At 74.4% G+C, this 44,056-nt stretch carries 44 protein-coding genes; 22 read left to right on the top strand and 22 right to left on the bottom strand.

Features of this window, described 5'->3' with window-relative positions; translation table 11 throughout:
* Nucleotides 1–147: 147 nt before the first annotated feature.
* The 4 genes from AB0H83_RS44875 to AB0H83_RS44860 all read right to left on the bottom strand — a co-directional run bounded on the left by AB0H83_RS44875 (nucleotide 148) and on the right by AB0H83_RS44860 (nucleotide 2,402).
* On the bottom strand, nucleotides 148–1,431 hold the full coding sequence (locus tag AB0H83_RS44875) for a family 16 glycosylhydrolase (protein ID WP_360107678.1): 1,284 nt from the start codon (nucleotides 1,429–1,431) through the stop codon (nucleotides 148–150).
* A gap of 98 nt (nucleotides 1,432–1,529) precedes the next feature.
* Entirely contained in the window at nucleotides 1,530–1,805 is a 276-nt protein-coding gene (locus AB0H83_RS44870) for a helix-turn-helix transcriptional regulator (protein WP_360107676.1), read from the bottom strand.
* Nucleotides 1,805–2,188: a DUF2975 domain-containing protein gene (locus tag AB0H83_RS44865; protein ID WP_360107673.1), complete on the bottom strand. Its 384-nt coding sequence runs from the start codon at nucleotides 2,186–2,188 to the stop codon at nucleotides 1,805–1,807. Before AB0H83_RS44865 ends, AB0H83_RS44870 begins: the two co-directional genes overlap by 1 nt.
* A 1-nt stretch (nucleotide 2,189) precedes the next feature.
* Entirely contained in the window at nucleotides 2,190–2,402 is a 213-nt protein-coding gene (locus tag AB0H83_RS44860) for a hypothetical protein (RefSeq protein ID WP_360107670.1), read from the bottom strand.
* Between the two features lie 204 nt (nucleotides 2,403–2,606).
* Here AB0H83_RS44860 and AB0H83_RS44855 point away from each other — a divergent pair, with 204 nt between their 5' ends.
* Nucleotides 2,607–3,428, top strand: coding sequence for an SAM-dependent methyltransferase (locus tag AB0H83_RS44855; RefSeq protein ID WP_360107667.1), 822 nt, complete (start codon nucleotides 2,607–2,609; stop codon nucleotides 3,426–3,428).
* 452 nt (nucleotides 3,429–3,880) lie between these two features.
* On the opposite strand, the gene AB0H83_RS44850 is transcribed toward AB0H83_RS44855, so the two are convergent.
* Nucleotides 3,881–5,425: a hypothetical protein gene (locus tag AB0H83_RS44850; RefSeq protein ID WP_360107664.1), complete on the bottom strand. Its 1,545-nt coding sequence runs from the start codon at nucleotides 5,423–5,425 to the stop codon at nucleotides 3,881–3,883.
* Between the two features lie 191 nt (nucleotides 5,426–5,616).
* Between AB0H83_RS44850 and AB0H83_RS44845 the strand changes: the two genes are divergently transcribed.
* From AB0H83_RS44845 to AB0H83_RS44820, 6 genes are all read left to right on the top strand, one after another.
* On the top strand, nucleotides 5,617–6,279 hold the full coding sequence (locus AB0H83_RS44845) for a response regulator transcription factor (RefSeq protein WP_360107661.1): 663 nt from the start codon (nucleotides 5,617–5,619) through the stop codon (nucleotides 6,277–6,279).
* The gene (locus AB0H83_RS44840; protein WP_360107658.1) at nucleotides 6,276–7,397 is read left to right on the top strand and encodes a HAMP domain-containing sensor histidine kinase; all 1,122 of its coding nucleotides are present in this window, start codon (nucleotides 6,276–6,278) and stop codon (nucleotides 7,395–7,397) included. Before AB0H83_RS44845 ends, AB0H83_RS44840 begins: the two co-directional genes overlap by 4 nt.
* 70 nt (nucleotides 7,398–7,467) lie before the next feature.
* The gene (locus AB0H83_RS44835; RefSeq protein WP_360107655.1) at nucleotides 7,468–8,145 is read left to right on the top strand and encodes a superoxide dismutase; all 678 of its coding nucleotides are present in this window, start codon (nucleotides 7,468–7,470) and stop codon (nucleotides 8,143–8,145) included.
* Nucleotides 8,142–11,291, top strand: coding sequence for a phosphatidylglycerol lysyltransferase domain-containing protein (locus AB0H83_RS44830; protein ID WP_360107652.1), 3,150 nt, complete (start codon nucleotides 8,142–8,144; stop codon nucleotides 11,289–11,291). The genes AB0H83_RS44835 and AB0H83_RS44830 overlap by 4 nt, the downstream gene beginning before the upstream one ends.
* Entirely contained in the window at nucleotides 11,288–12,127 is an 840-nt protein-coding gene (locus AB0H83_RS44825; protein ID WP_360107649.1) for a hypothetical protein, read from the top strand. The genes AB0H83_RS44830 and AB0H83_RS44825 overlap by 4 nt, the downstream gene beginning before the upstream one ends.
* A gap of 229 nt (nucleotides 12,128–12,356) precedes the next feature.
* Complete coding sequence (locus tag AB0H83_RS44820) at nucleotides 12,357–12,971, top strand: DUF4232 domain-containing protein (protein WP_360107646.1); 615 nt, start codon at nucleotides 12,357–12,359, stop codon at nucleotides 12,969–12,971.
* 190 nt (nucleotides 12,972–13,161) lie between these two features.
* Here the strand turns inward: AB0H83_RS44820 and AB0H83_RS44815 are convergent, their stop codons facing one another.
* Nucleotides 13,162–14,307 carry a DUF4253 domain-containing protein gene (locus tag AB0H83_RS44815; RefSeq protein WP_360107643.1) on the bottom strand — a complete coding sequence of 382 codons (1,146 nt, stop codon included), beginning with the start codon at nucleotides 14,305–14,307 and terminating at the stop codon, nucleotides 13,162–13,164.
* A gap of 124 nt (nucleotides 14,308–14,431) precedes the next feature.
* The gene (locus tag AB0H83_RS44810; RefSeq protein ID WP_360107640.1) at nucleotides 14,432–16,021 is read right to left on the bottom strand and encodes an ADP-ribosyltransferase domain-containing protein; all 1,590 of its coding nucleotides are present in this window, start codon (nucleotides 16,019–16,021) and stop codon (nucleotides 14,432–14,434) included.
* Between the two features lie 160 nt (nucleotides 16,022–16,181).
* Between AB0H83_RS44810 and AB0H83_RS44805 the strand changes: the two genes are divergently transcribed.
* Together AB0H83_RS44805 and AB0H83_RS44800 are read left to right on the top strand one after the other, a co-directional pair.
* Nucleotides 16,182–16,859 (top strand): macro domain-containing protein, encoded by a 678-nt coding sequence (locus AB0H83_RS44805; RefSeq protein ID WP_360107637.1) that lies wholly within the window; start codon nucleotides 16,182–16,184, stop codon nucleotides 16,857–16,859.
* 129 nt (nucleotides 16,860–16,988) lie between these two features.
* A complete protein-coding gene (locus AB0H83_RS44800) occupies nucleotides 16,989–17,765 on the top strand; it encodes a phosphatase PAP2 family protein (RefSeq protein WP_360107634.1) in 777 nt (258 codons plus the stop codon).
* A 399-nt stretch (nucleotides 17,766–18,164) separates the two neighbouring features.
* Here AB0H83_RS44800 and AB0H83_RS44795 read toward each other — a convergent pair whose 3' ends face one another.
* Both AB0H83_RS44795 and AB0H83_RS44790 read right to left on the bottom strand, forming a co-directional pair.
* Nucleotides 18,165–18,755, bottom strand: a complete 591-nt coding sequence (locus AB0H83_RS44795; RefSeq protein ID WP_360107631.1) for a hypothetical protein — start codon at nucleotides 18,753–18,755, stop codon at nucleotides 18,165–18,167.
* Between the two features lie 118 nt (nucleotides 18,756–18,873).
* Nucleotides 18,874–19,932 carry a Gfo/Idh/MocA family oxidoreductase gene (locus tag AB0H83_RS44790; RefSeq protein WP_360107628.1) on the bottom strand — a complete coding sequence of 353 codons (1,059 nt, stop codon included), beginning with the start codon at nucleotides 19,930–19,932 and terminating at the stop codon, nucleotides 18,874–18,876.
* 175 nt (nucleotides 19,933–20,107) lie between these two features.
* Here AB0H83_RS44790 and AB0H83_RS44785 point away from each other — a divergent pair, with 175 nt between their 5' ends.
* On the top strand, nucleotides 20,108–20,659 hold the full coding sequence (locus AB0H83_RS44785) for a GNAT family protein (protein ID WP_360107625.1): 552 nt from the start codon (nucleotides 20,108–20,110) through the stop codon (nucleotides 20,657–20,659).
* A gap of 45 nt (nucleotides 20,660–20,704) precedes the next feature.
* Here the strand turns inward: AB0H83_RS44785 and AB0H83_RS44780 are convergent, their stop codons facing one another.
* From AB0H83_RS44780 to AB0H83_RS44770, 3 genes are all read right to left on the bottom strand, one after another.
* Nucleotides 20,705–21,754, bottom strand: a complete 1,050-nt coding sequence (locus AB0H83_RS44780) for a TerC family protein (protein ID WP_360107622.1) — start codon at nucleotides 21,752–21,754, stop codon at nucleotides 20,705–20,707.
* Between the two features lie 119 nt (nucleotides 21,755–21,873).
* Complete coding sequence (locus AB0H83_RS44775) at nucleotides 21,874–23,073, bottom strand: helix-turn-helix domain-containing protein (protein ID WP_360107620.1); 1,200 nt, start codon at nucleotides 23,071–23,073, stop codon at nucleotides 21,874–21,876.
* Between the two features lie 115 nt (nucleotides 23,074–23,188).
* On the bottom strand, nucleotides 23,189–24,658 hold the full coding sequence (locus AB0H83_RS44770) for a hypothetical protein (protein ID WP_360107617.1): 1,470 nt from the start codon (nucleotides 24,656–24,658) through the stop codon (nucleotides 23,189–23,191).
* Nucleotides 24,659–25,091: 433 nt separating this feature from the next.
* Here AB0H83_RS44770 and AB0H83_RS44765 point away from each other — a divergent pair, with 433 nt between their 5' ends.
* Entirely contained in the window at nucleotides 25,092–25,592 is a 501-nt protein-coding gene (locus tag AB0H83_RS44765) for a YcxB family protein (protein WP_360107614.1), read from the top strand.
* Nucleotides 25,593–25,613: 21 nt separating this feature from the next.
* On the opposite strand, the gene AB0H83_RS44760 is transcribed toward AB0H83_RS44765, so the two are convergent.
* Complete coding sequence (locus AB0H83_RS44760) at nucleotides 25,614–26,141, bottom strand: PASTA domain-containing protein (protein WP_360107611.1); 528 nt, start codon at nucleotides 26,139–26,141, stop codon at nucleotides 25,614–25,616.
* Nucleotides 26,142–26,223: 82 nt separating this feature from the next.
* Here AB0H83_RS44760 and AB0H83_RS44755 point away from each other — a divergent pair, with 82 nt between their 5' ends.
* Nucleotides 26,224–27,093, top strand: a complete 870-nt coding sequence (locus AB0H83_RS44755) for a DUF72 domain-containing protein (protein ID WP_360107608.1) — start codon at nucleotides 26,224–26,226, stop codon at nucleotides 27,091–27,093.
* A 7-nt stretch (nucleotides 27,094–27,100) separates the two neighbouring features.
* Here AB0H83_RS44755 and AB0H83_RS44750 read toward each other — a convergent pair whose 3' ends face one another.
* Entirely contained in the window at nucleotides 27,101–28,264 is a 1,164-nt protein-coding gene (locus AB0H83_RS44750) for an endonuclease (protein ID WP_360107605.1), read from the bottom strand.
* Nucleotides 28,265–28,462: 198 nt separating this feature from the next.
* Here AB0H83_RS44750 and AB0H83_RS44745 point away from each other — a divergent pair, with 198 nt between their 5' ends.
* The 6 genes from AB0H83_RS44745 (at nucleotide 28,463) to AB0H83_RS44720 (ending at nucleotide 32,081) form a co-directional block, all read left to right on the top strand.
* Nucleotides 28,463–29,329 (top strand): YbaB/EbfC family nucleoid-associated protein, encoded by an 867-nt coding sequence (locus tag AB0H83_RS44745; RefSeq protein WP_360107602.1) that lies wholly within the window; start codon nucleotides 28,463–28,465, stop codon nucleotides 29,327–29,329.
* 4 nt (nucleotides 29,330–29,333) lie between these two features.
* Nucleotides 29,334–29,669 (top strand): hypothetical protein, encoded by a 336-nt coding sequence (locus tag AB0H83_RS44740; RefSeq protein ID WP_360107599.1) that lies wholly within the window; start codon nucleotides 29,334–29,336, stop codon nucleotides 29,667–29,669.
* On the top strand, nucleotides 29,666–30,163 hold the full coding sequence (locus AB0H83_RS44735; RefSeq protein WP_360107596.1) for a hypothetical protein: 498 nt from the start codon (nucleotides 29,666–29,668) through the stop codon (nucleotides 30,161–30,163). The genes AB0H83_RS44740 and AB0H83_RS44735 overlap by 4 nt, the downstream gene beginning before the upstream one ends.
* Nucleotides 30,156–30,650, top strand: a complete 495-nt coding sequence (locus AB0H83_RS44730; protein WP_360107593.1) for an EndoU domain-containing protein — start codon at nucleotides 30,156–30,158, stop codon at nucleotides 30,648–30,650. The genes AB0H83_RS44735 and AB0H83_RS44730 overlap by 8 nt, the downstream gene beginning before the upstream one ends.
* A gap of 44 nt (nucleotides 30,651–30,694) precedes the next feature.
* Nucleotides 30,695–31,108, top strand: a complete 414-nt coding sequence (locus tag AB0H83_RS44725; protein ID WP_360107590.1) for a hypothetical protein — start codon at nucleotides 30,695–30,697, stop codon at nucleotides 31,106–31,108.
* A 79-nt stretch (nucleotides 31,109–31,187) separates the two neighbouring features.
* The gene (locus tag AB0H83_RS44720; protein ID WP_360107587.1) at nucleotides 31,188–32,081 is read left to right on the top strand and encodes a bile acid:sodium symporter family protein; all 894 of its coding nucleotides are present in this window, start codon (nucleotides 31,188–31,190) and stop codon (nucleotides 32,079–32,081) included.
* Here the strand turns inward: AB0H83_RS44720 and AB0H83_RS44715 are convergent.
* Nucleotides 32,029–33,018, bottom strand: coding sequence for a LysR family transcriptional regulator (locus AB0H83_RS44715; RefSeq protein WP_360107585.1), 990 nt, complete (start codon nucleotides 33,016–33,018; stop codon nucleotides 32,029–32,031). The two genes, AB0H83_RS44720 and AB0H83_RS44715, sit on opposite strands and share 53 nt — an antisense overlap.
* Before the next feature lie 73 nt (nucleotides 33,019–33,091).
* Here AB0H83_RS44715 and AB0H83_RS44710 point away from each other — a divergent pair, with 73 nt between their 5' ends.
* Complete coding sequence (locus AB0H83_RS44710) at nucleotides 33,092–34,036, top strand: DMT family transporter (protein ID WP_360107582.1); 945 nt, start codon at nucleotides 33,092–33,094, stop codon at nucleotides 34,034–34,036.
* A gap of 95 nt (nucleotides 34,037–34,131) precedes the next feature.
* On the opposite strand, the gene AB0H83_RS44705 is transcribed toward AB0H83_RS44710, so the two are convergent.
* From AB0H83_RS44705 to AB0H83_RS44680, 6 genes are all read right to left on the bottom strand, one after another.
* Nucleotides 34,132–36,090, bottom strand: coding sequence for a DUF4118 domain-containing protein (locus tag AB0H83_RS44705; protein WP_360107579.1), 1,959 nt, complete (start codon nucleotides 36,088–36,090; stop codon nucleotides 34,132–34,134).
* Nucleotides 36,091–36,247: 157 nt separating this feature from the next.
* Nucleotides 36,248–37,840 carry a histidine kinase gene (locus AB0H83_RS44700; RefSeq protein WP_360107576.1) on the bottom strand — a complete coding sequence of 531 codons (1,593 nt, stop codon included), beginning with the start codon at nucleotides 37,838–37,840 and terminating at the stop codon, nucleotides 36,248–36,250.
* Nucleotides 37,841–37,961: 121 nt separating this feature from the next.
* Nucleotides 37,962–38,555 carry a CBS domain-containing protein gene (locus tag AB0H83_RS44695; protein ID WP_360107573.1) on the bottom strand — a complete coding sequence of 198 codons (594 nt, stop codon included), beginning with the start codon at nucleotides 38,553–38,555 and terminating at the stop codon, nucleotides 37,962–37,964.
* Nucleotides 38,556–38,834: 279 nt separating this feature from the next.
* Nucleotides 38,835–38,963 carry a hypothetical protein gene (locus AB0H83_RS44690; RefSeq protein ID WP_360107570.1) on the bottom strand — a complete coding sequence of 43 codons (129 nt, stop codon included), beginning with the start codon at nucleotides 38,961–38,963 and terminating at the stop codon, nucleotides 38,835–38,837.
* A gap of 148 nt (nucleotides 38,964–39,111) precedes the next feature.
* A complete protein-coding gene (locus AB0H83_RS44685) occupies nucleotides 39,112–39,774 on the bottom strand; it encodes a response regulator transcription factor (RefSeq protein WP_360107567.1) in 663 nt (220 codons plus the stop codon).
* Nucleotides 39,771–40,922: a histidine kinase gene (locus AB0H83_RS44680; RefSeq protein WP_360107564.1), complete on the bottom strand. Its 1,152-nt coding sequence runs from the start codon at nucleotides 40,920–40,922 to the stop codon at nucleotides 39,771–39,773. The genes AB0H83_RS44685 and AB0H83_RS44680 overlap by 4 nt, the downstream gene beginning before the upstream one ends.
* Before the next feature lie 222 nt (nucleotides 40,923–41,144).
* Here AB0H83_RS44680 and AB0H83_RS44675 point away from each other — a divergent pair, with 222 nt between their 5' ends.
* Nucleotides 41,145–41,837 carry a hypothetical protein gene (locus tag AB0H83_RS44675; protein WP_360107561.1) on the top strand — a complete coding sequence of 231 codons (693 nt, stop codon included), beginning with the start codon at nucleotides 41,145–41,147 and terminating at the stop codon, nucleotides 41,835–41,837.
* A 100-nt stretch (nucleotides 41,838–41,937) separates the two neighbouring features.
* Here the strand turns inward: AB0H83_RS44675 and lepB are convergent, their stop codons facing one another.
* On the bottom strand, nucleotides 41,938–42,456 hold the full coding sequence (gene lepB / locus AB0H83_RS44670; RefSeq protein WP_360107558.1) for a signal peptidase I: 519 nt from the start codon (nucleotides 42,454–42,456) through the stop codon (nucleotides 41,938–41,940).
* A gap of 214 nt (nucleotides 42,457–42,670) precedes the next feature.
* Here lepB and AB0H83_RS44665 point away from each other — a divergent pair, with 214 nt between their 5' ends.
* Together AB0H83_RS44665 and AB0H83_RS44660 are read left to right on the top strand one after the other, a co-directional pair.
* Entirely contained in the window at nucleotides 42,671–42,928 is a 258-nt protein-coding gene (locus tag AB0H83_RS44665; RefSeq protein WP_360107555.1) for a hypothetical protein, read from the top strand.
* 673 nt (nucleotides 42,929–43,601) lie between these two features.
* A partial coding sequence (locus AB0H83_RS44660) for a hypothetical protein (RefSeq protein WP_360107552.1) occupies nucleotides 43,602–44,056 on the top strand: 455 nt, incomplete at its 3' end.

Raw genomic sequence — 44,056 nt, 5'->3', positions numbered from 1 at the left:
CACCGAACCCGAACCCGGTGCGTCCAAAGAGAAGTATGGTCGAGGCACGTGCCGCCTCCCCCCGGTAGGCGCTGCCCTCCATTCTCCCGGCCGCCGACCACCGAGTCCAGCGTCGTCACCCTGGGCAACCGGCACGGCACGTACCGGCTACGCGAACGCCCAGCGCTGGTTGGTGCTGGCGGCGCAGTCCCACAGCTGCAACGGCGTGCCGTTGGCGGAGGAGACGTCCTTCGCGTCGAGGCACTTGCCGAGGGCGCGCACTGTGCCGTCGGCGTTCGCGGTCCACTTCTGCGCCGCGGTGCCGTTGCAGTCGTACAGCTGGACCCTCGTACCGTTGGCGGGGTTTGCGGCCAGGACGTCGAGGCACTTGCCGAGGGCGCGGATCGTGCCGTCGCCGGGGCGGGACCACCGCTGGGCGCCGGTGCCGTTGCAGTCCCACAGCTGCACCTGGGTGCCGTTGGCGGTGTTGGCCGCCGCGACGTCGACGCACTTGCCGCCGATGCCGGTGATGCGGTTGCCGGTCGCGGGCGGCGGGGTCGTGGTGCCGCCGCCGGTGGTGTACGCGAACACCCGCACGTAGTCGACCACCATCTGCTGCGGGAAGGTGGTGCTGGCGTCGGGCGAGCCGGGCCAGTTGCCGCCGACGGCGACGTTGAGCAGCATGAAGAACGGGTGGTCGTAGACCCACTTGTTGCCGCGCGTGTCGGCCGGGGTCCGCCGGAAGTACTGGGCGCCGTCGAGGTACCAGGTCACGGAGTCCGGGGCCCAGTCGACGGCGTACGTGTGGAAGTCGTCGGCGAGGGCGCGGCCGCCGGGCAGGACGGTGCTGCCGGTGAGCGGGTTGCCGCCGGAGTAGCCGGGGCCGTGCAGGGTGCCGTGCAGGGTGCCGGGCTCCTTGCCGACGTTCTCCATGATGTCGATCTCGCCGCTGGCCGGCCACGGGTTGGTGGCGATGTCGTCGCCGAGCATCCAGAACGCCGGCCACAGGCCCTGCCCGCGCGGGATCTTGATCCGGGCCTCGAACCGGCCGTACTTCTGCGTGAACTTGCCCGCGGTCAGCAGCCGGGAGGAGGTGTACTGGCAGCGGCCGTACCAGCAGTTGTAGTTGCCCGGGTTCTCCTTGCGGGCGCTGATGACGAGGTGCCCGGCGCCGTCGAGGGCGGAGTTGGCCGCGCCGTCGGTGTAGTACTGCAGCTCGCTGTTGCCGAAGCCGCCACCACCGACGTCGTGCTTCCATTTCGCCGTGTCCGGCGCCGCGCCCGAGGGCCCGTCGAACTCGTCGGACCAGGTGAGGTTGCCGATGCCGGCGGACGCCTCGGGCGGGTTGTTGAACGCGGTGGCGACCAGGCCGGTGACGGCGATCGCGAGGGCGGCCGCGATGACCGTCAGCGGGCGGCTGGTCCAGCGCCGCCGGGTGGTGGACGTGCTCACAGGTGCTCCCAAGAGGTCCGGGGTTGATCGATCCCCAACGCTATGGAGAGAGCGCTTTCGGGGCAATCGCCGCACCTCAAGGCCGCCGTACAGGCTCCTTATGACTTCCTTTCGCCGCCGTCACCGCCGTCGCCGGCGCCGGTCGGCGGGGCACCCCGGGCCACCGTGAAGAGGTCCCCCGGCTGGCAGTCCAGGACCTCGCACAGGGCGGTCAGCGTGCTGAACCGGATCGCCCTGGCGTGGCCGTTCTTCAGCACCGACAGGTTGGCCAGGGTGATGCCGACCCTGGCCGCGAGGTCGGTCAAGGTCATGCCACGCTCGGCGAGCAGCCGGTCGATGTGCACGTCGACGCGGTGATCGTCGGCCGGCGGCATCAGATGACCCCGGCGAGCTCGGACTGCAGCGCCCGCTCCCGCTTGATGATCTCGGCGAGGGCGAGGAAGCCGAAGCCGCACAGGCACCAGACGAGCGGGACCTGGGCGCCGGTGTTCGGCGGGTCGGTCACGACGGTCGTGGACAGCTCCAGCCCGGCCCATAGCTCGAGGTAGAACGCAGCGATGCTGCCGAGGAACACGACCCAGCCGACGACCCGCAGCCGGCGCACGTTGGCGGCGGCGAACGGGTCGCCCCGGCGGGCGGCGCGCACCACGAGCAGCAGCATCGCCAGGGTGAACACCGCCAGCAGGTACCACGGCACGACCTGCACGGCGTGCCAGGCCACCTGCCGCACGCTCGGGTGCTCGACGAGGACCCGCACGTCACTGCCGGGGTCGAGCCGGGCACCGGGCAGCAGCCCGGTGCCCGGCGTCCGGCGCGACGTGCACGCCGGCGCCGACGGTGACCGTGATCGAGTCCCGGACGGCCATCGCGCGCGCCTCCACCACGGCGCCCAGGCCGGGCGCCGCGTACAGCAGCGACTGCAGCTCCGCCAGGTAGTCCCGGCCGCGCAGCCGGGCCGGCATCCGCTTCATGCGAACCTCCCCCTTATCGACTTTCGATATACCGGTAATCGATAAGGACCGGCAGACTGTCAAGCGTCCTGTCCGCACCGGCGCCGCCCGAGCAGCGCCCACCGGGCGGCCGTCCCGGGCGGGACATCCGTTGGCGGCGACCGCTACGATGAGCGACGCTGCGCCGTACCCCCACCGGATCCTGAAACGCCGGGAGGCTTCCCCGTGCCGACGAGCGACCTCGACCACCCTCAGCCCGACCCGCGGCTGGACGCCACCATCGTGTCCCCGGCCCGCCGGTGGAACTACTGGCTCGGCGGCAAGGACCACTTCCAGGTCGACCGGGAGTCCGGCGACCGGATCGCCGCGGCGTACCCCGCGATCCGCATCGCCGCGCAGGAGGGCCGCGCCTTCCACAACCGCACCATCCGCTTCCTCGCCGGCGAGGCCGGCATCCGGCAGTTCCTGGACATCGGCACCGGCCTGCCCGCCCCGGACAACACCCACGAGGTCGCGCAGGCGATCATCCCGCAGGCACGCGTCGTGTACGTCGACAACGACCCGATGGTCCTCGCCCACGCCCGGGCGCTCATGATCGGCTCGCCGGAGGGCGCGACCAACTACATCGACGCGGACCTCAACGACCCCGCGGCGATCCTCCGCGCGCCGGAGCTGACCGGCACCCTCGACCTGCGCGAGCCGGTCGCGATCCTGCTGTACGCGGTGCTGCACTTCATCCGCGACGACGAGCGTGCCCGCAAGGTCGTCACCGACCTGCTCGCCGCGGTGCCGGCGGGCAGCTACCTGGTCGCGACCAACTCCACGAAGGACTTCGTCCCGCCGCACGTCGCCGGCATGTACGACCAGATGCTGGCGAAGGGCCTCGTCGACGCCTGGCCGCGCGACAGCGCCACGTTCGCCCGCTTCTTCGACGGGACACAGCTCGTCGAGCCCGGCGTCGTGCCGATCAGCGAGTGGCGGCCGACGGCCGCCGAGCACGCCTCACCGGCCGAGGTGTCGATGTACGGCGCGGTCGGCGTCAAGTAGCCACGTCCCGAGCCGCCGGCGTCGACAGCGCCGGCGGCTTCCTGCAAAGGCTTCCGCCGGCGGCTTCCTGCAAAGGCTTCCGCCGGCGGCTTCCTGCAAAGGCTTCCGCCGGCGGCTTCCTGCAAAGGCTTCCACCGGCGGCTTCCTGCAAAGGCTTCCACCGGCGGGCGCTCACCCGTCGGCGGGTTTGCGGATCACGGCCTCCCGCCGCGCCAGCTCGGCCACCGCCCGCTCCGACAACGGCTCCAGGCGCACGCGCCTAACAGCCCGCCAACTGACGGGCTCATCGGCGCCGGGCGGTGTCTGAGCGGCCGATCCGGCGATCAAAAGACAGGAACCCACGCGCTCGTGGACCGGGAGTCAAGGAGGCGACCCGGCGAAGTGTCGGGCTGCTCTACCTGACCGTAGTACACCATAACTAATTGATGTTCGAAGCGATCACCGCTCGTAGTTTACCCTGCGTCCGGGCTCGCACCGGGCGCCGCCACAGCGCGCTCCCGGTGACGTTCTTCGGCACTCACCGTTACCAGGTCGACACGCTCGACGAGCCCGCCGTCGCCGCGCTCGACGAGCCCGCCGTCGCCGCGCTCGGCGAGAACACCGTCGACCGTGGCGGCAGGGTCAGGTGCCGGGGTCGCCCGGCGGGCGTGCAGCCACAGCAGCACGACCACCGCCGCCGTCACCGCGCTCCAGGTCGTGAACCGCGCGGCGGCCGCGGCGTCGATCTGGTTGCCGGACGTCACCAGCGGCGGCAGCCGGTCGACTGACGTGCCGAGCAACGAGGCCATGCGGCGCAGCGGCGCGTTCCCCGGGTCGGCGAGCCAGTGGAACCGTTCCAGCGGATGCGCGTCCGACAGCAGCGACATCGTGTACCCGTACGCCGCGGCCAGCTCGGCGGCGACGAGCAGCGGCCAGGACGGCAGGCGCTGCAGCAGGGCGCCGATGTAGTAGGCCAGCAGCGGCACCGTCACCGACAGCAGCCGGCCCGGCGGGGAGAAGCCGCCCGGCCAGTTCGGGTACGTGGCGATGAGCACCGCGTACGGCGTGACCGTGCCGAGCAGCACCAGGTTGAGGCGGCGGTGGGAGCGGGTCGCGCACAGCAGGAGGCCGGCGCCGGCCAGTACCAGGACCGGGAAGTTGGACAGCATCCCGAACCGGCCGTCGAAGGCAAGGTACAGCAGGCCGCGCAGCGGTGACTGGCGCAGCAGGCCCTCGCCGAGCGCGTCGGTGCTGCCCGGGGCGGGGCTCAGCGAGTGGTACATGACGGCGTTGAACACCTCGAGACCGGCCGCGAGCACGAAGACCGGCGCGAGGGCCGCGAAAAGGGCCACCCGTGAGCGGGGCACGCACACGACCGCCAGGATCGCGAACGTCACCGGGAAGATCGCGTACCGGCCGTGCACCCACGGCAGATAGCCGACCCCTGCCGAGGCCAGCGCCAGCCGCCACACCGCGGGGCGGGCGGTGAGCAGGACCCGGGCGGCGTACACGAGCGCCAGCATGCCGAGGGGTTCGACGAAGAGCATCGAGGCGTACACGTACAGGGGCGAGCCGAGCGCGAGCAGCGCGGTGGTGAACCCGGCGTACGGGATGCGGATGCCGTGCTCGCGTTGCAGGCGGTAGACGTGCACGACGGTGAGGACGGCCGCGGCGAGGGTGACGAGGTGCGCGCCGGCGCGGCCCCACAGCAGGAACGGCACCGCGAACAGCAGCGGCGCGCCGAGGTTGTGGAACGGCACGGGGCGGCCGTCGACGACGGCGACGTGCGCGTCGATGTCCGCCGGGTAGTACGCCCAGTAGTCACGGTGCTCGTACACCGGGGTCGGGTCGAACGTGTGGTGGTCCACCATCGCCTGGGCGAGCGCCAGGTAGTGCGGCTCGTCGCCCATCGGCAGGGCCGGCAGCCGCAGGCGCACGGCGGCGGCGAACGCGGCGGCGGCGAGCGTGACGAGCCCGGCGAGGACGGTGCGGTCGGTGCGCGCCTGGTCCTTGGTCATGCCGACGGAGTGTGCGGCGGCCATGGTACGGCCACCGTCAGCGATCTTCTGACCTTCCCTTTACCACCCGCCTGGCATGCTGATGCGGGCAGCAACCAGCGGCCGGCAAAGGCAAGGCAAGGCAAGAAGGCAAGGCAACACAAGGCAAGACAGAACCGAAACAGCGGACAGCGAACAGCAAAGGACGCAGCATGCGGGTGCTCGTGGCCGACGACGAGCGGCTCATGGCCGACACGATCGCGGCCGGGCTGCGCCGCCAGGCGATGGCGGTCGACGTCTGCTACGACGGCGACGGCGCCCTGGAGCGGCTCGGTGTGCACCGGTACGACGTCGCCGTCCTGGACCGGGACATGCCGGGCCGCACCGGCGACGAGGTGTGCCGGTGGATGACGGGCGCGAGCCTGGACACCCGGGTGCTGCTGCTGACCGCGGCCGGCGGGATCCGTGACCGGGTCGAGGGGCTCGGGCTCGGCGCCGACGACTACCTGACGAAGCCGTTCGCGTTCGCGGAGCTCGTGGCCCGGATCCAGGCGCTCGGCAGGCGCAGCGCGCCCGCGGTCCCGCCGGTCCTGGAGTACCGCGGCCTTGTGCTCGACGTGGGGCGGCACTCGGCGGTGCGGGACGGGCGGGTGCTGGGGCTGACGCCGAAGGAGTTCGCGGTGCTGCACGTGCTGCTGCGCGCCGGCGGGCAGGTGGTCAGCGCCGAGGACCTGCTGGAGCAGGCGTGGGACGAGCACACCGACCCGTTCTCGCACGTGGTGAAGGTGACGGTGATGACGTTGCGCCGCAAGCTCGGTGACCCGCCGGTGATCGAAACGGTGCCGCGCGCCGGGTACCGGATCGGGCCGGGATGAACGTACGCACGCCGCGGCGGCGGGTGCTGATGCTCGTCGCCGCCGCCCTCGTCAGCGGGTACGCGGTGCGGTACGCCGCGGACACGTACACGTTCACGCCGACCACGTTCCGGTTCCTGGCGCTGTTCTGCGACCCGCAGCTGTCGCTGTGCGGGGCCGCGCGGGAGCAGGCGTGGTGGCTGCTGCCGTACGGGTTCGCGCTGCTCGCCGCGCTGGTACTGCTGCGGTTCGTGGCGCCGCGGCTGATCACGTGGGCGCTGCGGCCGATGCGGGACCTGGTGCCGGTCATCGCGCAGGTCGGGCCGCAGAACCTCGGGCACCGCATCCGGGTGGCCGGCAGCCGCCGCGACGAGTTCACCGCCCTGTGCCTGGCGGTCGACGACATGATGGACCGCATCGTCGCCGGGTACGAGGGGCAGCGCCGCTTCGCCGCGAACGCGTCCCACGAGCTGCGTACACCCCTGGCGGTGCAGCGGACGCTGATCGAGGTCGGCATGGGGCAGCCGCTGACCGACGAGCAGTTCACGCTGCTCACGGCGCAGCTGCTGCAGACCAACGAACGCAACGAACGCCTCGTGGACGGGCTGCTGGTGCTCAGCGAGGCCGACCAGGGGCTCGCGGTGCGGCTGCCGCAGCGCCTCGACGACATCGCCGCCGGGGTCCTCGCCGCACACGAGGCGCGGGCCGCGGCCGCCGGGGTGCGGCTCACGTCGCAGCTGCGGCCGTGCACCGTGCGCGGCGAGGAGGTACTGCTGGAGCGGCTCGTCACGAACCTGGTGCAGAACGCGATCAAGTACAACCACCGCGGCGGCTCGGTGCACGTCACCGTCGGCGGCGGCACGCCGGAGCTGACGGTCGCCAACACCGGCCAGGAGGTGCCGCCGCACGCGGTCGCGGAGCTGTTCGAACCGTTCAAGCGGCTCGCCGCGGACCGGATCGACCACAGCGGCGGCGCCGGGCTCGGCCTCGCCATCGTCCGTTCGATCACCCAGGCGCACGCGGGCACGGTCACCGCCACCGCCCGCGCCGGCGGCGGCCTGCTCGTCGAGGTCCGCCTCCCCGTCGAACCGCAGGAGCCGGGCGCCCCGGCGCGGCCAGTACCCCGGCATGCCCACTAAAGGGCCGAAAATGGGGTGATACGGGCGCAGCGGCGCCCCGGGGTGCGGTGGCCGGGTCGACGCTGGGCACATGCACCGCGTCACCACGCTTCTGCTGCTGTTGCCCGTCGGCCTGGCCGGCGGGTGCACCCCGTCCGCCGGCGGCGCCGATCCCGCCCCGTCGCCGCGGGTGACGTCCGCGACCGGGACGTTCGCGGCGTACACGCCCGGCGCGACCGCGGTCACCTACGACCAGGCGCTCGTCCCCGCCGGTGCGGTCGCCACGGTCAGCATCGCCCAGACGTCGTCGGACAGCCGGGTCTGGTTCACGGTCGCCGGGCTGCTGCCGAACCGCGGGTACGGCGTCCACCTGCACACGAACCCGTGCGGCGCGACCGGTGACGCCGCCGGGCCGCACTACCGGCACCGGCACCAGCAGGTCGCGCCGAACCCGCCGTCGCCGCCCGCGGTCGCCCCGGGTCCGGTGTCGCCGTCGGTGCCGGGGCAGGCGTCCAAGGCGGTGCCGCAGGCGTCGTCGGCGTCGGTGTCGGTACCGGCGGCGAACCCCTCCGACGCGAACCCGCAGAACGAGGTGTGGCTGGACGTCACGACCCGCGCCGACGGCAGAGGCTCGGCGGTCGCCACGCACCCGTGGACGTTCGACCCGCCGCCGCGGTCGCTGGTGATCCACGCGGCGCCGACGAAGACCGGGCCGAGCGACGCCGGTGACGCCGGCGCCCGCGTCGCCTGCCTCACGCTGCCCGCATGACCGTCGCGAGCGACCCGCCCGACGACGACCAACCACCCACCAAGGACCAGGAGGAGCCGGCGGGCGCGGCGTTGCGCGTCCCGGACCGGATCAGCGTGCCGGTGCCCGCCGGCGGGCGCGTGCTCGTCTGCGGCGACCTGCACCTCGCGTCCCGCCCCACCGCCGCGTCCCGCCGCCTCGAGCAGGAGCTCGCCGCCCGGCTCGCCCGGTGGGAGGGCCCCGGCGCGGTCGTGCTCAACGGCGACGTCGTCGAGCTGTGGGGCGACCCCGGCGGCACCGTCGAGGCCGCCCTCGACGCGCATCCCGCCCTGACCGCGGCGCTGCACGGGTTCGCGGCGGCGCCCGACCGGCAGGTGGTGGTCATCGTCGGCAACCACGACGCGCCGGTCGCCTGGGACGGCGTGTCGGCCGGCACGTTCGAGCGGCGGGTCGGCGCCCGGTGCGCGCTGTCGGCCGACCTGGAGCTCGACACGGCCGCGGGGCGGCGGGTCGTGCGGTGCGAGCACGGGCACACGTTCGACCCGGCCAACGCGCTGCGGGACCCGCGGGACCCGCTCGACTCGCCGCTCGGGCAGCACATCGTGCAGGAGGTCCTGCCGGAGGTGCGGCGCAGCCCGCTGCTCGGCGACGTCGCCGCGCTCGCCGACCCGAACGCGGTCGGCCAGTTCGTCGCGTCCCGGCTGGTGTACCGGCGCCTCGGCGTACACGCGTGGTGGCTGCTGCTGCCGCTGCTCGTCGCGGTGCTGCTGCGCATCCCGGAGCTGGTGCACCTGCTGTCGGAGACGGGCCGGCTGCGGTGGCTGCCGCACTGGACGGCGCTCGCCGGGACCGGGCTGATCGTCGAGGCGGCGGTGCTGGTCGCGATCGCGGTGCTGCTCGCCCGGGTGGTGTACGCGGCGATGGCCGGCAGCCGCCTCGGCCCCCGGGGCATGCACCTCAACGGCGCGCCGCGGGCCGTGGCGGCGTCGCTGTGCGCCGGCGGGCTCGCCGGCTTCGTCACCGGGCACACGCACCAGCCGGAACTGGCGGCGGTCCCCGGCGGGTTCTACGCCAACAGCGGCTGCGGGGTGCGGTGCGTCGAGGCGCGGCCGGCCCGGTGGTTCCTGCCGCCGGTGTTCACGGCGCTGCTGCGCCGCTCCTGGGTGGAGCTGCACGCCGGCCGGGACGTGCGGGTGGAGCTGGTCGTCGGCGAGTCCGGCGCGGGTGAGATGACCCGCCTGGAACGGCTCGCGGCGCGCCGCCGCCCCGCCGCGGCGCCGGAGGCGCCGGAGGTGGTCGCTGCGCTGCCGGGTGAGGCGGGGTGGCCGCTGCAGCAGACGGGCCTGGAGCGGCGGGCCCGCGACGAGAAGGTCCGGCGGGTCGCCGCCGTCGCGGTCGCCGCTGTCGCGGTGCTGAGCCTGCTGTCGGCGCTGACGACGCCGCTGCGGGGGCGGCTCGCGGCGCTGCTGGGGGCGCTGCCGGTGGAGGTGCCGCAGGCCGCGGCGGCGACCGTCGTGTTCACCGCCGCGGCGCTGCTGCTGCTCGCGTGGGGGCTGCGACGCGGGCGGCGGCTGGCGTGGACGGCCACGGTGCTGCTGCTGGCCGCGACCGCGGTCCTGCACGTGGTGAAGGGTATCGACGTCGAGGAGGCGGTCCTGGCGGTCCTGGTCGCGGGGTGGCTGCTGCGGCACCGGGCGGCGTTCCCGGCCCGCCCCGACAGCCGCCAGGTGCGGCTGGCGACGCTGACCCTGGCCGGTGGCGCGGTCCTGGTCGTGCTGGTGTCGGCGGTACTGGTGCTGCTGACCGGCGCGCGGGACCGCACCGGCGCGGGACACACGGCGGAGGCGGTCGCGGGGCGGCTCGTCGGCGACCGGGTGACGCCGCTGCCGATGGCGTCGCCGGTGCTGGCCCCGGCGCTGTACGCGGCCGGGCTGAGCCTGCTGCTGGTGGTCGGGTGGCTGCTGGTGCGCCCGCGGCTGCACCGGCCGCCGAGCCCCGCCGAGCACCGGGCGGACCTGGAGCGGGCCCGGCGGATCGTGGCCGGGTACGGCGCGGACACCCTCGCGTACTTCGCGCTGCGCGACGACAAGTCGTGGTTCTTCACCGGTGACTGCGTCGTGGCGTACGCGGTGCGCGACGGCGTGTGCCTGGTGTCGCCGGACCCGGTCGGCCCGCCGGAGCAGTGGGCGCAGGCGTGGGCGGAGTTCACCGCGTTCGCGGACCGGCACGGCTGGCCGGTCAGCGTCGTCGGGGCCGGCGCCGGGTGGCTGCCGGTGTACCGGGCGTCGGGCATGCGGCCGGTGTACCTGGGTGACGAGGCGATCGTCGACTGCGGCACGTTCACCCTCGACGGGCACGCGATGAAGGGGCTGCGGGGCGCGTGCAACCGGGTGCGCCGGGCCGGGTACACCGTGCGCTTCTACGACCCGGCGCGGCTGCCGGACGACGTCGCCGGGCAGCTGCGGGAGCTGATGACGCAGAGCCGCCGCGGCGACGTCGAGCGCGGCTTCTCGATGACGCTGTCGCGGCTGTTCGACCCGCGGGACACCGGCCTGCTGCTCGCGGTCGCGCACGGCCCGGACGGGCGGGCCGGCGGGTTCTGCCACTGGATCCCGGCCGCCGACATCTCCGGCTGGTCCCTCGACGTGATGCGCCGCAGCACCGGCGACGACGTGCCGAACGGCCTCACCGACTTCATCATCGTGGAGACGATCGCGCAGCTGCGGGCGTGGGGCGCGTGGGGCCTCGGGCTGAACTTCGCCGTCATGCGGCAGGTCCTGGCCGGCGAGCGCGGCGAGGGGCGGCTCAGCGACCTGCAGCGCCGGCTGCTGCACCGGTTCTCCGACACGATGCAGATCGAGTCGCTGTGGCGGTACAACGAGAAGTACCGGCCGCTGTGGCGCCCCAGGTACCTGGTGCTCAGCGGCCTGGGCAACGCGCCGGTGCAGGGGCTCGCGATCGCCGACGCGGAAGGGGTCGCGGAGCTGCCGGTGATCGGCCGGCTCCTCGGCCGCGCCGACCAGCCGCCAGGTCCGCCCCCGGATCCGCCTGGTTCACCGCTGGATCCGCCGCCTGGTTCGCCGTCGGGCTCGCCGGCGGATCCGCCGCCGGACCTTCCGGAGCGGCCGATGGCGGAGCGGCCGGTGGCGGAGCGGCCGCCGACGTGAGTGCCGCGCCGGCTGTGGCGCTCGCGTTCGCGGCCGCCGGCGCCGTCGGCTACGGCGTGTCGTCGGTGCTGCAGGCCGCCGGCGCCCGGCGCGCCCCCGGGATGCTGCAGACGTTGCGGGCCCCCGCCTACCTCGGCGGCGTCGGCCTCGACCTCCTCGCGTGGCTGGCGTCGCTCGCGGCGTTACGGACGCTGCCGGTGTACCAGGTGCAGGCGGTCCTCGCCGGTTCCCTCGCGGTGACGGTCGTGACCGCCCGGCTCGTGCTCGGCGCCCGGCTGCGGGGCGTGGACGTGGCCGCCGTCGCGGTAACCGTCGCCGCGCTCGGGGTCCTCGCCGCCGCGTCCGGCCCGCAGGACGCGGCGACGCCGGCGGCGGCGACCCGGGCGGTCCTCGCCGCCGCGGCGGTGCCGGTCGCGGCGGCCGGGTGGGCGGCCACCCGGTGGTGCCCGCCGCCGGTCACCGGCGCCGTCACCGGCACCCTCGCCGGGCTCGCGTTCGGCGGTGCCGCGCTGTGCGCCCGCGCCGCCGTCCTGCCGCCGCGCCCCTGGCAGGACCCGGCGGCGGTCGCCGCCGAACCCCTCGTCTGGGCCCTGGCGGTGTTCGGGGTGACGGGGACGCTGCTGTACGCGTACGCCCTCGAACACGGCCAGGTCGGCCCGGTGACCGCGCTGCTGTGGATCGCCGAGGTGCTGGTGCCGTCGGCGGTCGGGGTCGGGCTGCTCGGCGACACGGTGCGGCCCGGCTGGGGCGCCACCGCGGCGGCCGCGGTCGGGGCGACGGTCGCCGCCGCGGCGGTCCTCGCCCACGCACCCGCGAACGCCGCCGCCACCGCCTGACCGTCGGCGGCCGACGCGCCTCAGCGGCGGACGTGCCGGCGCGAGCTCCGGTCAGCCGCCGTCGCGGGAGGCCCGCGGTGACCGGCCGAACGTCGCTGCCCCCGTCCCAGTCTGCGAGGCCGCGCCCGCCGCGCCGCTGACCGTGCGTGCCACGTCGTTGCCGGTGCGTGCCTGCCGTCCTGCCGCGACGGGCCAACGGCACCGGCGCCGGTACGGCATGATCGGGTGGATGCTGGCACGACGGCTCTGCCCCGCCCTCGCCCCCGCTGCCGCCGCGTTCGCCGCCCTGGCGGTGCTCGCCGGGTGCGGGACCATCCCGGCGCACCCGGACGGTGCCGCGGCCAGGCCTGACGTGTCGGTGCCCGAGGTCGTGCCGACGCCGCTGCCGGCAACGCCGTCCGCCCTGGTGGACACGGCGCCGCAGTGCCTGGCGCCGGGGGTCGCGCTCTCGGTCGGCGAGGTCGACGCGGCGTTGGGGCTGCGCGCCGTCGGCATCACGCTGCGCAACTGCGGCACGGCGACGTACACCGTGCAGGGTTACCCGGCCGTCGACGTCCTCGACGCCGACCGCAAGGTCCTCGACGTGACGGTCCTGGACGGCACGTCGAACGTCGCCACCATCGAACGCTACGACGCACCGCCGGAGCGGCTCGCCGTCCCGCCCGGCGGGACCGCGGTCGCCGTCCTCGTCTGGCGCAACCTGACCACGGACGCGGCGACCGTCGCGAAGGGCGCGTACGTCAGCGTCGCCCCGGTGGACGGGCAGGCCCGGCACGTCCTGGCCCTCTCGGTCGACCCCGGCAACACCGGCCGGCTCGCCGTGAGCCCTTGGACCGCCCCATAAGCGGTGGCGGGTCGCCGCCGCGGGGCGGTGGCGGGTCGCCGCCGCGGGGCGGTGGCGGGACGTCGGCGCGACGGTGGCGGGTCGGCGGTGGCGGGTTGCCGGCGGCGTGGCGGTGGCGGGTCGGCGGTGGCGGGCGGCTTCGACTGGAGCATCCGCCTCCCGGCCCCCTGATCCGTGTCCTGCGCGGCGGTCAGTCCCACCAGAAGCGCCACAGCCTCCTGCCGACGAGGTCCGCGGCGTACTGCAGGAACTGTGACCCGTCGGGGTCGTACGCGAACCCGCCGACCGGCTCGGCCTCGGGGCAGAACCCGAAGTGCTCCACCGCCACCCGGACCGCCTGCTCGAGCGTCACCGGCGGCGCCGCCACACTCAGCAGCAACGTCCCGCCGCCGACACCGATCAGCCGGGCGCCGAACCGGTCCTCCCAGCTGCGTACGACGGCCGCGAGCGTCTCGGGCACGCCGGGCTCGCCGTCACTGGGAATCCAGCCCGCGACGGCGAGGGCGTCCGCACCCCGGGCACACGGGACGAGGGCCAGTTGGACGCCGGGACCGACGTTCGCGACCGCTGCCAGCTCTTCGACACCGCCGGTGACGTCCCGGTCCCCGGCACGGTCAATGCCCGCCTTCCGGCCCGCGCCGGCGTCTCCCTCATCGCCTACGCCAGCGTCTCCCTCCTCGGCTGAGGCGGCGGGGTGGACGGATGCTGCGGTGGAGCTTCCGGTCGCTGCGGCGGGACGGCCTGTCGCTGCGGCCGCAGTACGTTCGGTCAGCGCTCCAGGACGGTCTGTCCCGGCGCCCGCTCCACGGCCACCACCACCGTCCCGACTCCTACCTCGGCCGGTGACCGCCTCCACCAGACGGGCGGCGGTCACGTCGGCGACCCGGTCGGGATCGGCGACGGGCACACCGGCCGGGGCGCTCCCCGGCCACGGCGCGGGCAGCCGCCGCCAGTCCTGCCACCACCGGGTGGTGAGGCCCAGCGCCCGCCGGTCGGCCCGGGTCAGGAACCCCTCACCGAACCCTCCCCACGACCGGACCAGCACCGCCGCCGCGTCGAGCCGGTCCACGGCCACCGCGTCCGACGCGAACCAGCCGAACGCGAGATCTCCCAACCCGTCGAAGACCAGCACCGGCCACAATCCAGACCGCCCGTGCGCGGCCCGCAGCCGACCCCACAACCGCGCCGGGACCGGCCCGTCGGTCACCCAGCACACCGGCCCGCGCCCGTCGTCCCGCGCCGCGACGAGGTGCCCCTCCGGCAGCGGCACGTCCAGCACCCCACCATCCATCAGCACCCCAGGGCCGCTGCCCATCCCCGACGGATCCCCTCGCACGCCAGCGCACCCTACGCGCGCGACGGCCGGACACCGCAGCCGCGACCACCCACCGGCATCACCGCCCACCCCCCGGCGGCGACGCCGCCCCGAGCCGCCCCGAGCCGCCCCAAGCCGCTCCCCGTCAGCTGACCTGGTGCTGCTCGGCGAGCTCCGTCAGCCGCACCGTGCACAGCCCGCCGCGCTCCGCCTTCACGTCGGTGACCTTCAGCTGGGTGCCCGGGGTCAGGATGAACTCCTCCTCCCCGGTGAACGCGGAGAACCTCCGGATCCCCACCGCCCGCTGCGGGTGCACCTCGAACAGGGTCCGCTTGCCGCGGCGGCCCAGGAACGCCTCGGCGACGCTGAGCTTCGAGGTGCACGACGACACGCCCCACCACGTGACGGTCTGGCCGGCGGGATACTGGGCGCGCAGGTCCATCGACACGCCGCGCCACAGCGGCTCGGTGCGCACGGGCAGCCGGGACACGGCCGAGAACAGCAGCCGCAGATACGGCAGGTACGGCACGATCCTGCTCCGGTCGGGGCTGCGCAGTGTGGCGTTGATCTGCCGGTAGAAGGCGGACTCGCAGGTGTACAGGTACAGGGCGGCGACCTCGTCGGTGCTCAGACCGCCTGGGTCGCCGGCGCGGCTGGTGCCGAACTGGTGGGACTGCTCGACGTGCCAGTCGAGGCCGGACAGCAGCTTGGCGGCCGGGGCGACGGCCTCGCGGAACTCCATGAGCGGGGTGTCGAACACGCCGGTGATCGCGGGCAGGGCGAGGCCCTCGTCCTTGACGCTGGCGAGGCGCTCCAGATACAGCTGGTGCAGCTCCATCGTGGACGCGATGAACGCGGCCATCCGGTCGGCGGTGCCGTCGTCGGTGCGGCCGTCGTCGGCGGGCACCGTGTTCCAGCCCTTGCTGGGCAGCCAGTCGACCGGCTGCGCGCCGAGCGCGTCGAGGGCGTCGTTGACGGCGGCGAAGTGCTCGTTGTCGCAGAAGATGTCGCCCTGCGCGGCCGGGTTGGCGTGGTCGATGTGCCGGACCCGCACACCCGGATACTTGCGCTCGAGGCGCTGCACGACACTCTTGAGGCTGCGCGCGTGCGCGCCCCACCAGGCGAACACGACGCTGCGGTCGGGCTCGTCGGCGTCCTGCTTGGCCTTCAGGATCTCCTCGACGAGCCGCTCCACGACCGGGCGCCAGAACGCGGTGTGCTGGTCGGTGGCCATGGCGCCGTCGCTGCTGGCGGTGAGCGCCGCGTTGAGCAGCAGCACGCCCTGGGTCAGCATCGCCTGGAACCACTCGGGCGGCTGCACCGTGTCGTGCTGCTTGAGCAGCTTGCGGATGTCGGCGATCGGGGTCTTCTTCGGGATGCCGTGCTTCCACATCGCCGCGGCCTTGATGATGCAGCGGATCGAGACGACCTTGCCGAACTGGCTGTCGTCCCAGTCGTGGAACGTGTTGTCGAACATGGCGATGCCGGTCGCGCTCTCCGGCCTGGGATACGGGTTCTGCCCGAAGACCACGACCTTCCACCTGTGCGGCGGGTTGGGCTTGAGCGCCTGGAACGTCAGCTCCCGCACCGGCACGACCCGCGGGCTGCGGCCGGGGCCGATGAACGAGGCCGCGGCCGGCTGCGCCTCGATGACCGGCTTCAGCAGCGGCAGCCACGGCTCACCGCCGCCGCTGAACAGCTCGGCGAGTGCGAGAAGGTCGTCGGTGTCGCTCACGATCGCTCCCAGGGACGGCACGGCGAGGTCTGCCCCGGCGGCGCGCAGGCCCCGAAGGCGCCCGGAGATTAGCACCGACCTCCGACAATTTTTCCGCCGCGAAGCATCCGGTACCTTCGAGCCCTTCGCACCCGCCCCTTCGTCCACATCGGAGTGAGCCATGACCGCAGATGCACCGAAGCAGCAGCTCAGGGTGGTCCTGAGCGACGTCAACGCCAGCGTCGTGCAGGCGTGGCGGTCCGCGTTCGCCGACACGCCTGAGGTGACGATCGTGCAGGGTTCGATCCTTGACCAGCGGGTCGACGCGTGGGTCAGCCCGACCAACTCCCAGGGCCGGATGGACGGCGGCGTCGACGCGGTGGTCAAGCGGCACCTCGGCGCCGGCATCCAGCTGCGGGTGCAGCGCGCGATCCGCGACGGGTTCGCCGGCTCGCTGCCGATCGGCAGTGCGGTGTGTGTGCCGTCGGGCGCCGCGAACCCGAAGTACCTCATCTCCACGCCGACGATGACCCAGTCGGTGCAGAACGTGCGCGAGACGCTCAACGTCGCCCTCGCATGCGCCGCGGCGTTCCAGGCGATCCACCGGCAGAACGAGGCGGAGCCGGGCAGCATCACGTCGGTCGCGCTCGTCGGCATGGGCGCCGCGACGGGCAAGGTGCCGCCGCAGGTGTGCGCCAACCTGATGTGGGCGGGATACACGCTGTTCCACGACTACACGTTCAGCGACTACGACGAGCTGCGCGCTACGGTCACCGCCCAGCTCGACGACATCGAGCGCCGCCCGGCGCAGCAACGGGTCCGCATCACCCCACCGGCCCGCACCGACCGCCGCCGCTGACCCGCCGGCACGGACCGCGGCCGTGACCACGACGCCGCACCGGCAACGACGGCTGGAAACCCTCATGTCCTGAGCCGCTCTCATCTGGCACCGCTGTTCTGAACCACCCCGAGGGGGTACGCACAACGGATGTCGCAACGACCACGACCCTGCCGGTGGCTGCGCCGGCCCGGCTCCGACCTGGGCCTGCGGCTGACCCTGGCCGCGGCCGCCGCGGTGCTGCTGCTGGTGCCGTTCACGGTGCTGATGCTGCTCGTCGCGACCGCGTGGCCGCCGCTGCTGGCCCTCGACGCCCACCTCGCCGCGACGCTGCACGCCGGCACGTCGGCGAACCCCGCGCTCGCCGGCGTGCTGCAGCTGTGGACCGACATGTTCGCCCCCGGCCCGCTGCGCGTCCTCGTCGGCGTCGTCGCCGTCTGGCTCTGGTGGCGCGGCGCCCGCCGCGTCGCGCTGTGGGCGGTCGTCACCATGGTCGCCGGCGGCCTGCTCGGCGCGGGGCTCAAGCTGCTGCTCGGCCGGGACCGGCCCGAATTCCTGGATCCGGTGTCGCACGCCACCGGCTACTCGTTCCCGTCCGGGCACTCGCTCACCGCGGCGCTCGGTGCCGGGGTCCTCCTGCTGATCTTCCTGCCCTTCGTGCCCGACGCGTCGCCGGTACGCACCCAGCGCGCCACCCGGTGGACCATCATCGCCGCCGCCCTGATCGTGACCGTCGCGACGGGGCTGACCAGGGTCGCGCTGGGCGTCCACTGGCTCAGCGACGTCGTGGCCGGCTGGACCCTCGGCGTCGCCGTGATCGCGGCCACCACCGCCGCGTTCGCCACCTGGCGTGGCCTGCCCGCCCGGCGGTCCCCGCAGGGCGGGTCCGGCCGGCCTCCCCCGCGGGACATGCCCGGCCGCACGTGAGGCCGCGCCCGGCGAGGCTGGGGTCAGCGCCAGTCGGGGCGTTCGCCCGTGTCGACGAGTTTCCGGCGTCTCTCGCAGGCGCTGTCCGGCCGGCGGTCCTCGCGGGACACGCCCGGCCGGCGGTCCTCGCAGGCGCTGTCCGGCCGGCGGTCCTCGCAGGCGCTGCCCGGCCGACGGTCCTCGCGGGACACGCCCGGCCGACGGTCCTCGCAGGCGCTGCCCGGCCGGCGGTCCTCGCGGGGGCCGGCTGGGCGACGGCCCACGGCTGGCGACGACGCGTTCGACGAGGCCGCGCACCCCGACGCACAGCGGACCGGACGGCGCCGCCGGGCACCACCACCAGGGCACCGGAGCGACCCCGTCCGCCTCCCCTGCCCCGAGCTCCAGGCGCGGACCGGTTCAGCGGGACTGGGTGACGGTCCCGTCGGCGGCGATGCGGAGCCCTGCCTGCGGCGCACCACCGTCGCACGCGGCAGGGCTTGCGTTCGCGGTGGCCGGCGGGGTGCCGGTGCCGCGGGGCTGGCCGCCGGGGCACACGATCGACGGCCGGACCTGCACCTCAGCGGCGATCACCAGCGGCGCCCCGGGCGGCGTCGTGACGGTGACCGTGACCGGCTCGGCGGTGAGCTGCGGGACGGGCGCGTACCCGTACCCGGGGCCGGGGCCGGGCAGCTGCACGGCGCTGCACGTGGTGTCCGGGTCGACCGACGGCCCGGACGGGCACGGCATGGCGCTCACCGGCCCCGAGACGTGCAGCGGCACGTCCTGCTCGTGGCACCCCCAGCCCCCGCAGACGCGCAGGTGCACGACCGGCACCCGCGCCGCCACCGCCTCGTCGACGTCGATCCCGAATCCTCGCAGCGGCGCCGGGCCGCCAGCCATCCCGCCACCGTCCTGCGGACCGCCGGGCCCCGCGGAACCCACGGCCGCGCACCCGGCCAGTGCGCACACCAGCATCACCGTCAGCGCCACCGCGCGCAGCATCCTCACGTCACCTCCGACGCGGCCGCCCGCCCACCGGTTCCCACGCCGCCCGCGCGAAAAGCACCAGGCTGCCGGGCTGCCGGGCCCGGCAGCCCGGCGCCGGTGACGGTGCGCAGCGTCGGGGTCAGCCGAGGGTGACCACCCGCCGCTCCCCGGCGGAGCGCCGGGCGGCCTCCAGCACCCTGAGCGCCGCCACCGAGCCGGCCGGGTCGACCGGCGGCGGCGCGCCGTCGCGCAGGGCGAGCACGAGGCCGCTGTAGAAGCGCTGGTACGCGCCGGGTTCGGTCGGCACCGGCTCGTCCTTGCCGTCGACGGTGAGCATGCCGTAGCGGGCGGGGTCGTCCTCGCCCCAGCCGGGGTCGGTGGGCAGCCGGCCCGCGCGCAGGGCGTCCTCCTGCACGTCCATGCCGTGTTTCGTGTACGCCCCCCGGTCGCCGAGCACGCGCAGCCTCGGGCCCGGCGCCGCGGCCAGGGCGCTCATCCACAGGTGGGAGCGGGCGTCGCCGGCGTGGCGCAGGGCCACGAACACGTCGTCGTCGACCTGGATGCCGGCGCGGCGGGTGTGGACCTCCGCGTACACCTCGGTCGCCGGCCCGAGCAGCTGCAGGGCCTGGTCGACGAGGTGGCTGCCGAGGTCGTACAGGAGGCCACCGGCGTCGGCGGGGTCGTCGCTCTCGCGCCAGCCGCCCTTCGGCACCGGCCGCCACCGCTCGAACCTCGACTCGAAGCGCAGCACCCGCCCGAGCGCCCCCTCGTCGACGAGCCTGCGGGCGGTGAGGAAGTCGCCGTCCCAGCGCCGGTTCTGGTACACGCTGAGCAGCAACCCCCGCTCCGCGGCCAGCCGCACCAGCTCGTCGCCTTCGGCGGCCGTCGGCGTCAACGGCTTGTCCACGACGACCGGCAGCCCGGCGTGGAGGGCGGCCCGGGCGAGCGGCGCGTGGGTCCGGTTGGGCGAGGCGACCACGACGACGTCCAGATCACCCGCCGCCGCCCACAGCGCGTCGGCGGTGTCGAGCAGCGCGGCGCCGGGGTGCGTCCCGGCGGCGGCGCGCCGGCGGCCGGGGTCGGCGGTGACGATCGCGCTCAGCCGCAGGCCGGGCGTGGTGCTGATCAGCGGTGCGTGGAACGCCGAGCCGGCCGTGCCGTAGCCGACCAGCCCGACGCGCAGGGAGGTGTCGCTCATGCCGTGCAGTCTCCCCTACCCCACCGGCCCCCGGACACGATCCCGCCCGCTTGATCGAAGCCGCGCCGTGGTCGTCCCAGACGGCCGGCACGCGACTTGGATCACCACGGTGAGCGCGGCAAGGACCGCGACAGCCGCACCCCCGGCGGAACGCCGTGGTTGTAGCGTGCAGATCATGTTCAGTGTTCCGCTCGCCGACGGCGCGCAGCTGCGCCCGCTGGAGCCGTGGCAGGCCGCCGAGTTCCTCGCCCACATGGACCGGGCCCGGGCCACCGTCGACCCGTGGATCCCGTGGGCCGGGGTCAGCACCGACCTCGAATCCGCCCGGGCGACGCTGCAGCGGTACGCGGACCTCGCCGCCCGCGACGCCGGCCGCCTGTTCGGCATCTGGCTCGACGGCACGCTCGTCGGCGGCACCATGTTCGTCGCGTTCGACGCCGCCGCCGGCACCTGCGAGATCGGCTGCTGGCTGGAGCCGGCCGGGCAGGGCCGCGGCCTCGTCACCCGCGCGGTGCGGCTGCTCATCGACCACGCGGTGCACACCCGCGGCATCCACCGCGTCGAATGGCGCTGCCGCCCCGACAACACGGCCAGCAGCGCGGTCGCCCGGCGGCTCGGCATGCGGCTGGACGGTGTGTTGCGGGAGGCGTACCCGTACCAGGGGATCCGCCACGACACGGAGGTCTGGTCGCTGCTCGCCCCCGAGGCGAAACAGGCCCAGGCATGAGCAAAGGGGGGCGGCGGACCGGTCCGCCGCCCCCCTTGGACGCGCCTACCCGTGGTGGCGCGACGACCGCCCCACCGCCTCCTCGACGGACTCGCCCTCCGGAGACTTCACAGCATCCGAGGATGCCAACGGCTCCGCAGACTCCGCAAGCTCCGCGGGCTCCGCAGGCGGGTGGCGCAGGCTCAGCACCACCGACCCCGCCAGCACCACCACCACGACCGCCAGGCTGACCAGCGACGGGATCTCCGGCACCGCCGTGCTGATCGTCTTGTGCGCCGCCTGCAGGATCAGCTTCACGCCGATGAAGGCCAGGATGATCGCCAGGCCCTTCGACAGGTGCCGGAACTTGTCCAGCATCCCGGCGAGCAGGAAGTACAGCGCCCGCAGGCCGAGGATGGCGAAGGCGTTGGACGAGTAGACGATGAACGTCTCGTCGCTGACGGCGAGCACCGCGGGCACGCTGTCGACGGCGAAGACCAGGTCGGCGGCCTCGATCGCGACCACCACGACGAGCATCGGGGTGGCGACCCACTTCACGCCCTGCTTGACGAAGAACTTCGCCCCGGCGTACTCCTGCTGCACCGGCACGATCCTGCGCACCAGGCGCACCGCGATGTTGGTGCTCGGGTCGTAGTCCTCCTCGTCGTCCTTCAGCAGCTTGTACGCGCTCCACAGCAGGATCGCCGCGAAGACGAACAGCACGACGGTGAACTTGCTGATGATCGCCACGCCGGCCGCGATGAAGATCGCCCGGAAGATCAGGGCGCCGATGACGCCGTAGAAGAGCGCGCGGTGCTGGTACTGCTTGGGCACCGCGAAGTAGCCGAAGATGAGGGCGAACACGAACAGGTTGTCGACCGACAGGCTCTTCTCCAGCAGCCAGGCGGTGGTGAACTCCACGCCGGCCTCGGCGCCCAGGGTCGCCCAGACCAGGCCGGCGAACGCGAGCGACAGCGCCACCCACACGGCGCTCCACTTGGCGGCCTCGCGGAAGCCGATGACATGTTCCTTACGGTGGGCGAAGAGATCGACGGCGAGCATGACGACGACCGCGGTGCCGAACGTCGCCCACAGCCAGATCGGCACATCGAGCATGAATGCCTCCAGATAGCAAACGTCTGGGCTCCAGCGTCGCTCGTCACCGGCGGGCCCCGCTGCGTCCGCCGCCGGACGTTCGGCCGTAGGTACGTTGCCGGTCGTCGGCAACGTAGCGGTCAGCCTTCGAGGGGCGTCGCGGGCCAGTCGAGCAGTCTCGCGGCCGTCACCGCGGCGTGCAGGGTGAGCCGCTCGGCGGGCTCGGACGGGTCCCTGCCGGTCAGCTCCGCCACGCGGGCGAGCCGGTACGTGACGGCCCGCACCGACAGGTTCAGCCGGGCCGCCGTCTCCGTGGCGACGCAGCCCGTGGCGTAGTACGCGTCGAGGGTCTCGACCAGGTGGGCGGCGCCGCCGCGGGCCCGGGTGAGCGGGGTGAGGGTGCTGCGCACCAGATCGTGCACGGCCGGCAGGTCCTGCAGCAGCACCCGGTAGATGGTGAGGTCGCGGGCGTCGGCGACGGGCTGCTCCAGACCGAGCCGGTCGGCGAGGCCGAGGGCGTAGCGGGCCTCGTCGTGGCTGGTGCGCACCGCGGCCGCGCCGATGCGGGGGCTGCTGACGGCGCCCCGCCACGAGCGCGGGGCGAGCTCGTCGCGGATCTGGCCGTCCAGCTCCCGCACGACGATGTCGCGGACCGCCTGGACCGCCGCCGCGTCGGGCGCGGCGAACACGCACACCAGCTCACCCGAGCGGATGAGCACGAGCGGCTGGGCGTCGCCGTGGCGGCCCTGCAGGGCCCGCTCCAGCCGTCCGGGGGCCGCGGCCGTGTCGGGCCCGCCGAAGCCGGCCGGCCGGCGGGCGACCAGCACCGCGACCGGACCGGTCAGGGTGAGCCCGATGTCGGCGGCCGGGCCGGTCGCCTCGATCGCCTGCTGCCCGCCGGCCAGCAGCGCCTCCAGCACGTCGTGCTTGACGGACTCCTGCAGGCGGATCACGTCGGCGCGGGCCAGCTGGAAGCCCTCCACGAGCGCGGCGACGCCGTCGTCGGCGGCCCGCAGCACGGCGAGGGCGGCGTCGCGGACCCGGTCGCCGTCGCCGGCGGCGACCTGCGGCACGTCGCGCCACAGCCGCCACGCCGCGGACAGGTACAGGTCGACGAGCGCCCGCAGCGCCACCCCGCGCACCGCCGCCCGGCGCCCCGACGTCGCGCACGCCTCCAGCTCGCGGCGGCGCAGCCGCCGGCCGGCGGCGGTCGCCGCGACGACCGCGGGCAGGAACCCGCCGAGCAGCTCCGGGTCGACGCCACCGGCGTCGCTGGACGCGGCGGCGGCGATCCGGGAGAGGTCGGGCCCGTCGCCGTGGGCCCGGTGCGCCACCACCATCGCCCACCTCACGTCGCGGGTACGCCCGAGCCCCCAGGCTACAAGGCGCACCGGCCCCGCCGTCCGGGCAACGCCGCGACCAGGCCCGGCGGGCACGGCATGCGCCGGCAGGGTGTCAGCCGCGGGCCGCGCCGATGCCGAGCAGGACCGCGATGCCGAGGGCGCTGCGCGGCGTGTACGCCTGCCGCCACAGCCCGCCGTGCGCCGCCGCGTACGCCTCCTCCTGCCACGGGTGGGTGCCGGCCGGGCGCGGCACGTGCAGGTCGTGCACGAGCAGCGCGGCCATGAGCGTGTTGCTGGTCGCCGGTTCGAAGATCTCGATGCCGAAGCGGTGCGCGCCCGCGTACGCGGCGGCCAGCAGCCTGTTCTTCAGCACGCTGCGGGTGCGGGTGGCCGGCGCGACGGTGAGCGACACGGTGGCGCCGGCGGCGCGTTCGTGCGCGGCCCGCCACCGTTGCAGGCGTTTCGCGAGGGCGTAGTTGGGCCCCTGTTGCGGCACGAGGCTGTCGTTGATGCCGGGGTACCGGCCCGCGGGGTAGTTCGGGGCGAGCAGCCGCCCGCCGCTGAGGGCCCGCAGCGGGCGCCGGAGCCGGCCGATGCCGGTGGCGGTCGCGTAGCGGCGGACGGCCTCCTCGACGGCGTCGTCGGGCACCGCGAACACGTCGGTGGGCGTGGCGAGGAACGCCAGCGCCAGGTCGGGCCGGGCCGCGCGCAGCCGCACGGTGAGCGCGTCGACGGCGGTGGCGACCCGCACGTTGAGCGGCCCGTCGGCGTACACGTAGTTGCCGAGCACCGGCGCGCCGCCGACGTCGCCCAGCCAGTCGGTGACGCGGCGCAGGTCGTGCAGCAGGTCCGCGCCGGCCCGCTGGGCGAGGTCGGCGTCGTCGCCGCCGGCGACGGGCACGTGCAGCCGGCCGCCGCCGCGGTGCGCGGTCTCCAGCAGCCGCTGCCAGATGGCGGGGCGGGGCAGGTCGACCGCGACGACGTCGGCGCCCCAGCGCAGCAGCGCCGTCAGCGGGCCCATCTCCGCGCCCGCGCCGAGCACGACGACGGGCCGGCCGCGCAGGGCGAGCCAGTCGGGGTTGGCGGCGACGGTGCGCACCGCCTCCGCGCAGGAGCGCTCGATGACGCCGCCGTCGACCCACCGGTCGAGCTGCCGGTCCAGGCTCTCGCCGTGCAGGCGGTCTCCCCGGTACGGCACGACGAGGTCCCGCCGCGCCTCGCCGGACCCGGTGACGGTGACCGTCCGCAGCGGCGCACCGGCCGGCGCGTCGAACGCGGCGTCCAGGGGCTGCTCCGCGTCGCCGGGGCGGTGGCGGTGCCGCATCCGCGACCGCAACCCGGTGAGGCCGTCGGCGGCGACGGTCAGGGCCGCCTCGCGGGACGGCAGCCCGGCCTCGACGAGGCGGCGGAAGTGGCGCAGGTAGCCGCCGCGCCAGTCGGTGGTGGTCTCCGCGTCGCGGGCCCACTCGGGGTGCACGGACCGCAGCGCGTCGGCGACGACGCCCCGGCCGAGCGCGGACGTGCTCGGTGCCCCGTCGACGGTGGGGATGACCACCCCGGTGGCTTGCGGCGCTTCGCTCATGGTGGCCCAGTCTGCCACCGGCCGGATCCGCGAAGGCCGCCCAGGAGGGGGTCCTGGACGGCCTTCGGCACCGGGGGGTGGTTACTTGACGGTCACGTCGAAGCGCGGGTCGGCGGCGATGCGCTGGAACGATCTCCCCCGGAAGCTGGCGCCAGGCCCCGGCGGCCTGACCTCCACAAGATTCCGGGGCACCCGGAGCGCCCCCGGTTCGCCGCCGGTTGCCGTTGGGGTGTCCGCCCCGCGCCGTCGGCGTCCACAGTGGACAGCTGTTCGGGGGACGTCCGCGGGGGTCGCGGTGCCCGCCGGTTGCCGGCCGGTTGCCACCCCGGCCCGGCCGGCTGCTGCCGGACCCGGCCGGTCGCCGACGCCGCCGGGATGGTGGCACTTGTCCGGTTCGTCGCGGGTACGGCCGGCCGCCCGGTATCCTTCCGGCGTGCACATCCGATTCGACGTCCCGGCCGACCCCGCGTACGCGGCCCGGGTCGCCACCGTGCTCAGTGACGTGTACCTGCGCAAGTACCGGTACATCGGCTTCGGGCTGATCGCCGTGGGCCTGCTCGGCCTGTGGGTGCCGATCGGCGGCGACGACTTCGACGCCACGCCGTTCTTCATCACGATCCTCGTCGTCGGCGTCGCGTCGATGCTGTTCCCGGTCTGGGCGCGGTATTCGGCCCGCCGGCGCCTCGACGGCCTCGCGGTCGACGGCGGCTACGACATCAACGACGACACCGTCACGATGCGCAGCGGCACCGAGAGCGGCCACCTCGACTGGGACGAGGTGACGAAGGTGACCGAGTCGCGCGGCTTCTGGGTGCTGTTCACCGGCCGGGTGCCGTACACGGTGATCCCGCTGCAGTTCATGACCGCCGAGCAGCAGGAGACGCTGCGCGCGTTCCTGACCGAGCGCGGCAACCTCCCCTCCGCGCCCGCCTGACCCCGCCGCACCGGGGGCGCGTCAGACCCTTCTGGTGCAGGTCAGCACGACCGCGGTGGTCGTGGCCACCCGGTCCCCGGCGGCCGCCGACTGCCGCGTCACCGTCCAGTTCTGCGGCAGCACCACGTCGGGGTCCCCGGCGTCCGCCGAGCCGAACCGCACGTCGCTGAATCCCAGCCCTTCCAGCGTGATGCGCGCCGCCGCCGCGTTCTGCCCCACGACGTTCGGCATCACCACCCGCGCCACGGCCGCGCCCGTGGTCGCGGTCGCCGCCGGGGGCGGCACCGCCGGCGAAGCGCCCGACGAAGCGCCCGACGAGGCGGTCGCCGCGGCACTGGTACCACCGGCGCCGGTCGCGCCTGATGCCACCGCCGACGGGGCCGCCCCGGCACCCGGCCCGCCGCCCCGCCCGGCGCCGTCACCGCCCCGCCCGGCGAGCACCAGCCCCGCCACGACGACGACCACGACGGCGACGGCAGCCCCGACGATCAGGCCGGTCCGCCGCCGCGACGACGGCACGCCGCCGGCCGGCGGCTCTGGGAAGGTCACCGCCGGATTCTGCCCCTCCCCCCACCCCCACGGCAATCCGGGGGCGGTTTGCCGGTGGCGCCGGTTGGGACGCACTGCATGCATGGGTGAGATCAAGGTGGGCACCGCCTCGTGGACGCACAAGTCGCTGCTCGAGTCCGGCTGGTACCCGCCCGGGGCGAACACCCCCGAGCGCCGCCTCGCGTACTACGCCACCCGGTTCCCGATCGTGGAGGTCGACGCCACGTACTACGCGCTGCCCGCGCAGCGCACGTGGCTGTGGGCGGAGCGGACCCCGCCGGGCTTCACGTTCAACGTCAAGGCGTTCGGCCTGCTGACCGGCCACCCGGTCCGGGCCGGCGCGCTGCCCGAGGACCTGCGCCCGGACACCGGCAAGCCGCGGCTCTACCCGGCGGACCTGCCGCCGGCCGCGCTCGACGAGGTGTGGAGCCGCTTCCTTGCCGCCCTGGATCCGCTGGTCCGCGCCGGCAAGCTCGGCGTCGTGCTCTTCCAGTTCCCGCCGTGGTTCACCGCCGGCGAGGCAGCCCGCCGCACCGTGCTCGACGTGGCCGCCCGCTGCCGGCCGCTGCGGGTCGCCGTCGAGTTCCGCCACGTGTCGTGGTTCGCCGGCGACCGGCACCGCGAGACGCTGGACTTCCTGCGCGCGCACGACCTGCCGTACGTCGTCGTCGACATGCCGCAGGGCCACCGCTCCTCGGTCCCGCCGGTCGTCGAGGCCACCGCCGACCTCGCCGTGGTGCGCTTCCACGGCCGCAGCGAGCGCTGGACCAGCAAGGACATCGACGAGAAGTTCGCCTACCTGTACTCGGACCGGGAACTGGCCGCCTGGGCCACCGACCTGCGCGTCCTGGCCGCGCGGACCACCGAGACCCACGTGCTGCTGAACAACTGCTGCGCCGACAACTCCCAGCGCAACGCGGCCCGGCTCGTCGAGCTCCTCGAAGCCCTCTGAGACCGGCTCAGGAGCCCCAGATCGCCGCCGCCCATTCCGGGTGGTCGATGAACGGGTTGCGGTTGTGCTGCCAGGCGGCGTAGATGCGCTCGTTCCTGCGGCGCTCGAAGGCGTCCGGCGGGTCCTGCTGGTGCCACTGCAGCAGCACCGACAGCTTGCCGATGCGCGGGGCCGTGCCGTTGCCGACCAGGTTGTTGATCTCCAGGTCGGGCCAGCCGTCGTCGCCCTCGTAGCGGATGGCCATGTACATGATCATGCGGGCCACGTCGCCCTTGACGGCGGCGCGGGGTTCGAACGAGTCGCTGTCGGTGAGGCAGCCGGGGGCCTCGCTGACCGCGGACCCGCCGGTGTCGAAGTCCTTGTTGCCGCGGGCGGCGTTGACCGAGACGTCCTCGGGGCGCAGGTGGTGCACGTCGGTGCCGGGGCCGGTCGCGGTGCCGAAGTCGCCGTGCGACTTGGCCCAGACGTGCTCGCGGTTCCAGTCGTTCGCGCCGCCGCCGTTGCTGGTCTTGCTCTGCGAGCGCCCCGAGTACAGCAGGATCACGTTGGCGCTGTTGCCCGGGTCCTGGTCGGTGTCCTTGAGGGCGTTCCACACCTGGTCGTACGAGATGGCGGTCTGCACCTTGATGATGCTGTGCAGCGCCGAGCGCAGCGTGGTCCCGGTCTTGCCCGCTGCCGCGGCGTAGTAGGGCTCGACCGGGCCGGTGGCGGTCGGCGTCACGGTCGGGGTCACGGTCGGCGTGGGGGTGGTGCCGGCGAGGCTCATCGCGGTCGGCGACTTGAGCCCGGCGTGGGAGAAGTACGCCGTCAGCTGCCCCGCCACGACGAGCCGGCGGCCCATCAGCGACGGGTTGGACTGCAGCCCGAACGACGCCCGGTACGCGGTGGTGATCTGCACGTACAGCATCCGCGTGGTGCCGGTCTCGCTCGCGGTGTCGGCGAGGGCGAGCGCGGTGTCGCCGGTGAACCCGGACCGCAGCACGGTGGTGGTCGCGGTCGGCTGCCCGACGACGTAGCCGGCGACCGACGCGGACCGCCCGTCCTGCGCCGCGATGGCCTGCGCCACCGACAGGTCCGCCGCCACCGCCGCCGTCGAGGTCGTCACGACCACGGCACCGGCCGCGGCCAGGGCCAGCGCCACGATCACCGCGATCCGCCGGGTTCTGCTCATGGTCGCCCTCATCTCCGCGCACATACGCTGCCGTCAATATCCACCACGGCACCGGCCCGCTCCCCCATACCAGCCGCATCATCCCGGCCGGACGATGCCCCGCGTCGATGCGGCGTCGGCACCGTCACAGCGGACGGGGCGGCCGGGATTGGCTGCTCTTGTTAGGGTTTTCGGCGGGCGTACGAGAGGCGGGTGGGCATGGCGGACGACTACGCGAACCGGATCGACGACGCGAAGCGGCAGCTCGCCCAGCTACGGGCGGCCGCCGTCCACGGCAACCCCACCGCACCCGCGGCGACGGCCGGCGGGGCGGGGCGGGAGGCGACCGCGCACGCCGGGGACGGGGCGGTCGAGGTGGTCGCCGAGGGCGGGCGGCTGCGGGCCGTGACGCTGGCGCCGCAGGTCATGCGCCGCACCGGCGAGGAGATCGGCGCCCTGCTCACCGAGGCGGCCAACCAGGCGCTGCGGCAGTCGCGGGTTCCGGTGCCGGCCGCGGCCGAGGCCGGCGTGCCGTCCCTCGCCGCGCTGGAGACGAGCGTCGAGCAGGTGCGCGACCAGGGCGAGCGCGCCATGTACGAGATCCAGACCGCCCTCGACCGGGCCATCGCCAAGGTCGGCGACCGCACCGGGCTCGGCGGCGACACCGGCGGCCAGGGCCTCGACCAGCTCCTCGCCGCCCTGGCCGGCACGCTGCGGGCCGCCCAGGACACCGGCTCAGCGCAACAGCGCGCGGAACAAGGCGCGGCACAAGCAGACGCCCGCACCAGTCAGGGCGCGGACGGCGACGGGCACGTGGCCGCCCGGGTGGATGCCGGCGGCGCGGTCACCGGGTTTACGTTCGGGCCCTGGGCCATGCGGCTGACGTCGGTCGACCTGGCCGCGCACGTCGTCACCGCGGTCAACGCCGCCCTCGCCGGCGCCGAGGCGGACGGGGCGGCGCGGGCCGCCGCGGACCTGGCCGACCTGCGCCGCCGGGTCGACGACGTGCGCCAGGCCAGCGTGACCCAGATGACGCAGCTCACCGCGGCGCTGACGGGGATCATGTCGAGGATCAGGGAGCCGTGAGCCGATGTCGTCGGACCGTGTCGAGATCGATCCCGAAGGGATCATGCGCTCCGGGGACGGGATCCTCACCGCGGCGCAGGTGATCCAGCGGGAGATCACCGCGTTCCAGGGTGAGCTCGCGGCGTACGGCGAGCCGTGGGGCACCGACGATGTCGGGTCGCTCATCGGGATGGTGTACGGCGTGATCAGCGACCTCGCGTTCGAGACGTACGCCGGCAACACCGACGAGATCGGGCAGATCGGCGGCCTGACCCGCCGGATGGGTGAGAACTACGTGGAGACGGAGTCCGGCAACCGCACCGACCTCAACTCCTACAAGCAGGCGCTCGGGGGTGGATGATGGGGCTGCAGCTGCCCGGTGAGCTGGTCTCGCTGCTGGCCATGCTCGGGTACACCTGGCCGGAGGCCGACGAGACGAAGCTGTTCGAGATGGCCGGGGCGTGGATGGCGTTCCCGGACCGGCTCACCAACGGGCTCGCCGACGCCGACGCCGCCGCGCAGCGGGTCTGGACCGCCAACCACGACAGCGCCGTCGAGGCGTTCCGCGCGTCGTGGCAGCAGGCGGACTCGGCCCGGGCCAACCTGGAGGACGGCGCGACCGCGGCCCACCTCATCGGCGCCGGCCTGATGATCTGCGCCGGCATCGTGCTCGCCCTGAAGATCAACGTGATCGTCCAGCTGGTCCTGCTCGCGATCGAGATCGCCCAGGCCATCGCGACCGCGGTCGCCACGTTCGGCGCGTCGCTGCTGGAGATACCGATCTTCAAGATGCTCACGCAGGTCGTCATCGACCAGCTCATCAACCTCGCGCTGAACGCGGTGCTGGGTGGTTAGACGGCGCGGCGGGGGCCGCAGCGGCGTGTTCCAGCCGGTCGAGAAGTGGCTGCGGGCGCGGCTGCGGCACCCCCGGTACCAGCACGTCTTCCGCGGCCACGTGGTGCGCAGGCCGCACGGGCTGCGCGGCTCCGGCTACCACCACCGGCACAACGGCTGGAACCCGCCCGGCGCCCGGGTCCGTCGCGACGCCGACGGGATGGAGATCATCCTGGAGCGCAACCCGTCCGGCACGTACCGGGCCCGGGTCGACGTGCAGGCCGCCGACGGCACCTGGCACCCGAAGGACGGCTCCAGCACGTTCTTCCCCGACAGCTGGCACCCCCAGCGCGTGGAGAACGCGATCAAGGACGCCTTCACGAACCGTACGCCGCACCCGACGAACCCGAGGCGCTGGCGCGGGCAGTCCGACGGGCTGGTCATCGAGGGCAGCTACGATAACTACCCGACGACCACGTCGTGGAACTCGGCGTGGCCCATCAACTAGCCGATCAACTGACCGCTTTTGTCTCGACGCAGACGGGTGCACGCATGCGCGACCGGATCACCTTCAGCCGCGACCAGTACGGCGCCCCTTCCGCCAAGACCGACACCGGCCATTTCAACCTGCTCGCCGGCCAGCTGATCAGCGACATCATCAACTACGCGCCCGACCTGCTGCAGCTGCTCGACAAGATCGACCGGGTGCGCACGGGCCGGTCCGCCGCCGAGGAGTACGAGGGCAACTCGTCGCTGTTCCAGGCCACCCCGGACGGGGTGCTGGTCGCCGACCTCGAGGACGACGGGGACTCGGCCACGTACACGTTCGACGAGGCCCGCGCGGCGATCCTGCAGTACCTGGACTTCCTCGCCCCGTCCGCCGCGCAGAAGCAGGACGCCGTCAGCCGCTGGGAGGCCGAGTCCGGCCGCACCTACCCGGGCCGCGCCGAGCTGGGCCTGACCTGACGCCGCCGCGGGCCGGCCGCGGGCAGTTCTGTCGATGCGGCCGGTTCCGCGACGGCGGCGACAGCACCACAATCCGTGGATGGACTCGTGGTTGACCACCGTAGGGCTGCCGGTCGCCCTCGCCGTCGTGATGCTCGGGCTGGGTCTCGGGCTGGGCACCGGCGACTTCCGCCGGGTGCTGACCTACCCGAAGCTGGTGCTCATCGCGCTCGGCTGCCAGGTGCTGCTGCTGCCCGCCGCCTGCTTCGGGCTCGTCGCGGCGTTCGGGCTGGAGCCTGAGCTCGCCGTCGGCATGATGCTGCTCGCGGCGTCACCCGGCGGGACCACCGCCAACCTGTACAGCCACCTGTTCGGCGGGCACGTCGCGCTCAACGTGACCCTGACCGCGGTCAACTCGGTCCTCGCCGTGGTGACGCTGCCGGTGGTGGTGAACCTGTCGGCGGCGCACTTCCTCGGCGACGCCGCATCGATCGGCCTGCAGTTCGACAAGGTGCTCCAGGTCTTCGCGATCGTGCTGGTCCCGGTGTCGATCGGCATGCTCGTGCGGGCCCGCTTCGCCGACCTCGCGGCCCGGCTCACCGGCCCGGTCAAGGTCGTGTCGGTGGTCGTGCTCGTGGCCGTCGTCGCCGGGGCGGTGCTCAAGGAGCGGGCCAACATCGGCGACTACTTCCTCGCCGTCGGCGCGATCGTGCTGGTCTTCAACGTGCTGAGCCTCGCGGTCGGATACGGCCTGCCCCGCCTCGCCGGCGTCGGCAAGGGCGAGGCGATCGCGGCCGGCATGGAGATCGGCATCCACAACAGCACCCTGGCGATCGCCGTGGCGATCAGCCCGGCGCTGCTGGACAACACGCGCATGGCGGTGCCGGCCGCGGTGTACGGCATCACCATGTTCTTCACCGCCGCCGCCTTCGGCTACCTCGTCAACCGACGGCGCGCCGCGACCGGTGCCTCGGCCGCGGCGCCGGTCGCGTGACCGGCCGCAGGCTGTCGCCGAGGTCGCCGGCGAGCCCGCGCACCGTGTCCAGGAAGGCGGCGACCGCCGGTGGCAGCGGCCCCTCCCGCAGCACCACGACCAGCCGGCGGCCGAACCGCCCCTCGGCGACGTCGCGGACCGCCACCGCCGCGTCCGACGCCGGGTCCGACGGCAGCACCAGGGCCGGCAGCAGCGCGACCGCCGCGGCCGCACGGACCAGGCCCAGCTGGACGTCGGCGTCGTTGGAGCGGTGCCGGACGTCCGGCTCGTAGCCGCCGACCAGCCGGCAGTTGCCGACGACCATGTCGTGGTGGCCGGTGCCGACCTCGGAGGCGACCCACACGTCGTGCCGCAGCGCCGCCAGGGCGACCGGCCCGCCGGGCGCGGCGAGGGGGTGCCCGGCCGGCAGGACCAGCCGCACCGGCTCCTCCAGCAGCACCTCGAACCGCAGCCCGGCCGGCCGGGGGCGCGGATGGCCGTCGTACTCGTCGCTGACCACCAGGTCGACCGCGCCGAGCCGCAGCCCCGGCAACGCCTGCTCGAGCTCCACCTCGGAGATCTCGGTGCGCACCTGCGGGTGCGCGGCCGCCATCCGGGCGACCGCGGGGACCAGCAGCCGCCGCGCCGCCGACTGCAGGCCGCCGGCGCGGACCGTGCCGCGCACCGCCCCGCCGAGCGCGGCGAGGTCCGCCGTGGCCGCCTCGGCCGCCGTCAGCAGGACACGGGCGTGCGCGGCGAGCAGCCGCCCCGCGTCGGTGAGCCGCACCCCGCGCCCGGCCTTCTCCAGCAGCCGCGCGCCGGCCTCCTTCTCCAGCACGCTGAGCTGCTGTGACACCGACGACGGGCTGTAGCCGAGCGCCGCGGCGACCGCGCCCAGGGTGCCGCGCTCCTCCACCTCGCGCAGCAGCCGCAGCCGGCGCAGGTCCAGCGTGACCATGCACAAACTCTAACCAGTCAGCTCCACGAATCGTCGCTGGATCCGACGGGTACGCCCACCGATGCTGGACGGCATGGGTCCCGCACTGTGCCTGCTCTCGGCCGCCTGCTTCGGCGCGATGCCGATCTTCGGCAAGTTCGCGTACGCCGCGGGCGTCACCCCCGCGACGCTGCTGCTGGTGCGCTTCGCGCTGGCCGCCGTGCTCCTGGCGGCGCTGCTGCTGGCCCGCCCGGGGCTGCGGCGCACCGCCGGCGGCCCGGTCCGGTTGACGGCCGGCCTGGTCCTCACCGGGCTGGGCCTCGGCGCGATCGGGTACGCCACCCAGGCCGGCCTGTACTTCGCCGCCCTGCGCCGGATGGACGCCTCGCCGCTGTCGCTCATCCTGTACACGTACCCGCTGCTGGTCACCGTCGCCGCCGTGCTGCTGGGCCGGGACCGGCTGACCCCCGCCCGCGGCGCCGCGCTCGCCGTCGCCTCCGCGGGCACGCTGCTGGTCCTGCTCGGCACCGGCGGCGTGGACTTCGACCCGTTCGGCGCGGCCCTGGGCTTCGGCTCCGCGGCGACGTACTCCGGGTACATCCTCATCGCCGACACCGTCGTGCACCGGCTGCCACCGGTCGTGCTGTCGGCCCTGGTGATGGCGGGTGCCGCGGTCACCCTGACCGGCCACGCCCTCGTCACCGGCGGCGCCGGCCTCGACTTCGCCCCGCGCGCCTGGCTGTGGCTGGCGTGCATCGCGGTCGTCTCCACCGTCGCCGCCACCCTGGCCTTCTTCGCCGGCCTGCGCCGCACCGGCCCGTCGACCGCCGCGATCCTGTCCACCTTCGAACCGGTCGTCACCACCGCCCTGGCCGCGCTGACACTGCACGAGCTGCTGACCCCGGTGCAGCTGGCGGGCGGCCTGCTCGTGCTGACCTCGGTCGCGGTGCTGCAGCTGCGCCGCCCCGCCCGCCCCCCGGCGCCGGCGAGCCACGCCCCCGACCCGGCGCTCGTGCCTCAGCCCGCGACGAAGGGGTAGACGCCCGGGTGCGCACGGCAAGTGAGGTCAGGTTCCGGTCGTCGCCGGCAGCACCGCGGTGAACCGGCCTGCCCGGGGCTCCCTGCGGACGGGTGTCACCCGGCGGGCACCATCGGGAACGACTCCAGCGCCCCGCACGGGTCCGGCTCGGCGAGCGGGATCTCCGCGGTCAGGGTCGTGCCATGCCCCGGCGGGCTGACGACGCTGAGCCGGCCGCCCAGCGCCTCGACGCGGTCGCGCAGGCCGACCAGCCCCGTGCCGCCCTCCAGCCGGGCGCCGCCGGCGCCGTCGTCGATGACCGACAGCCAGGCGCGCCGCGCGTCCGCGCCCACCGTGACGCACGCGGCCGACGCCCGGGCGTGCTTGGCGATGTTGGTCAGCGCCTCCGAGACCACGTAGTACACGGCCACCTCCACCCGCTCGGGGAGCCGGCCGCTGACCTGCAGCCGCAGGTCGACCGGCACGGCGCTGCGCCGTACCAGCGTGCGCAGCATCGGGCAGATACCGCCCTGGGTCAGCAGGGCCGGGTGGATGCCGCGGGCGAGTTCGGTCAGGCACTCGTGGATCTCGGTGAGGCTCCGGACGGTCTCGGACAGCAGGCGCTGCACCGCCGGCGGGTCGTGCGGCGCCGAGTCCTGCGCCATGCGCAGCCGCAGGGCGAGCGCGACGATGCGCTGCTGCGGCCCGTCGTGCAGGTCACGTTCGATGCGGCGCCGCGCGCCGTCCGCCGCGGCGACCAGCCGGCCGCGGGACGCGATGAGCCGGGCGCGGTTCTCGGTGTTCGCGATGGCCGTGGCGACGAGCTCGGTGAAGTGGCACAGGCGTTGCGCCGCGTCCGCCGGCACCGGCTCCGGCCTGGTCGACAGCACGAGCATCACCCCCCAGAGCTCACCGTCGACCACGATCGGCACGCCGAGACCGCGGCGCACGCCACGGTCGCGCAGCTCCGCGGCGATCGGGCCGGTGGCCGTGTCGTAGTCGATCTGCGCCGCGGCGCGGGTCCGCAGGATCGTGCCGACGATGTTGTCGCCGGCCATGGACAGGCTCAGGTGCTCGGGCATCAGCCGCCCCTGCTCGTCACGCTCGGAGACCGCCGTGGCGGTGCGGTCCGACTCGTACCGGATCAGCGCCGTGTGGAACCCGCGGAACAGCCGGTGCAACTCGGCCGTCACCGCCGCGAACACCTTCCCGGGCGGCCCGCCGATGGCGACCATCGTGGCCACCCGGCGCAACGCCGCCTGCTCGGCCAGCAGCTTCTGGGTTGCCTGCTGGCTGGCGCGCAGCGAGCCGATCAGCGCCTGGCGGTCGACGGCGGCGCGGACGACGTTGCCCAGCAACGGAGCGAGCCGGTCACGGAGGCGCTCCAGCGGCTCCGGCGCGATGGTGTCCGCGACGACGAGCCGCATCGGGCGGCGGCTGTCGTCACCGAGCTGGATGACGATCACACCGGCCGGCGTATCCCCTCCTGCCGCGTCCCCTCCTGCCGTGTCACGGGGTGTCACGTCCCTTCCCGGCGCGTCGCCGACCTCGATCGACACGCTGTCGAGGCCGAACCGGTCCGCGAGACACCGCGATCCGGCGCTGAGCCCGGACGCCAGCTCCGCCTGGCCGAGGACGTTGCGGGCGAACTCGACGGCGATGTCCGCCTCGTCCACCCGTTGCTGCGCCTGCACCGTCCGCGCCCGGGCGAGGTCGGCCATACCGGCGCTGACCAGCGCCACCATCACGAGGATCACCGTCCGCTGCAGGTCGTGCGACACGGTCAGGTGCAGCCCTGCGGGCGGGACGTGCACGAAGTTGTACAGCAGCGCGCTGGCCAGCGCGACGCCGATGCCGAGCCGGGCACCCCAGACGGTCGCCAGCACCACCACACCCACGAAGTAGATGGTGGAACTCGGCGGGGTGTGCGGGAAGGCGACGTGCAGCACCGAGAGCGCGACCGTCTCGGCGACGACGACCACCACCGCGACGGCGACACCGACAGGCAGCGGCGGCGGTACGGTCGGCAGCAACCACGTCATGAGCCGGCGGCGGACGCCGTTGGTCACCGTCATGCGGCCTCCTGGTCCGCGAGGTCGTGGCTGCGGGGACCGGGCCGCGTCCTTACCGGTCCGGCATGCACACGTCCGACCGTTCGCCTTCCCCAGGACGGTCCACGTCACCCGGCGCGGGTGACATCCCGTCGCTACCCCGGCCGTCGCCCGCGGCCGGTCAGGGTTCGCCCAGCGGGAAGTCGGCCTGCAGGCGGGTACCCCGCCAGGGTGGGCTCTCCACGGTCAGCTTGCCGCCCAGCGCCTCCACCCGGTCGATCAGCCCGATGAGGCCGGTGCCCTGTTTCGGCTCCGCACCGCCGATGCCGTCGTCGGTCACCGTCAGGTGCAGGTAGCCGCCGTGTACCCACACGACCACGTGCACGAGCGTGGCCTGGGCGTACTTCGCGGCGTTCGTCAGCGCCTCCGCCACCACGTAGTACGCCGCGACCTCGACCGGCTCCGGCAGCCGGCCCTTCACCCGCAGGTCGAGGTCCACCGGGATCACGGAACGGCGGGCCAGTCCGCCGATCGCGGGCCGCAGGCCGCCGCCGACGAGGATCGCCGGGTGGACGCCGCGCGACAGCTCGCGGACGTCGTTGACGGCACCGTTCAACCCGTCAACGATGGCGGCCAGTTCCTCGCGGATCTCCGACAGCTGCGGCGGCACCGTCGCCTCGACCCGCCGCACGTCCAGCCCGAGCGAGATGAGCCGCTGCTGGACGCCGTCGTGCAGGTCACGCTCCAGCCGCCGGCGGGTCTGGTCGGCGGCGAGCACCAGCCGCGCCCGGGACGCGACGAGGTTGGCGCTCTCCACCAGGACGACCGCCTGGCGGATGATCAGCAGCACGATGACCACGGTCACCGAGACGATCTCCACGCTGTCCATCGGGATGCCCCGGACGAGCTGCACGATCAGCAGCACGCTGGTGCCGGCGACCGGCACGTACGGCAGCAGCAGGTGCCCCCAACGGGCGTGCGGGCGCACCGGCCAGTGCCACACCGCCCGGGCCGGGGTGAGCGCGGCGACGGCGATGAGCGCGTGCCCGGCGACGAACCCGGAGTTGGCCAGCGGCGAGATGCCGTTCGCGCCCTTGGACACCTGGTACGCGAAGACCGTGTCCGACAACGACAGCGAGAGCAGCCCGGCCCCGAGGATGATCAGCTGCGGCCGGTTCGGCGCCGTCGCCGTCGTGGCGAGCAGCAGGATGATCATGATGGTCAGCAGCAGATCGGTGAGCGGGTAGGCGATCGCGACCGAGTACGCGAGCGGGGTGGCCGCACCGGCCCGCACCACCGCCCCGAGCGCGGTGGCCCAGATGAGCACGAACAGCGCGCCGACGACCATGAGCCCGTCCAGGACGACGATCAGGCGCCCCGGGCGGCGCGTCATGCCCGGCACGCTCCGGTCGGCGGCCAGGACGATGATCGCCACGAGGGCGAACACCGGCAGCGTCAGGTACCCCGCATCCGCCGGCGACGGGCTCGGCAGCCCCACGTGGATGACCAGTCGATACCAGGTCCACAGGAACTGCCCGACCATCCAGCCGCAGGTCGCGGCGCCCATCCACACCCGCCACCACCGCTGGCCGCCGGTGTGCCGGACGGCGGTGATCCAGCAGGCGAGCGTCGCCGCCAGCGCGGCGAAGAGCTGGCCGGCGTCGTCGAGGAGCGCCGACCACCGCGGACCCAGCACCCCCGAACTGGCCAGACCGACGACGGCGACCACCGACACGGCGGCAACGACGAGCGGGGTCGACGAGTGTCTGCGCAAATGGATTGATCCTGACCAAAGGCGATCAGAACGACATCCGCTTACGCTACCGCGTCCGCGGCTCCCCCATCCGGCCCGCACGGCCCCGCCCGTCCGGCGCGCGCTGCCACCATCCCGGGTTTCACCCGCCGGGTGCGCCGCGCCCCCCGGCACCGGGCTGCACGCCGACGGTGCCGACCCCCGGCGTGGTCCGTACGAGCGCCACCACCGCCGCCCGCTCGGCCTCGTCGTCGAACTCACCCCCGATGGTCGCGGCGCCGTCGCGGACGGACACCGGCCAGCGCTGCCGCCCGTCGGCGTAGGCGTCGAGGCGGCGCTGCGCCTCGCGCTGCGCGGCGTCGTCGGTCGGCAGCAGCGTCCGCAGGACGTCGCAGCGGCTGACGATGCCGACGACGTGCTCCTCGACCACCACCGGGACGGTGTGCGCCCCGCGGCGGACCATGACGCCGGCCAGATCGGCGACGTCTGCCTCCGGCCACGCCGTCACCGGCAGGCCCGACATGATGTCGCGGACCCGCCGCGTCGACGGCGCGCCGGCCCGCGCCCGGTCGCGCAGCACGTCGACCTCGCTGACGAGGCCGACGACCACGTCGCGGTCGTCGACGACGGGCGCGGCGGTGATCGAGCGCCGTTCCAGCAGCGCCACCGCCTCCGCGACGGCCGCGTCCGCATGCACCGTGTACGCGGGCGTGCTCATGATGTCCTTGGCGTGCATCGCTCCTCCTCCACTGGTACGCGGCACGTCAGTGCCACCTCAAGCGTCCCGCGCGGCCGGCGGTCCGGTCAGGCCGGTGGTGCACGGCACGACGCGTACAGCTTCCTAGGACAATGCGCCGCCCTGGAGCCGCACGGGGGATGGGGTCGTTGGGCACGAAGTTCGCCACCGAGACGTGCGGCCAGGTCAGGCCGTTGAAGTTCAGCAGGACCGTCTGGGTGTACTGGATCTGCGTGTAAAAGACGTCGATCATGGTGCCGACGGTGTCCGCCGACGGGGTCACCAGGTAGCTGACGACGGGTTGCCGTGGCTCGCGCTGCCCTGCACGAGCACCGGATCGCCCGACCAGCTCGGCGGGGGCACGGTGATCTGCTCCGCCACGGTCTCGATCCAGAAGATCGCGGACATCTGGATCGCGTCGGCGTTCGGGTTGGCCGCGTTCGCGTCGCCGACCCGGATGCCGTGCGAGCGCCGGCGGCGCCCGCGGCAGCCAGGGCCGCGGCGTGCCTGCCGGACGCCCGCCGCCAGTCGGTCAGCCGGTCAGCCGGTGCGCCGGTCAGCCGGTGTCGTCGCCGGGGCGGATCAGGCCGCTCTCGTAGGCGAACGCGATCGCCTGGGGGCGGTCGCGCAGGCCGAGCTTGTCCAGCGCCCGGCCGAGGTGGGTCTTCACGGTCGTCTCGCCGAGGAAGAGCCGCGCGGCGACCTCGGCGTTGGACAGGCCCCGGCCGACCAGGGCGAGCACCTCCGCCTCGCGCCCCGTGAGCCGGTCCAGCGCCGCCGCACGGGCCGGCGCCTGCGGTGCGCGCGCGTAGCCGCCGATCACCCGGGGCACCACCGCCGGGTCGATGAGCCCGCGGCCGGCGGCCACCTCGCGCAGCGCGTCGAGCAGCTGCTCCGGCGGCGACACCTTGAGCAGGAACCCCGCGACGCCCGCCCGCAGCGCGCCGTCCAGGAGCACCTCCTCGTCGAAGGTGGTCAGCACGAGCACCTTGACCGCGGGGTGCGCCTCGGCGATCGCCCTGGCCGCGGCGATGCCGTCGAGCCCGGGCATGCGGGCGTCCATGAGGACCACGTCGGGGCGGAGCGCGGCGACGGCCCGCAGCGCCTCGTGACCGTCCGCGGCCTCCCCGACGACCTCGAGGTCCGGCTCGTCGGAGATGAGCATGCGCAGGCCCGCCCGCACGATCGCCTCGTCGTCCGCCAGCAGCACCCGGATCATCGCATCTCCTCGCCGAGCGGAAACCGCGCGTACACCTCGAAACCGCCCTCGGCACGGGGGCCGGTGCGCAGCTCACCGTCGAACATCGCCACCCGCTCCCGCATGCCGACCAGCCCGTGCCCGCCGCCGGGCGACGGACCGGGTGCGGTGCCGCCCCGCCCGTCGTCGGCCACGCGGAGGCTGACGGCCGCCGGCTCATACGTCACGGTCACCGTGGCGGACCCGGCCGCGGCGTGCCGCAGCGTGTTGGTGAGCGCCTCCTGCGTGACACGGTAGGCCGAGACGTCCAGCGCCGCCGGCAGCGGCACGGGCTCGCCCTCGACCCGCAGCGTGACGTCCAGCCCCGCGGAGCGGACGTGCCCGACCAGGTCGTCGAGCCGCCGCAGCGACGGTGGCGGGGCGAGGCCGTCGCCGTCCGCGGGGCGCAGCAGCCCGACCACCCGCCGCAGCTCCGTCACCGAACGCCGCCCGAGCTGCTCGACCTGGGCCAGCACGTCCCGCTCGGCGGGCCGGTCGTCCAGCCGGCGGCGCACCACGCCGACCTGCAACGTCATGACGCTGACCGTGTGCGCCACCGCGTCGTGCAGCTCGCGGGAGATGCGGGCCCGCTCCTCGTCGACGGCCGCGCGGGCCCGGGCCTCGCGCTCCGCGTCGAGCTGGGCGGCCAGCAGCGCGAGCTGCCGGGAGCGCGCCTGCTCGCGGCGCAGCAACGTCCCGAGCCCCCATGCGGCGCCGACCAGCGTGCCGAAGAACACGAACTCCCACGCGCCCTCGCCGCTGCCGACGAGCGGCACGGCCGGCACCACCGCGGCGGCGACCGACGCGACCAGCACCCGGCGCGGCGGGCCGCGGAACGCGGCGTGCACGACGAGCACCAGCTCCGCGATGAGCTGGGATCCGCCGATCCCGGGGCTGCCGGTCAGGATCGCATACGGAAACGACAGCATCGCCACGGTCATCGCGGCGACCGGGAACCACGCGGCCAGCGGGAAGGACAGCGCCAGGACCACGACCGTCACGACCGCGCTCGGGCGGGTGTCCATGCCCCGCGGGTCGCCGTAGGCCTCGACGAGCGCAAGGGCGGTGAACAGCACGCCGGCCACGACGCCGACGACCAGCCACTGCCGCTGACCATGTGGTACGCGCACCGGGCCTCCTCTCGCCGCCGACGGTAGCGAGCGCGCGGCCACGGCGGCATCAGATCCGGGGACGACACCGCGTCCTCCCCGGGGAGGACCTCCGGCACCCGCCGTCGCCCCGGGGTCGCAGGCGCAGCGGCCCTGCACGCCGATCCGCCGGGCGCCGCACCGCCATAGCGTCTGCCCCACGCCGAAACACCGGCGCCGACAACCCGAGAGGATTCCAAAGCGATGTCCGATAACGCCACCACCACCGCCACCGGCACCACCCCGGCCCCGCTGCGCCGGCTCGCCGGCGGCGCCCTCATCCTGGCCCCGTTCGTCATGTTCGGTGGCATGCTCACCTCGCCGCCGCAGGCCGACGACACCTCGGCGGCGTACCTCAGCTCCCTCGCCGACGACTACGGCCTGTCCGTGCTGTCGGCGAACCTCCTGCACTACGCCTGGGTGCTCATCGCGCTCGGCGTGCCGGCCACGCTGACCCTGCTGCGCGGCCGGCGCGGCCGGACCCTCACCGCGGTCGGCGTCGCCCTGACCACGTTCGGCGCGATCCAGATGTCGGGCATGCTGCTGTCGGACTGGTTCACCGGCGCGATGCCCGGCGTGGTGCCGCTCGCCGACGCGGTCAAGGTGTTCGACACCGTGGCCACCGACCCGTCGCTGGTCGTGTGGCGCCTCACCGGCGTCGCCGGCGGGGTGGTCATGCTGCCGCTGCTCCTGGCCGGCCTGGCCCGCGCCGGCGTGGTCGGCTGGTGGACCGTGCCGGTGATCCTGACGCCGTTCGTGGCCGCCGCCATGCTGCCCGACGGGGTCGGTGCCGTGGTCGCGCTCGCCTGCTACGCGCCGCTCATGCTCCTCGGCGCCCGCCTGGTGCGCCGCACGGCCCCCGACGTCGTGCGCGCCGAGGCGTTCGCCACGGCCTGATCCCGGCGCCGCGCGGCGACGGGCTCACGGGCCGGCCCGACCGGGTCGGCGGCCGCGGCCGAGCCGGATCGGCTCGGTCGCGGCGGCGGCATCGGCCGGCTCACCCGGTCTCCGTGAGCACCCCGATGACCCGGTCGTTGGGCACGGTGCCCAGGCAGCGGGAGTCCATGGACACGCCGCGACTGTCGCCCATGACGAAGACATGGCCCGGTTCGACCGTCACCGGGCCGAACCGGCGCGAGAGGCACTGGGTCGCGACCGGCTCGGCGTCGATGGGAGAGTCCTCCCCGAGGTACGGCTCGTCCAGCGCGACCCCGTCGACCGTCACCCGGCCCTCGACGTCGCAGCACGCGATCACGAACCCTTCGACCGCCACCACCCGCTTCACCGACTCGTTGCCTGGGGAACCCCACGCCTCCGGGTTGCGGAAGACCACCACGTCGCCGGGCGTCGGTTTGTACGTGCCCGGCGCCACAACTCTCGCCACGAACGTCTGACCGGCCTTCAGCGCCGGCTGCATGGCGTTTGTGCTCGCCGTGTACCGCTTGGTCCGCGGCACCTCGGCCGCCGCGCAGCCGGCGAGCAGCGCCATCGCACACAGCAGGATCCGGGACCGCATCAGCGGAAGATACACGGCCGGCGCGGCCGGCGCCGTCCCCGCCACGATCAGCATGAGGCCTGACGGACGGCCAGGTGGCTATACCTGCCAGCAGGTATCAGCGGGTGCGGAAACCCGCAGGCGGAGAGTCCCGCTGGCGCCGAGGTTGTCCTCCAACGGTACGAGAGAACTTGGATGTAGGCATATTCGACACCCCCTTGAACAGGTGATCCCCATGACGACTTGCCCGGTTGAGCCGATGCTGAGCATGGCACTGTTCGTCTCCGACGTCTCCGCGTCCGGCGACCTGGACGACGCCACCGTTCGCGAGACCGTCCACCGCACGCTCGAACAGCTCGGCCCCGACGAGTGCTACGCCCGGGCCGCGGAGGTGTTCGGCGACCGTCCCGAGGTCGCACTGCCCAGGATCCAGTGGGCCCGCGAGCTGTGCGCCCGCGCCATGGCGCCCGCGCTGGCCGTCGCGGCCGCCTGACGGTCCACCCCCGGGCCCACCGGATGCGCTGCGGGCGCTTCGGTGGCGCCGGCCTCCTGCCACAGGCGGGCCGGCCCCAGCGCCTCGGACGGCACCGTCTCGCTGGGCTTCAGCACGACGGTGTCCCCGGCGAAAGCCAGGCCCAGTCAACAGGCCCAGTCAATAGGTCCAGCCCTGACGCGGCAGCATCGTTCATCCGTGTCGCAAGCACACGAACATCCCGACCCCACCGATTCCCCGCGCCGGCGGGCCCCCTGATCGTGTCGCCCTACTCGGCGTCACCTGACGACTTTGCCCGGACCCCGGGCTCCCACCCGAGACGCAGGGACAGCCGCGCGGTCGACTCAAGCAACGCGTCGCGGCAGGCCTCGAACTCGGCCTGAAACCGCTCCCTGGGACCACATACGCTGAATGCTCTGCTTCCGCCCGGACGAGGTCGACATCGTTGCGGAACTGGCGAAGGTGATCCTGGCTGGTCCGAGCAGACTGAGGGACACTGAAGGAGTGGCCACCTTGTCCCCTTTCGATCATATTTGGTCGCCCACTCAGGCGTGACCGGGGGTAGCCGGCCCCACGAGCCACTCCACCGCCGCTCAGGCGGATCACACGTCAGACGCGAAGCTCAGCTAGTCCATGGACAACCCACAGCGCCGTGGGTGAGGGAGGACAGCCGATGAACCGGCCTACGGCCACCCGGGTGCGCGCCGGCACCGCCGAACCCGCGGCCGAGGACGACGAGCTGGAGCAGTACGTGCCCGACGCGGAGCACCTGGTCGCGGAGGCCGTGGAGCTGGCGGCAGCCCAGGACGCCGGCCCCGAGCTGGTCGCGCGCTACTGGCACCTCGTGCCCGACGAGGAGCTCGCCAGCTGCCAGGTGGACCGGATGGTCGAGGCCACCCGGTCGCACCTGGAGCTGGCCCGGCAGCGGGTGCCCGGCGAGCTGAAGCTCCGGCTGGGCCTGAGCGTCGCAGGCGGCACGTCGCTGGAGATCATCACCGACGACATGCCGTTCCTTGTCGACTCGGTCACCAGTGCGCTGTCGTCGCGCGATCTCGATGTGAACCTGCTGGTTCACCCGCTGGTTGTGGTGCGCCGCCAGCCGCTGGGTGCGCTGGAGGAGGTCCGGGT

The sequence above is a fragment of the Dactylosporangium sp. NPDC050688 genome (assembly GCF_040654515.1).
In the GTDB taxonomy this organism is placed as follows: Bacteria; Actinomycetota; Actinomycetes; order Mycobacteriales; family Micromonosporaceae; genus Dactylosporangium.
Note: the sequence above shows the minus strand (reverse complement) of the source record. Positions and strands in the feature narration are given on the sequence as shown.

Excerpts from the sequence above, each read along its gene's own strand:
- AB0H83_RS44870 (WP_360107676.1), bottom strand. The coding sequence starts at position 1,805 with ATGCCGCCGGCCGACGATCACCGCGTCGACGTGCACATCGACCGGCTG.
- AB0H83_RS44860 (WP_360107670.1), bottom strand. The coding sequence starts at position 2,402 with ATGAAGCGGATGCCGGCCCGGCTGCGCGGCCGGGACTACCTGGCGGAG.
- AB0H83_RS44850 (WP_360107664.1), bottom strand. The coding sequence starts at position 5,425 with ATGACCAAGGACCAGGCGCGCACCGACCGCACCGTCCTCGCCGGGCTC.
- AB0H83_RS44845 (WP_360107661.1), top strand. The coding sequence starts at position 5,617 with ATGCGGGTGCTCGTGGCCGACGACGAGCGGCTCATGGCCGACACGATC.
- AB0H83_RS44840 (WP_360107658.1), top strand. The coding sequence starts at position 6,276 with ATGAACGTACGCACGCCGCGGCGGCGGGTGCTGATGCTCGTCGCCGCC.
- AB0H83_RS44835 (WP_360107655.1), top strand. The coding sequence starts at position 7,468 with ATGCACCGCGTCACCACGCTTCTGCTGCTGTTGCCCGTCGGCCTGGCC.
- AB0H83_RS44830 (WP_360107652.1), top strand. The coding sequence starts at position 8,142 with ATGACCGTCGCGAGCGACCCGCCCGACGACGACCAACCACCCACCAAG.
- AB0H83_RS44820 (WP_360107646.1), top strand. The coding sequence starts at position 12,357 with ATGCTGGCACGACGGCTCTGCCCCGCCCTCGCCCCCGCTGCCGCCGCG.
- AB0H83_RS44805 (WP_360107637.1), top strand. The coding sequence starts at position 16,182 with ATGACCGCAGATGCACCGAAGCAGCAGCTCAGGGTGGTCCTGAGCGAC.
- AB0H83_RS44800 (WP_360107634.1), top strand. The coding sequence starts at position 16,989 with ATGTCGCAACGACCACGACCCTGCCGGTGGCTGCGCCGGCCCGGCTCC.
- AB0H83_RS44790 (WP_360107628.1), bottom strand. The coding sequence starts at position 19,932 with ATGAGCGACACCTCCCTGCGCGTCGGGCTGGTCGGCTACGGCACGGCC.
- AB0H83_RS44785 (WP_360107625.1), top strand. The coding sequence starts at position 20,108 with ATGTTCAGTGTTCCGCTCGCCGACGGCGCGCAGCTGCGCCCGCTGGAG.
- AB0H83_RS44780 (WP_360107622.1), bottom strand. The coding sequence starts at position 21,754 with ATGCTCGATGTGCCGATCTGGCTGTGGGCGACGTTCGGCACCGCGGTC.
- AB0H83_RS44775 (WP_360107620.1), bottom strand. The coding sequence starts at position 23,073 with ATGGTGGTGGCGCACCGGGCCCACGGCGACGGGCCCGACCTCTCCCGG.
- AB0H83_RS44770 (WP_360107617.1), bottom strand. The coding sequence starts at position 24,658 with ATGAGCGAAGCGCCGCAAGCCACCGGGGTGGTCATCCCCACCGTCGAC.
- AB0H83_RS44755 (WP_360107608.1), top strand. The coding sequence starts at position 26,224 with ATGGGTGAGATCAAGGTGGGCACCGCCTCGTGGACGCACAAGTCGCTG.
- AB0H83_RS44750 (WP_360107605.1), bottom strand. The coding sequence starts at position 28,264 with ATGAGCAGAACCCGGCGGATCGCGGTGATCGTGGCGCTGGCCCTGGCC.
- AB0H83_RS44745 (WP_360107602.1), top strand. The coding sequence starts at position 28,463 with ATGGCGGACGACTACGCGAACCGGATCGACGACGCGAAGCGGCAGCTC.
- AB0H83_RS44740 (WP_360107599.1), top strand. The coding sequence starts at position 29,334 with ATGTCGTCGGACCGTGTCGAGATCGATCCCGAAGGGATCATGCGCTCC.
- AB0H83_RS44735 (WP_360107596.1), top strand. The coding sequence starts at position 29,666 with ATGATGGGGCTGCAGCTGCCCGGTGAGCTGGTCTCGCTGCTGGCCATG.
- AB0H83_RS44725 (WP_360107590.1), top strand. The coding sequence starts at position 30,695 with ATGCGCGACCGGATCACCTTCAGCCGCGACCAGTACGGCGCCCCTTCC.
- AB0H83_RS44720 (WP_360107587.1), top strand. The coding sequence starts at position 31,188 with ATGGACTCGTGGTTGACCACCGTAGGGCTGCCGGTCGCCCTCGCCGTC.
- AB0H83_RS44715 (WP_360107585.1), bottom strand. The coding sequence starts at position 33,018 with ATGGTCACGCTGGACCTGCGCCGGCTGCGGCTGCTGCGCGAGGTGGAG.
- AB0H83_RS44710 (WP_360107582.1), top strand. The coding sequence starts at position 33,092 with ATGGGTCCCGCACTGTGCCTGCTCTCGGCCGCCTGCTTCGGCGCGATG.
- AB0H83_RS44705 (WP_360107579.1), bottom strand. The coding sequence starts at position 36,090 with ATGACGGTGACCAACGGCGTCCGCCGCCGGCTCATGACGTGGTTGCTG.
- AB0H83_RS44695 (WP_360107573.1), bottom strand. The coding sequence starts at position 38,555 with ATGCACGCCAAGGACATCATGAGCACGCCCGCGTACACGGTGCATGCG.
- AB0H83_RS44690 (WP_360107570.1), bottom strand. The coding sequence starts at position 38,963 with ATGTCCGCGATCTTCTGGATCGAGACCGTGGCGGAGCAGATCACCGTG.
- AB0H83_RS44685 (WP_360107567.1), bottom strand. The coding sequence starts at position 39,774 with ATGATCCGGGTGCTGCTGGCGGACGACGAGGCGATCGTGCGGGCGGGC.
- AB0H83_RS44675 (WP_360107561.1), top strand. The coding sequence starts at position 41,145 with ATGTCCGATAACGCCACCACCACCGCCACCGGCACCACCCCGGCCCCG.
- lepB (WP_360107558.1), bottom strand. The coding sequence starts at position 42,456 with ATGCGGTCCCGGATCCTGCTGTGTGCGATGGCGCTGCTCGCCGGCTGC.
- AB0H83_RS44665 (WP_360107555.1), top strand. The coding sequence starts at position 42,671 with ATGACGACTTGCCCGGTTGAGCCGATGCTGAGCATGGCACTGTTCGTC.